Genomic DNA, 57,671 nt, shown 5'->3' with positions numbered 1-57,671 from the left:
TAAGCATTACAAATTTATTAAAAGATACAGGTAAATTTGAAGTGCGCCGTGTGGATGTAGTAGGTCCAAAAGTAGGAGATGAACTGCGTAATAAAGGTCTTATGGCGGTTGGAATTTCTTTGATTGCTATTTTGATTTATTTGGCAGTAAGATTTGAATGGCGTTTTGCTATGGCTTCTATTGTGTGTGAAATTCATGATATAGTCATTACTTTAGGTGCTATTGCGTTATTTGAAATAGATGTAAATTTAGATATTTTGGCGGCTGTTTTAACTGTGCTTGGATATTCTTTAAATGATACGATTATTATTTTTGATAGGATTAGAGAAGGTGTTAAAACAAGTAAAAATTCAAAACTTGATCTAATTATTAATGAATCAGTTTCTGCAACTTTATCAAGAACTACTTTAACAACGGGTTTAACCTTAATCACTGTTGTAGTGCTTTATTTTTTTGGTGGATCTATGATAGAAGGTTTTGCTCTAACTATGATAGTGGGTATTGTGGCAGGTACTGCAAGTTCTATATTTGTAGCAAGTCCAGCGCTTTTATGGTTTAAATTTAGTGTTACGCAGTATCGCCAAAAAGAATTAGAAAAAGTAAAGAAAAAACAAGAAAAAGAAAAATTAAGAGCGATGTATGAAAAAGGAACGGTGTAAAAATGAATTGGGGTAAGGTTATTTATATCTTTTTTGCTCTAATGAGCTTAACTACGACCGCAGGATTTTTATATGATCAAAATGAAGTTGCATTATTTATTGCAGCTTGTGTGAATTTAATTTCTACTTTATTGAAAATTGGAGTTAGAAATTTCTTAGCAGCTGAATTATTTGCAAGTTCTTTAGTGGCTGATTTGCATTTAATTCCAGCTTTTGCTTTAATACAAATTAATCCAGAAGCTAATATTATGGTTTATACTTTAGCAATTGGTGCTTTGATAGCTAATATTTTTTCAATGATTTTAGTTGTAGTTGATTCGGTAAAAAGTCAAGAAGAAAATTAGGAGTTAAAATGGCATACGAAGCAGATAAAATAGAAAAAAAATGGCAAAAGATTTGGCAAGAAAAAGAGTATTTTGAACCAAAAGATGATTTTTCTTTACCAAAAAAATACATTTTATCTATGTTTCCATATCCAAGCGGTAGAATTCATATGGGACATGTGAGAAATTATAGCATAGGTGATGCTATGGCTAGGTATTATAGAAAAAAAGGTTTTAATGTCTTGCATCCTATAGGTTTTGACAGTTTTGGTATGCCTGCTGAAAATGCTGCGATTAAACATGGTATCCATCCTAAAAAATGGACTTATGAAAATATTGATTATATGCAAAATGAGCTTGCTTCTTTAGGTTTTTCTTTTTCTAAAAAAAGAATGCTTGCTACTTCTGATCCCTTATATACTAAATTTGAGCAAGAATTTTTCATCAGAATGTATGAAAAAGGTTTAATTTATACCAAAGAAGCCGAAGTTAATTGGTGTGAGAATGACAAAACAGTTTTAGCAAACGAACAAGTTGAAGATGGTAAATGTTGGCGTTGCGGACATGAAGTCATTAGAAAAAAAATGCCAGGATATTATGTAAAAATTACCGCTTATGCAGATGAATTATTACAAGATCTTAAAAAATTAGAAGGAAAATGGCCAAGTCAAGTTCTAACTATGCAAGAAAATTGGATAGGTAAAAGCATGGGACTTAGTTTTGATTTTAATATAGAAGAAAATGATAAAATCAGTGCAAAAAAGATCAATGTTTTTACAACAAGGGCTGAGACTATTTATGGAGTGTCTTACATTGCTTTAGCGCCTGATCATGAAATAGTAAATGAATTAATTGATAAAAAATTACTAGATCAAGATACTATCATAAAAATTCAAAATATACAAAATCAAACACCACGTCAAAGACAAGCTGCATCAAAAGAAGGATATTTTTTAAATCTTTATGTAATCCATCCACTAAGTAAAGAAAAAATTCCTTTATGGACAGCTAATTTTGTTTTAAGTGATTATGGTAGTGGTGCTGTTATGAGTGTACCTGCTCATGATGAAAGAGATTATGAGTTTGCAAAAACTTATAATTTAGCTATAAAAAAAGTAATTTATAAAGATGAAAATGATGCGCAATGCTATACTTTAAAAGAAGGTGTTTTGATTAATAGTGGAGAATTTGATCAATTAGAATGCAATGAAGCTAGAGAAAAAATTAGTTTAAAAATTGAATCTTTGGGTATTGGTAAAAAGGTTACCAATTTTAAAATTCGTGATTGGGGTGTTTCTAGACAAAGATATTGGGGTGCTCCTATACCAATGATTAAGTGTAATTCTTGCGGTATAGTTCCTCAAAAAATAGAAAATTTACCTATTACCTTACCTGAGGATGTGGTGATAAATGGAGAAGGAAATCCACTAGATAAGCACGAAACATGGAAAGAATGCGTTTGTCCAAAATGTGGCAAAAAAGCACAAAAAGAAAGTGATACTTTAGATACTTTCTTTGAAAGTTCTTGGTATTTTGCACGTTTTGCAAGTGATGATAAAACATGGCAAGAAAAAGCTGTAGATGAAAAGAGTGTAAATTATTGGATGAATGTTGATGAGTATATTGGCGGGATTGAGCATGCGATATTACATTTACTTTATGCAAGATTTTTTCAAAAAGCACTTAGGGATTTGGGTTATTTAAAAGATGATGAGCCTTTTAATAGACTTTTAACCCAAGGAATGGTGACCAAAGATGGTGCTAAGATGAGTAAATCCAAGGGCAATGTAGTTGATCCTGATTATATTATAGAAAAATATGGAGCAGATAGTGCAAGATTGTTTATATTGTTTGCTGCACCACCTGCTAAAGAACTTGAATGGAATGATAGTGCGCTAGAGGGTGCGTTTAAATTTATCAATAGGCTTTATGAAAAGGCTATGAGTTTAGAATGTGGAAAATTGCAAGAAATTAATCATCAAAGTCTAAATAAAGAAGAAAAATATGCTAGATTAAAAGTTTATGAAGCTTTGAAAAAATCTTTCGAAGTTTATGAAGAAAGTTTTGCTTTTAATACCTTAATAGCTGCATGTATGGAAGCTTTAAATGCCTTAAATGCTATAAATCATAAAGAAGTTTCAAAAGAAGCTTTTTATATTATTTTAAATATTTTAGAGCCTATCATCCCTCATGTTTGTTTTGAGCTTAGTGAGTATTTGTTTAAATGTGAAAATTTTAAAGTATTAAAAATAAAAGATGAAGTTTTTGTAAAAGATAGTTTTAATATAGCTATTAGTGTTAATGGTAAAAAAAGAGCTCAGATTGAAATAAATTCAGAAGCCAAAGAAGATGAGATTTTAGCTTTAGCTAAAGAAAATGTCGCAAAATGGCTAGAGGGTAAAACTATAGTAAAAGAAATTTATGTTGATAAAAAATTGGTTAATTTGGTGGTTAAATGAAAAAATATCTAGTATTGTTTTTTGCTTTTTTTATCATATCTTGCGGGTATATCCCATCATCTCAAATGGCAAGCAGAGTTTTGGGTGAAAATGTATTTTTGAAAATCAATATTAGCAAACAAGATCCTGAAAATAGTGTTTATATAACAGATATTTTAAGAGAAGCTATGTTAAATAAACTTGGTAGAAAAATCACAGATGAGTATAATGCGGATAGTTCCATTGTTGTCACGATGAAAAGATTGGAATTTCTTCCTATGGTATACGATCAAAATGGTTATGTGATTAATTATAAAGCAGAGCTTTATTTAGAATTTATATTGCGTTATAAAAGCGGAAAAGAAGAAATTGTAAACACCAAAGGTAGTTATAATTTTGATATTAATCCAAATTCTATTATCAGTGATCAAGCTAGATTTGAAGCGATTAAAAATGCATCAAGTGAAGCTTTTGATGAGTTTATTTCTATTATAGCTATTAGGGGTTATAAATAATGGCGAGCCATATCAATGAGATTGCAAAAGAAACATTGATAAAGCTAAAAGAACGTAAATTACATCCAACTCCTGAAAATTATAGTGAGGTGTTTGAAGAGTGCGCTAAAAAAGCAGGAGTTATGAGTTTTAATAAAGCAAGAATAGAAAAATACACCAATCTTTTAGATGATATTTATAAGCAAGAACTGAAGAGAAAAAACATACGAACTATTGATGAGTTTTTGATGTTTTTGGTTTCTAGACTTAATAGGCAAGTAAGCAGAAAATACGAAGATGTCTATGCTTTACTCGGCTTAATTATTCAACAACTTAGTATTAGTAAAGATAAAAAAATTAAAGAGCTTGCACAAATTACTCAACACAGATTATCTCAAGCTATGGATTTAGAAACCATATATCTTTTAAGAGTCAAATGGAAAGAGCTTGAAAAATCTTATGAAGATCACGAGTTTTTAAAAAAATTAGAAGAATTTAATATTCGGGCATTTTTAGATTTTCATACTTTAATAGAAAAACTTATTGTTATGTTAAAAGAACGCTCTTATGAAAAGCAAGCTGAACTTTTACTAGCTTCTTTGGAGCCTTTATTTGGCGAGAGTAAAGAAGTGGAACAATTTAAACAAAATTTAAAAGATAATCCTAGATTGATTGCCAGAAAAGAATTTGCACATGAGTATTGTTTAATGTTGCAAAAAAAAGAAGCAATAGATAAATACTATATACAAAAAAATCTTTCTTTTTTTAATCAACATTTGGAAAACTTAAATGAAATGGTGTCAAAGCTTTATGATAATAGCCAAGAAGATGTGAAATTTATCAATACTTTAACTAAAGATGAAAATGGTAATGTGCAGATTAATTTTGACACATTAAAAGATAAGCTTTTATACGCAAATGAGCAAATAGCTCAAATTAAAACTCAAATTCAAGCTACAAGTGATGATGAGCAAAGAGAACAGTGGAATTTAGCTCAAGAGCTTAAAAAACTTGATGAAAATTATAAGCTTTATGTTGTTAATTATGCATTATGTTTTTTTAAAATCAATAATATAGAACACATTATTAATACATATGGTCTTGATAGTTTTAAGACTATTAGTGAAAAATTTAAAAAAATACTTAAGGATTTATGTAAAAATACAGCTGAAATTTGGATTTTAGATGAAAGTTCTTATTTAGTTATACTTCCAGGTAAAAATTTAGAAAGTGCGCAAATTTTTACAGAGCAAGCTTTAAAACTCATAGATGATTATAAATTTATTTATAAAGAAGAAATAGTTAAACTTGCTTTATCATCTTCTTGTATAGAAAAAAAAGAATTTCCAGAGGGTGATATTTTAAAAGAATTAATCCAAAAAAGCTTACTATGAAATTTCAGCAAATACTCTCACAAAAAACTATGTATGTGCAAAAAATTAGTAGGTTTTTTATGTTTAATATGTATGAAAAGTATAAAAAATTTATCCCAAAAACTAAAAATATCCAAATTATTGGCACTAATGGAAAAGGAAGTACAGGTAGATTTTTAGCGCTTTTGCTTTTAGAGCAAGGGTATAAAGTAGGTCATTATACGAGTCCTCATATTTTTGAATTTAATGAAAGATTTTGGCTAAATGGTAAAATTGCAAATAATGAACTTTTAGAAAAAGCACATGAAGAATTAGAAAGTATTTTTTTAGAAGATGTGAAAAAACTCAGCTATTTTGAATATGCTACTTTTTTAGCTTTTTTTGTTTTTAAAGATTGTGATTATGTGATTTTAGAAGCCGGAGTAGGTGGGGAATATGATGCTACAAGCGTTTTTGAAATAAATTTTAGTGTTTTTACTAAAATAGGTTTTGATCATCAAGACTTATTGGGTAAAAATTTAGAAGAAATAGCAAGAACAAAATTAAAAGCCATGAGTGCTAAAGTTTTAATTAGCCATAATCAAGAAGTAAAAGTATTAGAATTAGCTCAAAAAATAGCTAATCTAAAACAAGCTAGTTTAAATATTAGTATGTTAGATAAAAACAAAATTGTTTATCCTTGTGTGCAAGAATATATTCAAAAATATAATTTAGCAACTTTTTTAAAAGATAATCTTTTTTTAGCTTTGGAAGCTTTTTCTAAAATTTGTGTTAAAAATGAAAAAGAATTAATTCAAAGCATTAATAATTTACCAAAACTTGATTTAAAAGGAAGATGTGAGCAAGTAAGCCAAAATATTTTTGTTGATGTAGGACATAATGAAATGGCGGCTTTAGCTTTAGCTGAAATTTTTAAGGAAAAAAAAGTTCATTTAGTTTATAATTGCTTTTTAGATAAAGATTCTTATAAAATTTTAAGGGCTTTAAAGTCTATAATAAAAATAGTTGAAATTTATGAGTATGAAAGCAATGACAGACCTTTGGCAGGTTCTGTTTTGCTAGAAAATTTAGAAAAATTAGGTATTACTTATCAAAAATTTGAACAAATAAAAAAAGATGAGTTGTATTTAGTTTTTGGTTCTTTTGTATTGGTAGAAAATTTTTTAAGAGGCTATAATGAAAGATAAATTTACGTTAACTATCACAGATGTAAATGGTTCTAGACATTTTTTATTAAGTCAGATTATAAAAAAAGTAATTATTTATTTTACTTCTTTTGTTTTTGTTGTTATAGTTTTGGGTGCTTTGTATATTAATTATTTAGCAGATAAACGTTCAGAACTTTTAAAAGAACAAGAAGCATTATCTTCAAAAAACACTAAATTATTTTCTCAAAATGAAAGTATGCAAAAAAGTTTAGAAGAAAAAACAGCCTTATATGATGAACTTCAAACTCAACTTGCAGATATTGAAGAAAATTTAGGTTTAAAGCAAGATGAGAGCTTAGATATACCAGAAAGATTAGAAAAAGTTAAGCTTACTAATGATCAAGCTTATTTATTTTTAACACAAATTCCAAATGGTCATGTGATAGAAGATAATGGGGTTACAGGTAATTTTGGATGGCGTCATCATCCTATACTGAATAAAAAAGAATTTCATCCAGGTATTGATTTAAGAGCAGCTTTAAATACTCCTATTTATGCACCGGCAAATGGAGTGGTTGAATATGCCGCATATAGTAATAATGGCTATGGTTATTCAGTTATTTTAATTCATAATTTTGGTTTTAAAACAGTATATGCACATATGATGCGTAAAGATGTTGTCAAAGCAGGACAATTTGTAAAAAAAGGTGATTTATTGGGTTATACAGGAAATACAGGACTTTCTACAGGCCCACATTTACATTATGAGGTTAGATTTATTAATAAACTTTTAGATCCTAAAATTTTTATAGATTTAAACCGAAAAAATTATGAACAAATTTTTGAAAAAGAAAGGAGGGTTCCATGGCAATCTTTAATAAAGGCTCTATTGCTACAGTATCCGAAACTACAGTCATTTCAAACGGAGCAAAAATAGAAGGAAAATTTTATTTTGACTCTATGCTTCATTTAGATGGAGAAATTACAGGAGTGATTAATTCTTCTAATGTGATAGTGATAGGCAAAAGTGGTATTTTAAAAGGACAAGTTAAAGCAAGCAAGATAGTGATTAATGGAGTTTTTGAAGGTGAGATGCAAGTTGATTCTTTAGAAATTTTATCCGGTGGTGTACTTAATGGTAATATTATAGTTAAACAATTAAGTATTGAAAATGGTGGAAAATTTAATGGAAGTAGTAAAATAATTGAAAAAGATGAAGAACTTGCAACTATCGATGTTAGTATAGAAAATTCAGAAAATGCAAGCTAAATTATATGAATATTTACTAAGTAGTAAAACTGAGTTAATAATTTGCGAGAATGATAAAGAAGCAGACGAATTAGCTCAGGTTTGCTTATTTTTAAATTTCAAAACCTTTGTTTTACCTGATTTTAGAGCAGAATTTGGTAGCGATTTACGTTCTTTTTCTAAAGAACTTTTTGAAATATGTAAAGTATTAAATGCTTATCATAAAGAAGATGAAAATAAAATTTTAATATCCCCTATAAAAACAATTTTACAAAAACTCCCTGGAAAAAAGCATCTAAAAAACATTACTCTTAAAAGAAATTCACTTCTTGCTTTAGAGAAATTTAAAGAAGAAATTTTACATAGTGGGTATGAGTTTGTAGATATAGTTCAAGATAAGGGCGAAGTTTCAATACGTGGGGATATTATAGATATTTTTGCGATCAATGAAGAGCAACCTTTTAGAATTTTGCTTTTTTCAGATGAGATAGAAAGTATAAGATATTTTGATATTCATACGCAAAAATCAATCCCAAATGAACTTTCAAAGATTGAGATTTGTCCATTTTTGAGCGCTTTTAATCAAGATCAATATGAAAATTTACAAGAAAAGATTCAAAATTTTCAAAGTCAAAGCATTATTAATGATGTTAATTCTTTAGGTTTTTGGTGTATTGATGATTTTTGTGATTATTTGGATTTAAATTTTGTGAGTATAAAAAAATTTGATGTAAATGATTTTGAAGAAGATATTAGCAAAATCAATCAAAATATTTTACCTGAACCAAAATTTTATAAAGATTTAGTAAGCTCTTACAATCACGATTTTTTCACTTTTCATAAAGATAAGAAAATTACTATTTTAGCTAAAAATGAAGCTTTGTTTAAAACTTTAAATATACAAGAATTTCCAAATATTAAATTAAAAATATCCCAAGAAAGAATTAATTTAAGCACTCAAGATGAGCTTATCATCTCTTTAAATAAAAAAGAAAAAAATAAAAGAGTTAGAAAAGCAAGTTTGGTAATAGATGAGCTTAGGGTTGGGGATTTTGTTGTGCATGAAGATTATGGTATAGCTAAATTTTTAGGTCTTGAGATAATTGCAATAGCAGGAGCAAAAAAAGAATTTGTCGCTCTTGGGTATTTAAATAATGACAAGCTTTTATTGCCTGTTGAAAATTTATATATGATTGATAAATATATCGGCGCAAGTGGTGGTGTGCCTTTACTTGATAAGCTTGGAAAAGGAAGTTTTCTAAAAATCAAAGAAAGATTAAAAGAAAAATTATTTGCCATTGCTTCAAATATAGTTTCTTTAGCAGCAGCTAGAGCTTTGATAAAGGCAAAAGAATTAAAAATTTCTCAAGAATTACAAGATGAATTTATCAATAAGGCCGGATTTTTTTATACTAAAGATCAAAGTCAAGTTTGCCAAGAAATTACTCAGGATTTAAAAAGTATGCAGGTAATGGATAGGCTTTTAAGTGGTGATGTGGGTTTTGGTAAAACAGAAGTTGCTATGAACGCTATATTTACTTGTGTGAAAAGTGGTTATACGGCTTTATTTTTTGTGCCAACTACTTTGCTTTCAGCCCAGCATTTTAAAACCTTAAAACGAAGATTTGATTCTTTTAATATAGAGGTTTTTAAGCTAGATCGTTTTACTAGTGCTAAAGAAAAAAAACAAGTTTTGGCATTTTTAAAAGAAAATAAGCCTTGTGTAGTGGTTGGAACGCATTCTCTTTTAGGGGTTGAGTGTGAAAATTTGGGTTTAGTCGTGATAGATGAGGAGCATAAATTTGGTGTAAAACAAAAAGAAAAACTCAAGGAACTAAGTAAAAATTCACATATTCTATCTATGTCGGCAACGCCTATACCAAGAAGTTTAAATCAAGCTCTTAGCTCTTTAAAGTCATATAGTGTTTTACAAACTCCACCTGAGGATCGTTTGGATGTGCGTACCTTTGTTAGAGAAAGTAATGACGCTTTGATTAAAGAAGCTATTTCAAGAGAATTAAGAAGAGCAGGACAGATTTTTTATATACACAATCATATAGCAAGTATTGATGGGTGTAAAAAATATCTTTTAGATTTGTTTCCAAATTTAAAAATTTTAATCTTGCATTCTAAAATTGATGCAAAAACTACTGAAGAAGAAATGATTAAATTTGAAAATAAAGAATATGATTTATTGCTTTGTACTTCTATAGTTGAAAGTGGTATTGATTTGGCAAATGCAAATACTATTATAGTAGAAAATTCAGATCGCTTTGGTATGGCTGATTTGCACCAACTTAGAGGAAGAGTAGGGCGTAGCGCTAAGCAAGGATATTGTTATTTTTTGATTGAAGATAAGGAAAAAATCACAAAAGATTCTTTAAAAAGACTTACGAGCTTAGAGAGTAATTCTTATTTAGGCTCAGGAAGCGTGCTTGCTTATCATGATTTAGAAATTCGTGGGGGTGGAAATTTATTAGGCGTGGATCAAAGTGGGCATATAGAGCAAATTGGTTATAGTTTGTATCTTAAAATGTTAGAAGATGAGATTAATAAGCTAAGTAAAAAAGAAGAAATTAAAGAGAAAAAAATAGATTTAAAGCTTAATATCAATGCCTTTTTAAATAGTGAGTATATTAGCGAAGATCGTTTGAGATTGGAACTTTATAGAAGACTTAGTAAGTGTATGAGTGTTAATGAAGTTTATGAGATAGAAAGTGAGATGAATGATCGTTTTGGAAGGCCTGATGTTTTTACTAAGCAGTTTTTGGATTTAATCATCATAAAAATTTTAGCTAGCAAGCATTATAAACTAGTGAGCAATTATGAGCAAAATATTTGTTTTGTAAAAGATGATGAGAACAAGGAAGTCATTAAGGCAAAAAGTAAAGATGATGATGATGTGATTGAGGCTATTTTGATGCATTTAAGAAAGAGTGAAAAAGCATGAGTGGATATGAAATTTTTAAAGCTTTAATTAATGCAAATATTGACTATAAAGATTTTGAGTGGCTAGAAAATAATACTTTAAGTGAGTTTGAAATTTTAATTTCTGTGGTTTTAACTCAAAATACAAACTGGAAAAATGTGTTAAAAGCTTTGACAAATTTAAAACAAGCAAATATTACCAAGATAGAAGATTTATCAAATTTAAACACTCAAGATTTAGCGCTTTTAATAAAGCCAAGTGGATTTTATAATACCAAAGCAAAATATATTAAAAATTTTACTCAAAAATATTTTCAAGATTTTAATTCTTTTGAACTTTTTAAAGAAGAAGTAGATAGAGAATGGCTTTTAGGTATTAAAGGCTTGGGTCAAGAAAGTGCAGATGGAATTTTAAATTATATATGTAAAAAAGAAGTTTTGGTAGTTGATACTTATAGTGCAAAAATAGCTAATTATTTAGGCTATGAGTGTCAAAGTTATGATGAATTGGCAGATTTTTTTAAAAAAGACATAGCTAAGAATCAGCAGGAATTGTGTGTTTTGCTAAAAAAAGAATGTAAATTATACGAGCTTTATCAAATTTTTCATGCCTTAATTGTTTCTTTTTGTAAAATATATTTTCAAGGTAAAAAACTTTCAGTAGATGGTGTGCCTATTTTAGACCCTTTAAAATTTTAAATTTATTTTTCATTTAAAAAGTTAATTTTTTACGATTAAAGTGCTATAATGTATTTAACTTCATAAAAAGGAGAAGTAATGAATACAAGTATAGTTGGAAAGCAATTTGAACTAACAGAGTCTATAAAAGAGTATGTGGAAAAAAGCTTTGATACTTTAAGTAAATATGGCTTAGATGTGATTTCTGCGCGTTGCGTTATAAGTGCTGATGAAAGGCATGGAAAGAAAGGGTTTTGGGCTGAATTTAGCATTAATCTGGCTGGCATTAATACAGTGGTGGTTAAACAAAAAGATAAAGATTTATATGCTGCTATAGATTTAGCTATCGATAGAATTTCTAAGGTTTTAAGAAGATTACATGATAAAAATATCACCCATAAGCATCAAGATGAGATAAAAGAAAATTTAGTATTACCAAGCGTGATCGAGGAAGATGAGATAGTTCCAACAGAACTTGAGCTATATAAACCTTTAGAAATTGAAGAAGCATTGGAAAAATTAAAAGCAAGTAAAGATATATTTTTAGTTTTTAATGATATAGATGCAAAAATGAGGGTGCTATATAAGAAAAAAGATGGTAAATTTGGTTTATTTTAAAAAATCTAGCCTTTTTTAAGGCTAGATGTATTAGAAGAGTTTGTTAAAGATTTTATCTATTGCTTGATCTACTTTTTTACCTGTATTTTTAGCGCCATCACTAGCATTACCACCTATTGTATTAACAATAGAATTTACCACACTTTTTGTATCAAGACTTACTTTAGGATTTTGTGTTGTTCCTTTTATAATTCCTTTGAAATTTGCTCTATCAATGACGATATTAAAAGGAATGTTTAATTTAGTGCTTTTTGTATCAACCTTACCTTTGCTAATATTTATATTGCTTCTATCAGCTATTAGGTTTAAATTTAAATCTATGAGATTTTTATCGATATTTATTTTGGCTTCACCATTGCGATATACATCTTGAGTAATATCCTTTTGTAAAAGTAGCATTAAGGCACTTGTGATGAGGTTTTTCTTAAGTTGTCCATCGGCTAAGTTTATTAACACTACACCGCTTTCTTTTAAAAGATTATAATCAATGCTTAAATTTGATTTTGCTTGGTAATAATCAGGTAAATCTAAACTTTGAGCTAAATTTGAAAGATCGGTATTTTGCATTTTAGCGTTAAAAATATTATTTTTTAAAGTGGCATCTAATGAACCATTGAATATATTTTTACTATTAATGCTTGCATCTATTAAAGCGTTTTTAAAATCAAATTTTCCTTCAAAATCAGCTTTGCCTTTTAAGTTTCTATCAACTAAAAATCCTAGCTTAGAAAAATCTTGCAATGATATATTATAAGTGCTTGCTAGAGCCATTTGATTAAGATCAAATTTACCTTTTAATGAATTAATATTCGCAAATGAGCTTAGAGCTTTAGCATTAAAATCAATGATTGATTTAGAAATTTTTCCATCAAGATTGATTTTTGCTGAAGTATTCTTTGGAAATTTTTTCTCTAAAAGCTTAGATAATTCTACCTCATTAAAAGAAGAATTAATAATTGCTTTAAAATCACCATTAATATTGCTAAAATCAAGTGATTTTAAGTCAATATCTGCATTTACATCTCCATAAGCTAAAACTTTTTGTCCTATCAAAGGAAAAAGTTGTTCTAATTTTATATTATCAACCTTTGCTTGTAAACTTTTTCCATTAGATTTTGCATTGATAAGCCCTTGCATGATTTTAATATTTGCATCAAGATTTTGAATTTGATTTGCCTTGAGATCAACTTTGGCATCTAAATTTAAAGGCCCATTGAGATCTTGTTTGATTAAAGGTTTTAATTTGTTAAGATTGTCTACAAAAGCACTAATTTGTGCATTTAAATCTTTGTTTGTAAGATTATATGAGCCTTTTAGTTGAGGTATTTTTGCTATGTTTGAATCAAGCAAAGCTTCATAATCAATTAAAGAATTTTTCGCATTTGCTTTAGCTTGTAAGTTAAAAGTTGTTTTTGGAAAATCAAGATTACTTAGTTTTTTAAATTCTATAACATTTATATTTGCATTATTTAACCTAGTATTTAGATTGAAATTTTTAAAATCAAACCCTTGTGCTTTTAAATCTAAAACTAATTTAGAATTAATAAAAGCAGGCATAGAGATAGTCTTTAAAAGCTCTGCTACTTCTATATTAGTTGTATTGATATTAAGATTATTATTTTCTAAAACAGCTTTTAAGCTACCACCAAATCCAAGTAAGTTAGCATCTAATTTTTGCAATTGATTATTTGCAAAAAGTAAATTACCTTGAATTTGACTTTTACCTTGGAGTTTCATTTTGGCTAGAGATGAAAATTGATTAAAATCATCTATTTTGATATCAAAATCACTAGTTAAGCTTTGTTTTGTTATATCATAAATACTTTTTTGTGTATAAAGTTTGAAGAAGTTGCTTAAAATTTCACTTTTAGAAATAACTTCATTGTTTTGGATTAAAGATCTTATCTCACCTTTTATATAACTTTGTTTTGGCAAGCTTAGATTAAAATCTTTTTCGATTAGTGTATTGTTGATAGAACTTGTGTAAAAATTAATCAAAGCATTACCATTTGGTTTTAAATCTTTAGCTTGTATATCGCTTATAATACTAATTTTTCCTTGAGCGTATCTTGGTAGATTAGCAAAATCTAAAATTTGAGCTAAATCTATATTTTTTCCAATAAATTCAAGATTTATAGGGGAAAAATCAACGATTTTTGCATCTAAACTAAGATTAGAATCAAACAAAAATCCATTTCCTTTTACTAAAAAATCACTACTTTTACCTACAACATTACCCTTGAATGTAAAATCTTTATCGCTTTTTAAGCCAAGATTTTGAATATAATTTTGTTTGAGTCCTAAAAGATAGTTTAAATCAAACCCTAGTCTTAAAGGTGATATACCACCTTCTATATTAGCAAAAAATTTATCATCAATATTTGCTTTAATGTCAAGTTGTGAAAAACTAATTTTAAAATTTTCAAATTTAACATTCATACCGCTTTTTTGAGCAATAATCGTTTCGATTCTTGGTTTTAAAAAAGCATTACCCATACTTGTAAATAATAATGTATATATGGTTAGCAATACTACACATACTATACCTAAAAGAATGTAAAGAATTTTTTTCATAAGAAACCTTTATAATGATATATCATATAAATTTAGTGTAATAGACTAAACTTATATGATATATTTTACTTAATTTATTGACAATTAACTTTCTTTAATGTATAATTCTATCACTCAAAAACAAAGAGTGCTAAAAATAGCACATTTTAGAAAGGATAAAAAATGAATTTTCAACCTCTAGGAAAGCGTATTTTGGTAAAACGCTTAGAAGAAATGAAAACTACTGCTTCTGGGATTATTATACCAGATAATGCTAAAGAAAAACCATTAAATGGTGAAGTTGTTGCAGTAAGCAAAGAAATAGAAGATGTTAAAGTAAATGATAAAGTAATGTTTGCAAAATACGGTGGAACTGAAATAAAACTTGACAATGAAGAGTATTTAGTTCTTAATGTTGAAGATGTTTTAGGGATTATTAAATAAAAAAGGATAAAAAATGGCAAAAGAAATATTTTTTTCAGATGAAGCAAGAAATAAACTTTATGAAGGCGTTAAAAAACTTAATGATGCAGTAAAAGTTACTATGGGGCCACGTGGTCGTAATGTATTAATCCAAAAAAGTTTTGGTGCTCCTACTATCACAAAAGATGGTGTGAGTGTAGCTAAAGAAGTAGAATTAAAAGATTCTTTAGAAAATATGGGTGCTTCTTTAGTTAGAGAAGTAGCTAGCAAAACAGCTGATCAAGCAGGTGATGGAACAACAACAGCAACAGTTTTAGCGCATGCGATTTTCAAAGAAGGTTTAAGAAATATCACAGCAGGTGCTAATCCTATCGAAGTAAAACGCGGTATGGATAAAGCTTGCGAAGCTATAGTAGCTGAACTTAAAAAACTTTCTCGTGAAGTTAAAGATAAAAAAGAAATTGCTCAAGTTGCAACAATTTCTGCAAATTCAGATGAGAAAATCGGAAATTTAATTGCCGATGCTATGGAAAAAGTTGGAAAAGATGGTGTTATCACTGTTGAAGAAGCAAAATCAATTAATGATGAATTAAATGTAGTTGAAGGTATGCAATTTGATAGAGGTTATTTAAGTCCATATTTCATTACAAATACTGAAAAAATGACAGCTGAATTGCAAAATCCATTTATTTTGTTATTTGATAAAAAAATTGCTAACTTAAAAGATTTATTACCAATTTTAGAACAAATTCAAAAAACAGGAAAACCACTTTTGATTATAGCTGAAGACATTGAAGGTGAAGCTTTAGCAACTTTAGTTGTAAATAAATTAAGAGGTGTTTTAAATATTTCAGCAGTTAAAGCTCCTGGATTTGGTGATAGAAGAAAAGCTATGCTTGAAGATATTGCTATTTTAACAGGCGGTGAAGTGATTTCTGAAGAGCTTGGAAGAACTTTAGAAAGCGCTAGTATCCAAGATTTAGGTCAAGCTTCAAGCGTGATTATTGATAAAGACAATACAACTATTGTAAATGGAGCAGGTGAAAAAGCAAATATTGATGCAAGAATTAACCAAATAAAAGCTCAAATTGCTGAAACAAGCTCAGATTATGATAGAGAAAAACTACAAGAAAGATTAGCTAAATTAAGCGGTGGTGTAGCGGTAATTAAAGTTGGTGCAGCTACTGAAACTGAAATGAAAGAGAAAAAAGATAGAGTTGATGATGCATTAAGCGCTACAAAGGCTGCTGTTGAAGAAGGTATAGTAATAGGTGGCGGTGCTGCATTAATTAAAGCAAAATCAAAAATCAGCTTGAATTTACAAGGAGATGAAGCTATTGGTGCAGCTATTGTAGAAAGAGCTTTAAGAGCACCTTTAAGACAAATTGCTGAAAATGCTGGATTTGATGCTGGTGTAGTTGTAAATACAGTAGAAAATAGTAAAGAAGAAAATACTGGTTTTGATGCTGCAAAAGGTGAATATGTAAATATGCTTGAAAGCGGTATTATCGATCCTGTTAAAGTAGAAAGAGTGGCTTTACTTAATGCAGTTTCAGTGGCTAGCATGCTTTTAACAACTGAAGCTACAATTAGTGAAATTAAAGAAGACAAACCTGCTATGCCTGATATGAGTGGCATGGGCGGTATGGGAGGCATGGGCGGTATGATGTAACCCATTCTTAATTTTTTAAAAGCAAGGATTTTCCTTGCTCTATTTGTATTATCTCTGAGGTTAAAATGCTTATTCAACCAAAACCTATTACAAGAAAGTATGAAGATATAATTAGAAATATAAATGAAGGTTTTTATCAAATTCCAAAATTTCAAAGGGATTTTGTATGGAAAAAAGAGCAGGTTGCTAAATTGATTGATAGCTTAATCAAGGGATTTCCTATAGGAAGTTTTATTTTGTGGAAAACCAAAGAAAGATTAAGATCATTAAAAAAAATTGGTAATTATTTTCTAAATGATATAAAAGAAGGTGATTTTGTTTTATATGTTTTAGATGGCCAACAAAGAATGACTTCGTTATATCTTGCCATAAATGGCGTTCAAATAGAAAAAGAAGATTACAAAGAACTCTATATTAATTTAGATAAACTTGAAACAAATGAAGAAATTTGCAGTATAGAAAAAGGCAAGGGAAATTATATAAGTTTTTATGATTTAATGAATGCTTCTATTGTGGATTTGGTAAATAATTTTAATAAAGACTTAGATAAAATACACAAAATAGAAAAAATAAGAGATTGGATAAAATCGTATGAATTTTCAACTATAGAGATTGATGATACTTCTATAGAAAGAATAACTGAAATTTTTACAAGAATTAATACAACGGGAAAAGATTTAACATTATTTGAAATAATGAATGCTAAAGTCTATGATGAAAATAAAAAATTTGATTTAGAAGATAGTTATAATAACCTCATAAGAGAATTAGAAATTAGTGCATATGAAACAATAGCCGAAAATAAAACTATTATTTTACAATTATTATCTTTAAATTTGATAAAAAATTCTAAAACAAGTGCAATTTTATCTATAAATAAAAATCAATTTATAGATGAATGGGATAATACAATTAAGGCATTAAAATTAGCGATTGATAAAATAAGAGATTATTTTAAAATAGAAGTATCAAAACTTTTACCTTATTATGTTTTAATAGTTCCAATTGCTTATTTTTATAGAATTAATGATTTTAAACCTCCAACTAATACTCAATTAAAACAAATTGAAAGATATTTTTTTAGATGTGCAATTAGTTGGAGGTTTTCTTCTTCTGTTGAAAGTAAATTAAATTCTGATATAAAAATAATTGAAAATATCAAAAACAATATAAATGTAAATTTTGATAAAGAATTACCATTGCAAAACAAACAAAAAGATTATTTTATTGAACTTTTAAAAGAAGATTTTTCATCATCAAATGCTTTTGATAAAGCAGTTCTTTGTATATTAGCTTATAATGAACCTAAAAAATTTAGCGACAATTCAAAAGTAAGATTAGATAATTCTTATCTCAGTATAGCTTCTTCTAAAAATTATCATCATTTTTTTCCAAAAGCATATTTGAAAAGAATAAACAACACCGATAATGCAAATGCATTAGCTAACATAACACTAGTGGATGATTATTTAAATAAAAGAATTATAAGGGATAGAAATCCTCAAGAGTATATAAAATATTTTGAAAAAGAAAATAGTAATATCGATGAGGCATTAAAATCTCATTTTATTATACACGATGATTTTGTAGACTATAATTTGTTTTTAGACAAAAGAGCTAATGCGTTAGCTGAAGAAATTTTAAAAAGAATTTAATTGCAAAAAGGTATCATAAAGTGAAAAATTTACAAGAAGAACAATTTTCCAACTCAAAATATATTAAACCCAAAAGATATACTTATATAGGTAAAGATAACAAAAAATACACTTGGGATTTTATAGAAGCAATGGATAGTGTTTCTGTTTTTTTATATCATACTCAAAAAGATTCTTTTGTTTTTGTAAAACAATTTCGAATTCCTTTGTGGGATTATCAAAAACGTAATTGTTTGCAAATTGCTGAGATGGGTTTTAGTATAGAACTTTGCTCAGGACTTGTTGATAAAAATTTAAGTTTTGAGGAAATAGCTCAAGAAGAATGTATTGAAGAATTAGGTTATGCGCCTAAACATGTAGAAAAAATAGGGGAATTTTATACAGGTTTTGGTTCAGGTGTAAGCAGACAGTTTTTATTCTATGCTGAAATTAATGAAGATGATAAAATTGGCCATGGTGGTGGAATTGATGGAGAAGATATTCAAGCAGTGTGGATAAAAAGAAAAGACTTTGAGCAATTTTCAAAAGAAAATCCTATTAAGACTCCTTTGCTTGAATATGCTTATTTATGGTTTAAAGGTAAGAAATAAATCTTACCTTCTATTTTTCATCTTTATTTTCAATGTTTGGATCTTTTTCATTAAGCATTTCTTGGAAAATTACAAATAGTTCTTCTGAAGCTTTTTCTGCGTTAGAGCATTTATCTAGAATTTGATTTTGAACTAGATTGTTATTGGTATCTTCACCATGAGCTAAGGCTATAGCATGGTTTATATTTTCGTGAACCTTTTGATGTGGTAAGTTAAGTTTGCCAAAAGCTCTTCCGCTAGAAAATCTTTCTTTACCAACTCCTGCAATCCATTTTGCAAGTCTACAACTTAAATGATCAGATAAAGTTTTACCAGAAGCATGAATAATTTCATTGTAGCCGTTGAGTTTAAAAGCAACGTGATCTAGTTTAGCTAAAGAAACAAAAATTTCAGAAGCAATGCGTTTAGCATGTGAGCTAGTTGAATTTGCATTTGAAATAAGCTGAGTAAATTTGCTAGAAAATTGCACTATATGCTCATTTGATTCTAATGAAACCTTTTCTACTTGTTCGCTTTGTCCATACATTTCATCCGCATTTTGTTTGAGTAGATTAATGTTTAATTCTACTTCTGATGTTGCTTTTTGTGTTTTTTCGGCAAGTTTTCTTACTTCATCTGCAACTACAGCAAAACCTCTTCCATGTTCACCTGCACGTGCAGCTTCAATAGCAGCATTTAGTGCTAATAGATTAGTTTGATCAGATACGTCTTTGATTAAGTTAATAACATTAGTAATCTCATCTACGCTACGATGTAAATTTCCTGCTGTATCTCTTGAGCGATTAGCCGATTCAATAATGCTCTGAAGTGAAGATATGATAGAGTGTGTGATAGAGTTTAGTTCTTGCATATCCGCCAAAGAAGAATCAGAGTATTGTGAAATCATCTCAGCTTTATTAACATTTTCCTGCATATCACCTTGGACATTTGATATACCTTTTAAAACACCATTTAAGAGCATTTCTAAAAGATGAGTTTCTAATTCAGTTTTGCCACAATTATCTTGTAATTTTTTTTCATAGTTTTCAATCAATTCTTGCTTTTCTAAAAGAAGTTTTTGATTTTCTTCTTCTAGTTCTTTGATTTTATTTTGTAGTTCTTCGCAATTTTTGCTTTGATTATTTTTACCAAACATATTTAATCCTTAGAAATAACCTAAAATATAATTAGAGAAAAATTATTTTTTGTAGTTTGATAGATAAATATTTAATTCATCTTTTAATCTTAATTTTTCCTTTTTTAAGTTTGCAATTTCTAAACTATCTAGATGAATTCTACCTTCTTCTGCATCTTTGATTTTATGATCAAGCGCATTATGCTCTTCAAATAGTTTGTCAAAGTGCATATCTTTACCTTTTAATTCGGTAATTAAATCTCTAAATTCATGTAGCATTTAAGCCTCCTTTTTAATTGATGTTTGATTATAACTTAAAATAAGTTAAATATATTTTAACTCATCTGGTTTTTGTTTGTTTTTAATAATTTTTTTAGCTATTTTTATACTGTCAGCTGTCCCTACTAATAACAGTTTAGCACCTGTACTTATTAAAGTATCACCTCTTGGCATAGGAGTAAATTTTTTATTTTCTAAAATTCCCACTATGCTTACATTTGCCATATCTCTTAAGTGAATTTCTTTTAATCTTTTAAATCTGACCCAAGATTCATCAGGAATTTTAACTTCTTCTAAATCAATAGGACTATTTTTTTTATAAAGATAGTTTTCTAATAAATTTTCCATATCCGGTCTTGCTGACATAGCGCTAAGTCTTTGTGCAACTAGTTTTGTTGCAGAAACTATTGAGTTTGCTCCAAGTTTTTTGAGTTTTTCTGTTTCATCTTCACTGTTTGAACTAGCTAATATAAAATAAGGATTAATTCTTTGTAATTCTTTTTCAAATAATCTTACTGAAGCAATGATGGCAATATTATCTGCTATGTTATTGCTAAGGGTTATTATACCTTTTGCACTAGAAAGATTAGTTTTTAAAAAAGCTGTGTTTGTATGAGGTGCGCTTTCTATATAGTAAGGATAATTATATTTTTCAGCTATTTCGCTAAAATTTTCAATTTCGTCAACAACGACAAAAGGAATATGATTTTCTCTAAATTGCTGTGCCAATTCTATAGTAAAATCATTATGATAGCATATTACAAAATGATTTTTTAATCTTGCAACTTTATGAAGCATTCTTCTTTCCTTGATGATTTTAGACAAAACACCTTTTTTTACTATTTCTATAACTAGACCCATGCAAAATGTAAAAATTGTAAAGGTTAATAACACATACACAACTGTAAAAATTCTACCAGCTGTTGGTATGGGATTTACTTCAGTGTAGCCTAAAGTAGTAAATGTCATTCCAGCTTGATAAATAGCATCATTAAGGTTGTAATTACTTGTGAGCATATAGCCAAAAGCCCCAATTAACGTCATAACAACAACAGCAATAAGTGGAATTCTTAAAAATTTAAGTTGCTCGTAAAGCTCATCATTAAGACTAATTGAGGGTTTTGGGGAAGGAGACCAATTGAGGAATTTTTGTAGCTTCTTCAAAAAAGACATAACAATTCCTCGTTTATATTAAGGATTATTTACTGCTTTGTTTTTTAAGCGTTCTTAAAGTTGAAGCAGCAACTCTAACTTTTCTAGTAGTTCCATCTTCTAAAGTAATACGAACTGTTCTTAAATTTGGCAAAAAGCGTCTTTTAGTTTTATTGTTAGCATGACTAACATTATTACCTACCATAGGTCCTTTTCCTGTAATTTGGCAAATTCTTGACATAAATTTTTCCTTATGAAATAAAAATATTTTTTAACATTATATCTAAAGCAAGCTTAAAAAAATCAAATATTATCAAAAATACATAAAGAAAATTTGATAATAAGTATGATAAAATTATTTTTTACTTTTATCGGAGATATAAAATGTATGTAGCACCAAGTTTATTGTCTGCAAATTTTTTAAATTTAGAAAATGAGATTAAAGAAGTATCGCAAGCAGGGGCTGATTTATTGCATATTGATGTGATGGATGGACATTTTGTGCCAAATCTTACTTTTGGTCCTTGTGTGATTGAAAATATTTCAAAAATTACTTCAGTGCCTCTAGATGTGCATTTAATGGTGCATAATGTTAGTAGCTTTGTAGATTTATTTATCCCAATAAAGCCAAAATTTATTAGCTTTCATTTGGAAGCTGAAAATCATCCTATTAGGGTATGTGAGTATATAAGAAAAAACGGCATTCATCCTGCTATTGTTTTAAATCCACATACTCCGGTTTCAAGTATAGAGTATATTTTAGAATTTGTAGATATGGTGCTTTTAATGAGTGTTAATCCAGGCTTTGGTGGGCAAAGTTTTTTACCTTTGGTGTATGATAAAATTCGACAGTTAAGGGAAATGATAGATAAAAAAAATCTTAAAGTTTTTATAGAAGTTGATGGCGGGGTAAATGGCTTAAATGCACCTGATTTAGATGAAGCAGGAGCTGATATTTTAGTCGCAGGTAGTTATATCTTTTCCTCGCAAGATAAAAAAACAGCAATCAATTCTTTAAAGCTTGAATTTTGAGCCAACAACAAATCGATGATTTAATCATCAAATTAAGTAAAGAAAACAAACCTTTTCCTTGGGTTTTAAAAGAACTTGCAAAAATAGAAGAATTAAATCATTATGAGTTTGATTTATATATTTTTGAACTTTTAGGGCTAGGGGTAGAGCTTAATGCGCAAAATTGTTTGTGTTTAAAAAGTAAAAATACAAAAATAAAAGATGAGATTTTTTGTGTAGTAGATATTGAAAGCACCGGTGGGATAAAAAGTGGTCAAATTTTAGAAATAGGTGCAGTGAAAATTCAAAACTATAAAGAAATTGATAGATTTGAGAGTTTTATAAAAGTAGAAAGCATACCTGAAAATATTACAGAATTAACAGGGATTAGTTTGGATATGGTAGAAAATGCTCCTTCTTTAAAAACTGTGCTAAATAATTTTAAATTGTTTTTAAAGGATAGTATTTTTGTAGCACACAATGTGCGTTTTGATTATCATTTTATATCTAAAGCTATGTATGAAAATGATTTTGGAGTGCTTTTAAATAGAAGGTTATGCACAATTGATTTAGCTAAAAAATGCATTGAAAGTCCTAAATATGGCCTTGATGCACTAAAAGAGTTTTTGTGTATTGAAAGTAAGCATCATAGGGCTTTAAGTGATGCTTTGGCTGCAAGTGAAATTTTAAAATACTGTCTTAAAAAAATTCCTTTTTACATTAAAACTACTGAAGAATTGTTACATTTTAGCAAGCAAGCTAAAAATCAATCTAAAAAATAAACTTTGTTTTAGATTTATCGCTATACTGCATTTGTATAAATGACGGGAGCTTGTGATACAGGCTGAGAGTAAGCTAAAAGCTTAGACCGCACCAGAACTAGATAATGCTAGCGTTGGGATAATTTATCAACTACTCACATACCCTTCATTTATCCAAATTTTATTTTAAGGATAAATTTAAATGAAAACTCAAATGTCTTATGCAAAAGAAGGAACTTTCACAAAACAAATGCAAATTGTTGCACAAAAAGAGCAAGTAAGTGAAGATTTTTTGCTTGAGAATATAGCATGTGGAAAAATCATTATTCCTGCAAATATCAACCATAAAGCACTAGACCCAAATGGTATTGGCTATGGACTTAAAACAAAGGTAAATGTTAATTTAGGTGTTTCAAATGATTGTGTAGATTATAGTGAAGAAATGAAAAAGGTGGAGTTAGCTCATAAATTTAATATAGAAGCTATTATGGATCTTAGTAATTATGGTAAAACTAGTCGTTTTAGGGATGAGCTAATTGCTACTTCAAAAGCTATGATAGGCACTGTGCCTGTTTATGATGCGGTTGGGTTTTTAGAGAAAGATTTAAAAGATATTAAGGCAAAAGATTTTTTAGATGTAGTATATCATCATGCTAAAAGTGGAGTGGATTTTATGACAATTCACGCAGGGATAAATTCTCGTGCTGTTAGGGTTTTTAAAGAGTGTGATAGGATTACTAATATAGTTTCAAGAGGAGGCTCAGTTCTTTATGCTTGGATGCAAATGAATGATGCTGAAAATCCATTCTATGAATATTATGATGATTTGCTTGCTATATGTAAAGAATTTGATGTGACACTTTCTTTGGGTGATGCACTAAGACCAGGTTGCACTCATGATGCAAGTGATGGGGCTCAAATTGCTGAACTTATTGAACTTTCGTTATTAACTAAAAGAGCATGGGTTCAAGATGTGCAAGTGATGATAGAAGGACCTGGTCATATGGCTATTAATGAAATAGAAGCCAATATGCAACTTGAAAAAAGAATTTGCAATGGAGCTCCATTTTACGTTTTAGGACCATTAATTACTGATATAGGTGTAGGATATGATCATATAAGTGGGGCAATCGGCGGAGCAGTTGCAGCAGCAGCTGGTGCTGATATACTTTGTTATGTAACTCCTGCTGAACATTTAAGACTTCCAAATTTAGAAGATGTAAGAGATGGTATAGTAGCGACTAAAATAGCAGCTCATGCAGGAGATATAGCCAAACTTCCTAAAGAAAGAAAAATAGATGATACAATGAGTAAAGCTAGACAAGATATTGATTGGGAAAAAATGTTTAAATTAGCAATTGATGGAGAAAAGGCTAAGAAAATGTTTAATGAAAGAAAGCCTGAAGAACTTAATTCTTGTTCAATGTGTGGAAAAATGTGTGCTATGAACACCATGAATAAAATTTTAAAAGGTGAGGATATAAGTTTGATAAAAGAATAAACCCTCGATTATGAGGGTTTATTTTGATTAATCTATTACTTTATAATTATAAGGTTTTAGATTTTTATCATCTTCAAGAAGTTTTGCTGGTGGATTACCATTTACTTCTTGATGTTTGTAGTAGCGATCTCCTGCTTTGTTACCATTTAGATCTACTTTATAGTGAATTTCACCTGGATTTAATTTTTGAATATCTTCAAAACCTAAATTTGAAGTTTTGAAATCTTTAATGCCATTTTTGGCCGCAATTTCTACTAATTTAGTTTGTCCTTGTCTTGACATATCAACTGATTGTAAAAGCATTCTTGAAGCTTCTCTAGGATTATGGAAACCTGTTGAGTTTTCAGCACCTACAAAGTCTGCTCTTACTTGAGATTTTCTATGAAGTTCTAATACTTCTTTTAATTCAGCTGAAATTTTAGCATCATCTGCCTTACCATCAGTTTGGAATTTTGGCATTTTTCCAAGCTCTGTGCGAATAGTTTCTACATCTTTAATCAAGCTTACTAAAGAATATTCAGCTGTTCTTAAATCATGGGCTACTGAATTTTGAATGTCTTTTACTTGTTTTGCTAAATAGCTTTCGCTTTGAGTGTGACAAGTTTTACAAGCTGAGTTGATATCAACTAAAGGTGAAGTGATGTTATGGTTAGTAACTTTTTTTGCACCTTTTCTAATATAAGGCATATGACAATCTGCACAACTTACACCATTTGCAGCATGTACTCCACCACTATAAAGTTCGCTTTCTGGATGTTGAATTTTTAGCATAGGCGCTTTGGTGATTTTATGAACCCAATCACTTGAGAAGTTCTCTCTGTTTTTTTCATAATAATCATCAAACATTTCTATTCTAAATGCCTCACCTTTTTTCCACTCACTCCAAGGAAATGCTAGTTCTATACCATCAACTTCGATTTCAACTGGCTTATTATCATCTCTCCAAGAATCAAACTCATCGTAAGTTTTTTGAGTACCATTCCACCATTTTTTAGAACTATCATTAGCTATACTTTCTCCGATAGTTTTTACTTTGGTACCTGTTGGTTTGAAGTAGTATTCAACGTGACATTGAGAGCATACTAAGGTTCTCATTTCGCTTCTTGAAGCTTTAATTCCTTGTTTTTCATCTGCTTCATAACCTCTTGAAATTAATGCTTTGATTAAAGCTGGTCTTGTAAGTCTTAAACTCATATCTGTTGGATTATGACAATCTGCACATGTTACACCCATTCTTTTTCCACCATGAGGTCCACTGTGCTCAGGTGAGTTTTCTTTAGCTCCATTTACTGCAGGAACTGTTTTAATCATAGTCCAATATTTTGCAGAGTTAAATGCAACCCAATCACCTTTTGCAGTGTTGTTTAAAAGCCAAGGGGTCCATCCGCTATGACAATTCATACAAGCTGTTGGTTGGCCACCAAATCCTGCAAAACCGTGTGCGTTCAAGAAATCTTTATTGTTTCTAGCTGTATCCATTTGATCTACTTGAACCCAAAAGTGACCTCTTTCTTCATTGGCATCAATACTGAATGGATAACCCGCCCAAAGAACAGTTAATTGTGGATAGCGAATTAGTTTTGAATAAGCTAAATTCCCGCCAAATTCTGTTGCATTAGGTGCTTGTTTTTCCACTGTTGTGTGCATATCTAAATAATCAGGAAAATTCTTTCCCCAATAATCAAAAGTAGGATTTTCATCACCAAGTTTTACGATTTCTTGAGAGATGATCCCACCTACTGAATCGTTTGTTTTGGCTGTGATATCTTGATTTAACCACAATACGCCTGCAATAGCTACTATAGTAGCACTAATAGCACTATATAAAATGCCTTTGTTATTCATTAAATACTCCTTTCATTTAAAATCCTCTCTTATGGCCAACACCTTGATGACAAGACACACAACTTAAAGCATTATCTTTATGTGGATCTAGAGTAGGGTTGATAGTGTTACTCGCAATTTCTTTGTGACATTCTATACAGTTATTTTGGACTATTTCTTTACTTTTTGCATTTGCACTCAAATGCGTAGGCAAAGAATCAAGTTTGAAAGTAAATGCATAAGCATGTCCTAAGCCACTTTGAGCTTTAGCAATCCATTTTTCAAAAAAGCTATGTGGCAAATGGCAATCATTACAGGTTGCTCTTGGTTTACCATCAACTTCTTTAGAGTGTGAAGCTTTTAAATAATCATTATAAACTTCGTTCATAATGTGACAATTATTACAGCTTTCACTGGCATCACTAAAATAAGAAGTGCCTTTAGCATTATGGAAAGTATACATTCCCACACCTGCTAAAATTACAAGTAAGAAGAGGAAAACAGCAAAAAGTTTTGAGTTTGCTTTTTTCAAAGTCTCTCCTTTGAATGAAGTTTAAGTTACAAGAACTTGTGTGCAATTATATAACACTATAAATTTTTAAAAGTAAATATATATTTATTAATTATTAATTATTTTTTTAATAAGAGAAAAAAAGTATTATTTTTTTATATGATTTTATTTACTATTATAAAAATAAAATAAATTTTAATAAAAGAAATACTAAAATATTAAATACTAGAAAATAAGGTAGGTGTATTATGCAAATTCAACCATCAATGTATATTAATAGAGAGCTTTCTTGGCTTGGATTTAATTCCCGTGTTTTGGATCAATGTTCTAAAGATCTTCCCTTACTTGAAAAACTTAAATTTATTGCTATATATTGTACAAATTTAGATGAGTTTTATATGATAAGAGTGGCAGGATTAAAACAGCTTTTTGTAGCAGGGATAAGCACAGCAAGTAATGATGAAATGACGCCACTTGCACAGCTTAAAGCCATTAGAAATTATTTACATGAAGAAAAATATGTAGTAGAGCAATACTTTACTAAAATTACCCAAGATTTAGAAAAAGAAAATTTATTTATTCGCTCATATGAAGAACTTGATGAGGATTTAAAACAGCAATGTAATGAGCATTTTTTTTCTAACATTTTTCCTGTGATAGTGCCTATTGCAGTTGATGCAACTCATCCTTTTCCGCATTTAAATAATCTTTCGTTTTCTTTGGCGGTAAAGCTTTGTGATCCTATGCATCCTGAACTTTTAAAATTTGGCATGATACGTATACCTAGGGTTTTACCAAGATTTTACCAAGTAAGTTCGAATATTTATGTGCCTATAGAAAGCATAGTGCGTCATCATACTGAGCATATTTTTCCTGGTTATAAACTTTTATCATCTGCTGCTTTTAGAGTAACTAGAAATGCAGATATGGAGATAGAAGAAGAAGAAGCTGATGATTTTATGTTGATTTTAGAGCAGGGTTTAAAACTTCGTAGAAAAGGTGCTTTTATACGCTTGCAAATAGAAAAGGGTGCAGATGAGCAGTTGATTGAATTTTTAAGCTCTCATATGAATATTTTTCATAAAGACATTTATGAATACAGTATACTTTTAAATTTGCCATCATTGTGGCAAATCATTTCTAATAAAGAATTTACGCATTTGTTAAATCCTATGTATACACCAAAAATTTTACCACCTTTTGGAGATAATGTATCCATTTTTAGTGCAATAGATAAACAAGATATATTAGCTATACAGCCTTATGAAAGTTTTGAGCCTGTGTATCAGTTTATCAAAGAGGCAAGCAAAGATCCTAAGGTTGTGTCTATAAGAATGACTCTTTATAGGGTAGAGAAAAATTCAAATATAGTCCAAGCTTTAATTGATGCAGCAAGTGATGGCAAGCAAGTGACTGTAATGGTAGAGTTAAAGGCGCGTTTTGATGAGGAAAATAACTTACATTGGGCAAAATCATTAGAAAATGCAGGGGCTCATGTAATATATGGAATTACAGGTTTTAAAGTGCATGCAAAAGTGGCTCAAGTGATTAGAAAAGAAGGGGAAAAATTAAAAATTTATAACCACTTAAGTACGGGTAATTATAATGCAAGTTCAGCTAAAATTTATACTGATGTAAGTTATTTTACTTCTAAAGAAGAATATTCTCAAGATACCACGACCTTTTTTCATATACTTTCAGGATATAGCAAAAGTCGTCGTTTAAAGACTTTATCAATGAGTCCAAAGCAAATCAAAGAAAGAATTTTAGATATGATAGCTACTGAAGCAAGTCATGGAAAAGATGGAGTAATTATAGCTAAAATGAATGCTTTAGTAGATGGTGATGTGATTAAGGCTTTATATGAGGCTTCAAATAAAGGTGTTAGAATAGATCTTATTGTGCGAGGAATTTGTTGTTTAAGACCTGGAGTAAAAGGGTATAGTGAAAATATAAAAGTTAGAAGTATAGTGGGAAAATATTTAGAGCATGCTAGAATTTTATACTTCAAACACACCGAGCCAAATTATTTTATTTCAAGTGCTGATTGGATGCCAAGAAATTTAGAAAGAAGACTAGAATTAATGACTCCTATTTTTGATGAGCATTCACGTGCAAAATTAGCTCAAATTTTAAAACTACAATTAAGCGATAATGATTTAGCTTATGAGTTAGATAGCGAAGGAAGATATCGTAAGATTGCTTTAAATGAGGCAGAAAAAATTAATAATTCTCAGCAAATCTTAGAAGAATATATTAGTAGAATTTTTAATACCTTGAAAAAAGATACCGATCATAGCAGAGCAACACACTTAGCAACGAAGCTTTTTAGGGATAGCTAATCCTTGCTTTTTAGCAAGGATTATTTCCAACCTTCTATGTAATTTTTAAGTTTTCTACCAACTTTTGGATGTTTGAGTTTTTTTATAGCTGAGCTTTCTATTTGTCTCACTCTTTCTCTTGTAACATTTAATTCTTTACCGATTTCTTCTAAGGTTCTATCACTCTCATCATCCATCAGACCAAAACGCATTCTAATAACAGCTTTTTCTCTATCATTAAGCTGATCTAAAACTTCATCAATTTGCTCTTTTAAATCATCTTTTAAGATGTGATCCATAGGAGAAATTGAAGTTCTATCTTCTACAAAATCTCCAAATTTACCATCATCTTCATTGCTAATAGGTGCTTCTAGAGAAATTGGCTCTTTAGTGATTTTAATCACTTGTTTTACTTTATCTACGCTCAGTCCTACTTCTTTAGCAATAATGCTTACATCAGGCTCTTTACCTTCTTTTTGTAAATATTCACGAATGATTTTATTGATTTGATTGATGGTTTCTATCATGTGGATAGGAATTCTAATTGTTCTTGCTTGATCAGCAATTGCTCTTGAAATAGCTTGTCTAATCCACCAAGTTGCATAGGTTGAAAACTTATAACCGCGTTTATATTCAAATTTATCTACTGCCTTCATTAAACCTATGTTACCTTCTTGGATTAAATCTAAAAATGGTAATCCGCGGTTAGTATATCTTTTAGCAATACTTACAACTAAGCGTAAATTTGATTTTGCCATTCTAGTTTTAGCCTCATCAGATATTTTTTTACCACGTTTGATTTGCTCTAGAATTTCTTTTAATTGATCTTTTTCTAAATCAAAAGAATTTTGGCTAGCTTCTTTGGTTTGAATGAGTTTTTTTATCTCCATATAAGTGCTTACCATGGTAGTTTCTAGGGCGCGTTCGGCAATTTCTTCTTTACTAAGTTTGGTAATATCTTTTAAAATATCTTGGTGTCTTTGTTTTAGTTCTTCTGAAAACATTGGTAAACGGTATTCTAAGCGTTTTAATTCTTTATCAAATTCCTCATCACTTTTTAAAGCTGTTTCCATGGATTTTACGATTTCAGAGATGAGTTTTGAGGTTGGACCTAGATCCATTAGTTTTTCTTTTAGTATATTTTTTTTAAAAGCAATTATGAGTTTATCTAATAATTCATCATCATTTTTTTCTGCATTAATAGTAGATATGGTTTTTAACCATTCTTTTTTTGCTTTTTCTAAAGCTTTAAAGCTTTCTATGACTTTTAAGGTTCTTTCATCTTCTTTTTTGCTTGTTTTTTTAGGTTTTTTTTCGCTTGAGTTTTCATTCTCTTCGTTTTCATTCTCTTCTTCAGAGTCTATTTCATCATCACTTTTATCATCATCACTTTTATCATCATCTTCAAAGCTTTTAAATAGTTCTTTTACTCTTCTTTCTCTATTGATTAAAGGTTCTTTATAATCAAGTATAAAATCAATCAAATAAGGCACTGAACAAAAAGCATCGATGATAATATCTTCACCTAGTTCAATTTTTTTAGAAATTTCAATTTCTTCATCTTTATTTAAAAGTGCAATTTGCCCCATTTCTCTTAAATACATTCTTACAGGAGAGTCTGATCTACTCCATTCTAATAAATCATTTTCATTGGCTAAATCAAATTCATTTTCTAAACTTGTATCTTGTAATTTTTGTTTTTCTTCTTGTAGTTTTTTTGCTTCTTCTAAATTTCTTTTTTTGGCAATTTCAGCTGAAGAAATTAATTCTACTTTGTATTTATCCATTAAATCACGGATTTTTTTTGCACTTGTTGCATTTGGAAGCTTTGCAAAATACTTGACAAGTTTTTCATATGTGATATAATCTTTGGAATTTTCTTTGAAAAGTTCTTCTAAAACATTGGTTTCATTAGCCATGGATACCCCTTGTATTTAAGTAATGAGTGTAAAACCAAATATTATGCCTAAAGATTAATTAAAAACAAATAAAAACATTTTGGAACATCTTTTGCTTTGTTAGTGAAAAATTAAGATTTTAGTTAGGAAAAACAATGCAAAATGGGTATTATCAGGCTACTGGTGCTATGGTTACGCAATTTAATCGCTTAGATGTTGTAACTAACAACCTAGCAAATGTAAATACAAGTGGCTATAAAAGAGATAATGTTGTTATTGCAGATTTTAAAAGGATTTTTAAAGAAACTCAAGATGAGTTGCCTATACAAAATCACACAAGAGATGCTGCAAGATTTGTAAACACAACTATAGATAGAGTTCCGCAGGTTAATCACGTCTATACAAATTTTAGCGTAGGCTCTATGAAAATGACACATAATCCTTTGGATTTAGCTCTTACTCGTGAAGATGCTTTTTATTTGATTAAAACAAATAATGGTGAAGTAAGATTAAGCCAAGATGGAAATTTCCAGCTTGATGATGAGGGTTATTTAGTCAATCGTCAAGGATATAGAGTTTTAAGTAGTGATTATTTTAATAATCCTGAAAATGATGGCATACGCATAGGAGATTCTACTTCTTTTATTAATGTGGATAAAAATGGAATCATTAGTGCATCTAATCAAGATATAGCAAGATTATTCGTCGCACAAGTTGATGATTTAAGAGATTTACAAAAAGATGGCGATAATATGTATAAAATCGATGATTTAAACAAAATCAGAGATTTGCCAAATTCAAATGCCATAAAGCAGGGTTTTACTCAAGGATCAAATGTTAATCCAGTTACAGAAATGGTAGGATTAATCGAAGCAAATAGAATGGTTGAGATGTATCAAAAAGTTATGACATCTCATATGGATGATTTAAATCAAGAAGCTATTAATAAATTAGCAAGTACTAAATAAAACTAAGGATAGATAAAATGTTAAGATCATTATACACAGCAGCATCAGGGATGGTATCACAACAAACACAAATTGATGTAACATCAAATAATATTTCAAATGTTAATACAGTAGGTTATAAAAAATCGCGTGTAGAATTTGCAGATTTAATGTATCAAACAATGAAGTATGCAGGTACTTCAACCTCAAGTACTACAAAACACCCAAGCGGTATAGAAGTAGGTCTTGGCTCAAGAGTGACAGCTGTTAGTAAAATTTTTAGCGAAGGTAGTTTAAAACAAACTTCAACTTCAGGTCTTGATATGGCAATTGCTGGTAATAATGGATTTTTCCAAATTCAAATGCCTGATGGAACTATAGCTTATACTAGAAATGGTCAATTTACCAAAGATGCTGAAGGAAATATAGTGAATTCAGATGGCTATAGACTTTTACCAGAAATGACTATACCTGAAGATGCTACAGCTATTAACGTAGCAAGCGATGGAACGGTTTCAGTAATGCAACCAGGAAATACAGCAGAAACTCAAATAGGTCAAATTGAGCTTGTTAATTTTATTAACCCTGCAGGTTTACATGCTTTAGGAGATAATCTTTTGGTAGAAACAGATGCAAGTGGCGCGCCGATTGCAGGTATAGCAGGTGAGAATGGATTTTCTGTAATCAAACATGGTTTTGTAGAGCTTAGTAATGTTCAACTTGTAGAAGAAATGACAGATCTTATTACAGGACAAAGAGCTTATGAAGCTGGTTCAAAAGCAATCACTACAAGTGATGATATGCTTGGTATTGTAAATCAATTAAAACGCTAGAATTAACTAGCGTTTTATAATATGCAATAATTTTTAAAAAACACTAAAAAACTCCAATTTATAAATACTTTTAAAATATTCCTTTTTATAATTTATATTTAAAACTAATCATAGTAATATTGTATCTATGTATTTTTATTTTATACATAAATAAACAATAACGAGGGATATAATGAACAGAAGAGACTTCATTAAAAATACCGCTATTGCTAGTGCTTGTGGTGTTGCAGGTCTTAGTGTTCCAAGTAGTGTACTTGCAAATACTGAGAATAAATGGCGTTGGGATAAGGCTGTTTGTAGATTTTGTGGTACAGGCTGTGGAATTTTAGTTGCAAGTTTAGATGGTAAAATTGTTGCTGTAAAAGGAGATCCAGCAGCTCCAGTAAATCGTGGGTTAAATTGTATTAAAGGTTATTTTAATGCAAAAATTATGTATGGAGAAGATCGTTTAGTAACACCTTTGCTTCGCGTAAATGCAAAAGGTGAGTTTGATAAAAAAGGAAAATTCCAACAAGTTTCTTGGCAAAGAGCTTTTGATGAAATGGAAAAACAATTTAAAAAAGCTTACAAAGAAAAAGGTGTTGAAGGAATTGGAATTTTTGCAAGTGGTCAATACACTATACAAGAAGGATATGCTGCTGCAAAATTAGTAAAAGCTGGTTTTAGATCAAATAATATAGACCCAAATGCACGCCATTGTATGGCTAGTGCCGTTGTTGGTTTTATGCAAACTTTTGGGGTTGATGAGCCTTCTGGTTGTTATGATGATATAGAGCTTACTGATACTATTATTACTTGGGGTGCAAATATGGCAGAAATGCATCCAATTTTATGGTCAAGGGTAAGTGATAGAAAATTAAGCAATTTAGATAAAGTTAAAATCATAAATTTATCTACTTTTTCTAATAGAACTTCTCATATAGCAGATACTGAAATCATTTTCAAACCAAATACTGATTTAGCTATTTGGAATTATATCGCTAGAGAGATTGTTTATAATCATCCTGAAGCTATGGATAAAGAATTTATTGAAAAACATTGTATTTTTACAACAGGTTATGCTGATATTGGTTATGGAATGAGAAATAATCCAAACCATCCTAAATTTAAAGCAAGTGAAAAAGATACTGTAGCAAAACAAAATGCTATTATTGTAGATGAAGAAGAAGCGGTATCTTTGGCTTATTTGGGGGTAAAAGCAGGCGATAAATTCGAAATGAAACACCAAAGTACTCCTGATGCGCATTGGGAAATTTCATTTGAAGATTTCAAAAAAGCTTTAGAACCTTATACGCTTGATTATGTTGCTAAAGTTGCTAAGGGTAATGAAGATGAAAGTATAGAAGAATTTAAGAAAAAACTTCAAGAATTAGCAAATTTATATATAGAAAAAAATAGAAAAGTTGTAAGTTTTTGGACTATGGGCTTTAATCAACACACAAGAGGTACTTGGGTGAACGAACAAGCTTATATGGTGCATTTTTTACTTGGTAAACAAGCAAAACCAGGAAATGGTGCGTTTTCATTAACAGGACAACCAAGTGCTTGTGGAACTGCAAGAGAAGTTGGGACTTTTTCACACCGTTTGCCTGCTGATATGGTTGTTGCAAATCCTAAACACAGAGAAATTAGTGAAAAAATTTGGAAAGTTCCGGCAAAAACAATCAATCCAAAACCAGGTGCTCCATACTTAAAAATCATGAGGGATTTAGAAGATGGAAATATCAAATTTGCTTGGGTGCAAGTAAATAATCCTTGGCAAAATACAGCTAATGCAAATCACTGGATAGCAGCAGCTAGAGAAATGGATAATTTTATCGTTGTGAGTGATTGTTACCCAGGAATTAGTGCTAAGGTGGCAGATTTAATTTTACCAAGTGCTATGATTTATGAAAAATGGGGTGCTTATGGTAATGCTGAAAGAAGAACTCAACACTGGAAGCAACAAGTTTTACCCGTAGGTGAGGCTATGAGTGATACTTGGCAAATTATGGAATTTGCAAAACGCTTTAAATTAAAAGAAGTTTGGGGTGAAACTAAGGTAAATGATAAACTTACTCTGCCAAGTGTTTTAGAAGAAGCCAAAGCTATGGGTTATAGCGAAGATGATACTTTATATGATGTATTATTTGCAAACAAAGAAGCAAAATCTTTCAAAGCTAAAGATAATATTACAAAAGGATTTGATAATTCTGAAGTATTTGGCGATGAGAGAAAAGTTATAGGTAGTGATGGTAAAGAATTTAATGGATATGGATTTTTTGTACAAAAATATCTATGGGAAGAATACCGTAAATTTGGTTTAGGTCATGGACATGATTTAGCTGATTTTGATACTTACCATAAAGTAAGAGGTTTAAGATGGCCTGTGGTAAATGGTAAGGAAACTCAATGGAGATTTAATACTAAATTTGATTATTATGCTAAAAAAGCTGCTCCAAATTCAGACTTTGCATTTTATGGAGATTTTGCTAAAGAATTACCAAAAGGAGATTTACTAGCTCCACAAACTAAAGAAAAATATAGTTTAAAAAATAAGGTAAAAATTTTCTTTAGACCATTTATGAAAGCACCTGAAAGACCAAGCAAAGAATATCCATTCTGGTTATGCACTGGTAGGGTTTTAGAGCATTGGCATAGTGGAACTATGACTATGAGAGTTCCTGAGCTTTTCCGTGCGGTACCTGAAGCACTTTGCTATATGAATGAAGATGATGCTAAGGCTATGAAAATCAATCAAGGCGACATCGTATGGGTAGAGTCACGCCGTGGTAAAGTAAAAGCTAGAGTAGATTTTCGTGGTAGAAATAAACCTTCTAAAGGCCTTGTGTATGTGCCTTGGTTTGATGAGAATGTATATATAAACAAAGTTACATTAGATGCAACTTGTCCATTGTCTAATCAAACAGATTTCAAAAAATGTGCCGTAAAAATTACTAAAGCATAAAAATGAAAAATAGAAGAGAATTTTTGGCCTTTACCTTTAAGCTTTTATGTATAGGAAGCGGAAGTGCATTTTTAGCAAGTTTAGCATTTAGCTCAAATCAGGAGTATTTTTTAAGACCTCCTGGAGCAGATGATGAAAAAGAGTTTTTGTCAAAATGCATACGATGTGGACTTTGTGTAAAAGCTTGTCCTTATGATGTTTTGAAGCTAGCAAATTTAGAAAATAGTGCTAAAAATGGCACACCTTTTTTTGTAGCAAGAGAAAATCCTTGTAGATTATGTGAGGATATACCTTGTATAAGAGATTGTCCTACAAATGCACTAGATCATAAATATCTAGAGCAACAAGATGGAATTTATAAAACAAAAATGGGTATAGCTATAATTGATAGTGCAAGTTGTGTTGCTTATTGGGGAATTCAATGTGATGCTTGCTATAGGGCTTGTCCTTTAATAGATAAAGCATTAAAACTTGAAACAAAACGTAATGAAAGAACCGCAAAGCATGCATTTTTACTACCTGTGGTAGATCATGAAGTATGTGTTGGATGTGGGATTTGTGAAAAAGCCTGTATAACGCAAAAAGCAGCTATTAGAGTTTTACCTAGAGAATTTGTTTTAGGAAAAGCTGGAGATAATTACATCAAAGGTTGGGATGAAAAAGATGAAAAGCGTTTACAAGATGTAAATACGGATAAAAATTTCAATAAAAACAAGGCTAAAGATTATCTTAATGATGGAGAATTGCTATGAAATATCTTATTTTAAGAAGAATAGTGCAATTGTCTATTTTGACTTTTTTTTCTTTTGGTGTATTTAATTTTATATTAAAAGGAAATTTAAGCTCTTCGGTTTTATTTTCTTCGGTGCCGCTAAGTGATCCTTTTGCGTTTATTCAACTTGCTTTAGCAAGTTTGCAAGTAGATTTAATGGCTTTAAGTGGTGCTTTGATAGTATTTTTATTTTATGCTATTTTTGCCGGAAGGGCGTTTTGTGCTTGGGTTTGTCCTGTGAATATCATTACTGATTTTGCTTATTTTATTAGAAATAAATTAGGTTTTAATCAAGCAAGAGTTTTTAATGTAAATAAAAATTTACGTTATTATGTTTTAGCTTTTGTTTTGATTTTTTCTTTTCTTTTTTCTTTTCCTGTTTTTGAGGAATTTTCTTATATAGGAATAATCCAAAGAGGGATTATTTTTGGTGGTATTTCTTGGCTTTTTGTAGCTTTGATTATTTTTTGTATAGATACATTTTTTAGTCCAAGATTTACTTGTTCACATTTTTGTCCTTTAGGAGCTTTTTGGGCTTTAAGCTCGCATTTTTCATTACTAAAAGTAAGATATAACTTGCAAAAATGCACTAAGTGTTACAAATGCCTTGGGGTATGTCCTGAAAAGCAAGTACTTTGGATGGTAGGTAAAGAAAATCAAGATGTAAAATCAGGTGAGTGTATAAGATGTGGAAAATGTATTGATGTTTGCGGTGATGATGCTTTAGGTTTTAGTATAATAAATTTAAGGAGAGAAAATGAAAAATAAAATCTTTTTATCCTTAGCAGCAGCTGTTTTAATAAGTGCTTGCGGGCTTGCTGTTAAAAGTGTTGATTCAAAAGATATAGGTTTAAGAAAAACAAGTTTGGAAAGTGAAAATGTAGAGTTGTTGGATGCTAAATACTCTCAAACTTTGGCTGGTGAATCTGTTTTGATTGAGAGATCATTTGAAAATGCTCCACCATTGATTCCACACACTTTAGAGGATATGCTTCCAATTACTAAAGATAATAATATTTGCTTAAGTTGCCATGATAAAGCGGTAGCAAAAGACTTAGCTGCGACAGCACTTCCAAGCAGCCATTATTTTGATTTAAGAAAAAATAAATCTACTAAAGATATGGTAAGTGATGCAAGATTTAATTGTACGCAATGCCATGTGCCACAAAGTGATGCTAAACCTTTAGTGGGAAATAGCTTTGAAGCTAAATTTAAAAGCGAGGAATCAAAGAAAAAGTCTAATTTCTTAGATGTTTTAAATGAAGGTGTGAAATAAAATCATGAAAAAAATATTTTTAATCTTACTAATGAGTATATATGCATTTAGCTATGAGCTTAAACTTGATTCAAATTTAAATGCTTTGAAAATTGTTGATGATAGTTTGTTTATAGGACTTGATAATGGAGAAATAAATCAATACTTTATTAAAGATAAAAAAATGCAAAAAATCACTCAGCTAGATAAGATTAAAAATTTTTATGAAGAAAATCTTAGCCCTAGAATTTATAGTATTGATTACTTAAATGGGGCTATTTTGATTTTAAGTGAAGGTGATTTTGGAAGCAAAAAATTACATGTTTATAAAAATAAACAACTTTTAAGCTATGATTTAGCTAATGATGGGGTGAAAAAGGCTTTGTTTTTAGATGATAATACTATTTTATTAGCCTTGCTAGGTTCTAATATAGAGCTTTTTGATCTAAAAACAAAAAGTGTTGTAAAAAATTTTACTTTTTCTAGTTCAAGCTTAAGTGATGTGGTTTTAAATGAAACTAAAACTCAATTAGTGGCAGGTTTTGAAAGTGGCGAAATAATACTTTTTGATGTGAAAAAATGGCAAAAAATAAAAAGTTATAAGAGTATTCATAAGGATAATATCTATCAACTTGATTTTAAAAACACAGCTATTGCAAGCTGTAGCACTGATAGAAAATTAGGTATAGTGCAAAATGACCAAGAAAAAAATATAGAAAGAGATTTTTTGATTTATACTTGTGCTTTAAATAAAGATGGCTCAATAGCAGTTTTTGGAGATAATGAAAAAAATATCATAGAACTTATAGATATTAAAAATTTAAAAACAATAAAAAAATTCCAAAATAAAGATTTTTTGCTAGAATATCTTATATTTTTAAACGAGCATGAGTTTATTAGTGCAGGTTATGAAAACAAAATTATATTTTGGAGTATAGATGAATCTTTCTAGTGTGTTGATTTTAACTAAAGAAGAAAAATTAGAAAAACTCAAAAAGCAAATTCAACAAACACCTTGTTGTAGCGTGGAATTAGCTCAGGATGAAAAAATTATAGTAGTAATAGAAAGTGAAAATTTAGATGATGAGTTAAAAGCATATAAACAATTAGAACAGCTTGATGGGGTAGTGAGTATTAATATGGTTTTTTCTTATCAGGATTTAGATGAAGAGAGAGAAAAAATTTTAAAAGCAAATTTTGAAGCAAATACTTTTGATGAGAATTTAAAAAAAGATAATATAGAATACTATGGCAATATTTTTAGAAAGTATTGATTATGATTTTTTTAATACCTTTAATTGTGATTATTTCTTCTATTTTTATCATTGATCACTTTTATTTTTCCAAAGAGAATGAAGTTGTAAAAGAAAAAAAACAAGTAGTGCAAAAAAACACCGATTCTGATAAACAAAGATATCTTGAAAATATATTAAATCAAAAATAATCATGCATACACAAATTTCATATAAAAAATTCTTTTGGATTAATATTTTAGTTGTAATTACCCTTGCTTTAAATTTAAGAGCACCTATAACTTCCATAGGTCCTATGATAGAATATATCCAAGAATATTACAATATCAACTCCACTTTAGCAGGTATGCTAACAACCTTACCTTTAATAGCTTTTGGTCTTATATCGTTTTTTGTAGCGTATTTTTCGCAAATTAAAGCTTTGTTTTTTGCCTTAATTTTGATTGTTTTTGGAGAGTTTATTAGAAGTTATGGGGGTAATATAGGTTTATTTTCTGGAGTTTTTCTAATCGGAGCAAGCATTGCAATAGCTAATGTTTTATTACCTTCTTTTGTAAAAGAAAAATTTGCAAAAAACGCTTATAAAATAATGGGTTTATATGGATCAATTATAGGTTTATCTTCAATTGCTGGAGTGGCCTTATCACTTCCTTTGCTTAAAATTTTTGAAGTGCCTCAAGCTATGTTTTTTTGGGTTGTATTAGCTTTGATTGCTTTGATTTTTTATTTTCCGCATTTAAAAAATAAAAGATTATTGCGTCCTAAAAAGAAAAATATCAATAAAATAAATCTTTTTTTAAATTTAACAGCTTGGAAAGTTACTATTGTGATGGGACTACAAAGTTTTTTATCTTATAGTCTTTTTGCTTGGCTTAGTGTGATGATAAGTGAAAAAGGTTTTGGAATTGATTTTGGTTCTAATGTTTTATTGCTTTCTCAAATCATAGGTATGCCTGTGGCATTTTTATTGCCTATTGTTTTAGGAAAACTAAGAGTTCATGCTAAGGGTTTTGTTATTGTGCTGTTAGGATTTTTGTATGTTTTAAGTTTTATCTTGGTGTTTTTTTGTGATGTAAAATTAGTGTTATTGTTAGCGGCTATTTTTTTAGGTTTTGCATCTAGTGGAGTTTTTACAATTTCATTATTATTTATTGCCATAAAAAGTTCAAATTCTTTTATAGCAGCTAAACTTTCTGCTATGTCACAAGGCATAGGGTATTTAATAGCAGCTCAAGCACCTTGGATTATAGGTATGCTCCATGATAGCTTTGGAAATTTTACTTTAGGCTTTACCATGCTTATTACAGTAGCTATAATACTTAATATTTTTGTATTTTTAGCTTATAAAGCTCCTGTGATTAAGTAAAAATTAAAATAAATTAAAGTCTTTTTTGTTAGAATTTTGACATTTTATTTTTTGTGAGTTAATATGCGATACACAGTAACAGAAGCTTCTATTTATGAAGCACAAGGTTTAAAAGATGAAGCTTTGGAGATTTATAAAAATATATTAAAACAAGATCCGCAAAATAAAAATGCCATTGATGCTATAAGGCGTTTAAGTGGTTTGCGTTCTAATCATGAAGATTTAAATTATGATATGCTTGATTTTTTTGTTAATATGAAAAGCGAAGAAGAAGTTAATGAATTTAAAAGGTGGTTAATAAAACTATGAATATAGAAGATTTAGCAAAAATGGCCATAAGTGAAGTTAATTCAGAGTTAGATAATAAAAAAAGTAAAAATGATGAATTTGCTCCTATGGTAGAAGAAATTACCCGGGAAAAAAGCGTTGATGCTCAAGAGAAAAAAATCAAAGAAGAAATTAGCAAGGTTGCGCAAGAGCTAATTCAAGAATTAGATGATTTAGAAGTAAAAGTAAAAGATGATAAACAAAATGTCGCTATTAAGGTTGAAGCTTTAGAAGAAAAAGAAGAAAGTATTATAAACAATGAAGAATTTTTCTTAAAAAATCTTAGAGAGCGTATTTTGGTTTTATTTGAAGGATTAAAAAATACTAAAGATGAGCATATGGAAAAAAGATTAGATATGACCATTACTTTTTTAGAGTTTTTGCTTGCAAAGATTGAAGATAGACTTAAAAAATGACCAAGATTTTTTAAGTATTAAAAATATACTTAAGCCTTACACGCAAAGAGCTTATTTAGTAGGCGGTTGTGTAAGGAATTCTTTTTTAGGTTTATCTAGCGATGATTATGATATAGAAATTTATGATATTGAGCCTAAGCTTTTTGATGAGCTTATGCAAAAACTTGGTGCAAATGGAGTGGGAAAAAGTTTTTTTGTATATAAATACAAAAAATTTGATTTAGCTCTAGCGCGTTATGAAAATAAAATTTCTACAGGCCATAGAGGTTTTGAGGTTAAAGTTTGCAATGATGAGCAAGAAGGTGCTAAAAGAAGGGATTTTACCATTAATGCATTGATGGTAAATATTTTTGATTTTGAATTTTTAGATTTTTTTAATGGTTTGCAAGATTTGCAAGCAAAGATTATAAGGCATATTGATGATAAAAGTTTTATTGAAGATAGTTTAAGGGTGCTTCGTGGAATTTCTTTTGCGTGCAGGTTTGATTTAACAATTACAAAAGAAAGTTTAAAATTAATGCAAACTATGGATATAGGCGATTTATCTAAAGAGCGTATTAATAATGAACTTTATAAAATTTTTAGAACTTCAAGACTAAATAAAGCTTATGAGTATTTCAAAATTTTAAATTTAGAAGAAAAAATATTTTTTTATCAAAGCTGTAATGAAGAATTTGAAAGGTTATTAGAGCATAGTCAAAAATTGATTTATGATGAGGCTTTGTATTTATATTTGTATTTGAATTTTTTTCATATCAATAAAGAGATTTTTTTTAAAAAAACAAAATTAAAAAAAGAACTATTAAAAAAATGTGAACAAGAATTTATTTTAGGTAAAATTGATGATTTTAATTTAGCTAAAATTGCTTTGAAAATGCCACTTTGTAAATGGCTTGGGCTTTGGGATAATGAGCGTATAGCACAAGCAAAGAAATTAAATTTATATCATCATACTTTTGAAAGTAAAATTGGTGCTAATGATTTACTAAAGGAAGGATTTAGTGGGAAAGAGCTTGGGATTGAGCTTGAAAAAAGAAGATTACAAGAATTAAAAAACTATATAAAGGAGCAAAAATGAATGAATATATTTTAAAAATTTCAAGTAGCGATGAAAAAGGATTGATTTATAGAATTTCAGATGTTATTTTTAAATATAGAATTAATATTATAAAAAATGATGAATTTGTTGGAGAAAATCGTTTTTTCTTTAGGGCGCATTTAGAAGGTGAGCTTGATATAAAAGCTTTTAAAGGAACGCTTGAAGCAATGCTTCCTGATAATGCGCAAATTGAAATTACACCAAAGAGAAAAAAAGATATTATTGTTTTAGCTACCAAAGAAACTCATTGTTTAGGCGAATTACTTATCCGCCAATTTAGTGGGGAATTTAATGCAAATATTAAGGCAGTTATTGCAAATTATGAGATATTAAAACCTTTGGTGGATAAATTTAACATACCTTTTCATACTATTTTAGCACAGGACTTAAGTAGACAAGAGCATGAAAAAAAATTACTAGAGTGTTTAAAACAATATGAATTTGATTATATTGTTTTAGCAAAATATATGAGAATATTATCTCCATCTTTTGTGGAGTATTTTGAAGGAAAGATTATTAATATCCACCATTCTTTTTTACCTGCATTTATAGGAGCTAATCCTTATAAGCAAGCTTATGAAAGAGGAGTTAAAATTATAGGTGCAACAGCACATTTTGTAAATAATAACTTAGATGAGGGGCCAATTATTACTCAAGATGTTATACCGGTTACTCATGAATATTCTTGGCAGGCTATGCAACAAGCAGGACGTAATGTGGAAAAAAATGTTTTTTCTAAGGCTTTGGATTTGGTGTTTGATGATAGGATTTTTATACACGAAAATAAAACAATAGTATTTTAAATTTTTTGATGCCTTTTTGGCATCAAAAATTAGCAAGAATAACAAGTTTTAAATTCATATGCAGTTGGTCTAGCTTCTACAGGCCATACTTGGGTTTCAAATTTCATATGTTGATAATCATCAATAAACACATCACTCATAACAGGTTTTAAGAAGGCATTTTTTCTAATGAGTGCTTCTAAAGATCCTCTTAAAGTGTGAGGTAATTGCTCTATACCTTTTTCTCTAATCTCATCTAGAGTTAGTGCGAATAAATTTTCATCCATAGGGCCAACTGGTATGGTTTTATTTTTAATACCATCAAGTCCCGCCATAAGCAAGCTTGTAAAAGCTAGGTAAGGATTAGAAGTGCTATCAGGAAATCTGATTTCTACTCTTGCACTTTTTTCATTAATACCATAAGGCACGCGACAACTTGCAGAGCGATTTTGGCAAGAATAGGTTAATATACAAGGTGCTTCAAAACCTGGAACTATTCTTTTATAAGAGTTTGAACTAGGATTAGTAAATGCTGCAACACTTCTTGCATTAGCTAAAATCCCACCGATGTAATTAATCGCACATTCGCTTAATTTTCCATAACCTTCTTTATCATAAAATAAATTTACCCCATCTTTCCAAAGGCTCATATGTACATGCATACCACTTCCATTATCTCCATAGAGTGGTTTTGGCATAAAGGTTGCGGTTTTTCCATTTAAATGTGCTACCATTTTTACTACATATTTATAAATTTGTACATTATCGGCAGCTTCAACTAAATTTCCAAATTCTACACCAATCTCAGCTTGTCCTTGTGCTACTTCATGATGATGTACGAAAGTTTTTAAGCCTACTCTTTCTAAAACTTGTACCATTTCAGCTCTAATATCTACACTAGAATCAATAGGACTTACAGGAAAATATCCACCTTTATTTCTTGGGCGATGTCCGCTGTTATAGCTATCTGTGAAATCTTTATTATCATTCCACTCACCTTCTTCAGTATCTACTTCATATTTTGCACAATGAGAAGAATCAACTATTTTTACATTATCAAAAATAAAAAATTCATTTTCAGGACCAAAATAAGCAGTGTCAGCGATATTACTCGTGCTTAAGTGTTGCATTGCTTTTTTAGCAATACTTCTTGGGCATTTTTCATACATTTGTTCTTTGTAAATATCATATACATCACAAATTACTATGATGGTAGGATCTGCTGTAAAAGGATCTAAAAACGCACTTTCTACATCGGGTTTTAAAATCATATCCGATTTTTCTATCGGTTGCCAACCGTGTAAAGAACTTGCATCAAAAGGAATTCCATTTTCAAAAGTATTATCATCAACTGCTTTTATATTGTAAGTGATATGGTGCCAAGTACCTATCATATCGGTAAATCTAAAATCAACAAACATTACTTCATGTTCTTGACAATAGCTAAAAAACTCATCAATATTATTTACAAACTTACCCATTTTTTCTCCTTTTAAATAGGTTTTTAATTTTATTTTTTAAGATTGTAGTATATTTTTTTTAAATTAAGTTTAAATTAATATATTTTTTATTATCAAGTTTGAAAAAATATATTTATATATTAAAAAAATAATTAATTTTAAAAATTAATGTTGAATTATATTTTTTTATAATATAATCACGATTAGTTTTTTATTATATAAAAAAGGTGCAATGATGACTCAAGAAGAATTAGATGCTTTAATGAATGGCTCTGAAGATTTAGATCTTGACTCTGTAGAAGATGAAGATTTAAAAAAACCAGAAACAGATTATGAGGATGAAGAAAAAAATAAAAAAATTGTCGATGAGATGATAAATGGCGATTATAAAGCTAGAGCAGATATGGCTTGGCCACCACCACCACCTAGTAAAGAGCATAAAGTTGTACATCAGCTTGATGATGTTACAAGAGATAGTGAAATTAAAGCAACTGAAATGATGGAGAAGTTGGAAGCTATTAACGATTTTTTTGCAAATTCAGAAAATGAGCTTTGTGTAATCAGTGATGCTTTAAATAAAAATATAGATATCTTTGAAAAGTTAAATGCGAAATTTCCAAATGTAGCGAGTTTTAAAGAGGCTATTGAAATAAATAATAATGCTAAAAATATTATAGATGAGATTACAGGTTGCTTACAAACTGGGCAAGATGAGGTTATGATGGCAATGGATGCTATGCAATATCAAGATATTCATCGTCAAAAAATCGAGCGTGTTATTAATGTTATGAGAGCTTTAAGTAGATATATGAGTAGTTTATTTGAAGGCAAAATTGATGATGAAAAACGTGTTGGTTCAGCTGTTCATATTCAAGGGGATTCCACTACAGATGTTGTAAGTAATGATGATATTGAGGCATTAATTGCAAGCTTAGGGAAAAAATGATTATTCCTGAAATAGTTGCTCCTGCAGGAAATTTTGCAAAATTAAAAATAGCATTGGCTTATGGAGCTGATGCTGTCTATGCAGGAGTGAGTAATTTTTCATTAAGAGCAAGAACTGCTAGAGATTTTAATTATGAAACTTTTAAGGAAGCTATTGATTATACTCATGCAAGAGGAAAAAAAATTTATGTAACTATCAATGGGTTTCATTTTAGTTCGCAAATTGAAGGTTTGAAAAGGCATATTTTAAAATTAAAAGAAATGAAACCTGATGCTTTTATAGTAGCATCTGTAGGTGCTATGCGTTTAGTTAAAGAACTTGCGCCCGAAATTAATCTTCATGTGTCCACCCAAGCTAATATTTTAAACTATTTAGACGCTCAAGTTTATAAAGATATGGGTGCAAAGCGTGTTGTTATAGCAAGGGAACTTGGCTTAAAAGATGCAAAAGATTTAAAAAATAATTGTGATATCGAGCTTGAAAGTTTTGTCCATGGTTCTATGTGCTTTGCGTATTCTGGTAGATGTTTAATAAGTTCAGTGCAAAGTGGACGCATGAGCAATCGTGGCTCTTGTGCAAATGATTGCAGATTTAATTATGAACTTTATGCGAAAAATCCAGAAACAAATACGCTTTTTAGATTAGAAGAAGATGAAAATGGCACACATGTATTTAATTCTAAAGATTTAAATCTAAGCTCATATATTCAAAAAATTATGCAAGAAAATTGTATTCATGCCTTTAAAATAGAAGGTAGAACAAAAAGTGAGTATTATGTAGCTTTGACTACAAGAACTTATAAAATGGCAGTGCAAGATGTATTGCAAAATACTTTTGATGCTGCTAAATATGAAAAAGAAATCTATACTTTAAAACACAGAGGTTTTACAGATGGATATTTAGTTTCAAGAGCTTATGAAAAAACAGATTCTATTAATCATGATACAAGCATAGAAGAAGGAACTCATCAAGTGCATGCTATTAGCGAAGATGGTGAGTTTTTTAAATGTAAAGGCAAAATAGAATTAAACAAAGAATATGAAATTTTAGCCCCGGTTAATTCTAATATAGAATTAGGAGAAAATAAATTAGGCTTAATTTATGAAAATGAAGGAAAAAAATTCATAGTGTTTAAACAATTATTAGCAAAAAACAATAAAGAATTTAGTGAAATTCATAGTGGCAATGAAAACGAAATTACTTTGCCGTTTAAGCTTCCAGAATTTAGCTTTTTAAGAAGGAGTGTTGAATGAAATTTGTTTCTATATTGATGGGGAGTAAGAGTGATTATGATGTAGTAAAAGAAGCTTTGGAAATTTTGGAAAAATTTGATGTTAAATATGAAATCTTAATCACTTCAGCACATAGAAGTCCTCAAAGAACTCAAGAATATATTAAAAACGCAGAAGAAAAAGGTGCAAAAGTATTTATTGCTGCAGCGGGTATGGCAGCACATTTAGCAGGAGCTGTTGCAGCACATACAACAAAACCTGTTTTAGGTGTACCTATGCCAGGAAGCAATTTAGCAAGTATGGATTCTTTATTTTCTACTGTTCAAATGCCAAGTGGGATTCCTGTAGCAACTGTAGCTATAGGTAAAGCAGGAGCTATTAACGCAGCTTATTTAGCTGTGCAAATTTTAGCAATAGATGATGAATCTTTAGCGCAAAAATTATTAGAAGATAGAAAAAAACAACAAGAAAAACTTATTCAAGATTCTAGTGCAATTGAAGTTTTTCTTTAAGGAGCATATATGCAAACTTACTTGGAATTAAAAGAATTTTGTCAATTAGTGCATTTATCTGAAGATGTTGTAAAAGGAATGATGGCAAATGGTGCTTTAAATTTCAAAGAAGAAGAGGGTAAAATTTATATAGAAGCTAACCAAGGAACTTTTAGTGTAGTGCCTATGAGTTCAAAACAACCTGCTATGGTAAATTCTATGACTTTAGCAGGAGAAAGTTTTGTAGAAAAAACCATAGGAACTATTTTAAATTTGCATGAAAAGGTTCTTGATGCTAAGGATGAAACCTTAGAGGCTTTAAAGGGTGAGAATAAATTTTTAAAAGATGCTCTTTATTCTATGCAAGAACTTTATGATGAGGATAGAAAAACCATAGAAAATCTTAACGAACAGCTTAAATATGCGCGTAATGAAGTAGAATTTCTAAAAAGAAAATATAAAATGATGTGGAATAAAACAGTGGAATTGTATGCAAATTCACCTGAAAAGCCAGAAGAAATAAAGGAAGAAAAATGACCTTTTCTCAAATGATATTAAATTTACAAGAATTTTGGCAAAAGCAAGGTTGTGCTATTATGCAACCTTATGATTTTCCAGCAGGTGCAGGGACTTTTCACCCAGCAACTTTTTTAAGAAGTTTAGGAAAAAAGCCATGGGCGACTGCTTATGTAGCACCAAGTAGAAGGCCAACTGATGGAAGATATGGTGAAAATCCTAATAGGTTAGGTGCTTATTATCAATTTCAAGTTTTAATTAAACCAAGTCCTGATAATATCCAAGAATTATACTTAAAAAGTTTAGAAAATTTAGGTTTTGATTTAAAATCGCATGATATTCGTTTTGTTGAAGATAACTGGGAAAGCCCAAGTTTAGGTGCTTGGGGTTTAGGCTGGGAAGTTTGGCTTGATGGTATGGAAGTGACACAATTTACTTATTTTCAGCAAGTTGGTGGTATAAGCGTAGATTTAGTAAGTGCTGAAATTACTTATGGTTTAGAAAGACTTGCAATGTATTTACAAGATGTAGATAATGTATACGACATAGTTTGGAATGAATTTAATGGTGAAAAAATTACCTATAAAGATGTTCATAAGCAAGGTGAGTTTGAATTTAGTAAATATAATTTTGAAGTAAGTGATGTAAAAACTTTAAATATGCAATTTGAAAATGCTTACAATGAGTGTAAAAATGCCCTAGAAGCAAAACTTGCCTTACCTGCATATGATTATTGTATGTTAGCAGCACATACTTTTAATTTGCTTGATGCAAGGGGTGCTATTTCTGTCACACAAAGACAGGATTTTATGCTTAAAATTAGAGAATTATCTAAAAACTGTGCTTTGGTATATAAAGAAAATTTAGATGAAAATTAAAGAAATTTATGATTATTTAGACGCTATTAGCCCATTTAGTACGCAAAGTTCATGGGATAATAGTGGTTTGTTGCTTGGAAATTTTGATCAAGACATAAATAAAATTTATCTTGCCCTTGATGTGGATATGCATTTAATTGAAAATGCAAGTGAAAATTCACTTTTTATAGTTCATCACCCTTTAATTTTTAAAGGTTTGAAAAACTTAAGTGGAGTGTTTTACCCACAAAATCTTCTTGCTAAAATGATACAAAAAAATATAGCCTTAATTGCTATGCATACAAATTTTGATTTAAGTCATTTAAATGCTTATTTTGCTAATGAAATTTTGGGTTTTAAAATCAAAGAGCAAAATGAATTTTTGATTTATTGTGATGTTGATTTTAAATTTAATGATTTAATTACTCACGTGAAAAAAAGTTTAAAGCTTGATTGTATAAGAGTTGTAAATGCAGGTAAAGAGAAAATCAAAACTATAGCAATTTGTACGGGTAGTGGAGGGGATTTAGTTTCTAGCGTTAGGGCAGATTGCTTTTTAAGTGGAGATTTTAAATATCACCAAGCTTTGGAAAGTTATCACAATAAACTTAGTTTGATTGATATAGGGCATTATGAAAGCGAATCTTGTTTTAGTGAAATTTTAGCAAAAGATTTGCAAAAATTTCATTTAGAAGTTATAATATCAGTTTCAAAAAATCCATTTCAATATTTTTAAGGAAAAATTCAATGAATAAATACCTAGAACAACTTATAACTTTATCACAAATTGATAAAGAACTTGATGGTTTTACAAATAAAGTAGAAGATGCTACAAAAGATTTAAAAGAAAAGCGTAATTTGCTCGATAAAACTGAAGAGGAAATTGCCAGTTTTGAAAAAGATATCAAAGATATAGAAAATCAAAAAATACAAAATAATAATCATATTGCAGAATTTAGTGTAAAAATTAAAGAAATAGCTAAAAAAAGTGCTGCAGTAAAAACTGAAAAAGAAGCAAATGCTTTAAAAATTGAAGAAGATATAGCTAAAGAGCAACTTGATGCAGCAAATGAAGAAATAGAAAGATTAGATAAAATTTTAGAAAATAAAGAAAAATTCATACAAGAATTACAAGCTAAAAGAAGCGAACTTGAAAATGAAGTGGACCAAATTGATGCTCAAACTAAAGCTGTATTAGTAGATATTGAAAAAGATAGATTACAAATTTATGATAAAAAAGTTAAACTAATGGGTGAAATAAATCAAAAAGTTTTAACTTTTTATGAAAAAATCAGAAAATGGGCGGGAAATAGCGCTGTAGTTCCTGTAAAAAAACATGCTTGTTATGGCTGTTTTATGAGAATTTATGACAAAACTTATTTAGCAGTTTTAAAAGGCGATGAAATAGTAACTTGCCCACATTGTGGAAGAATTTTATATAAAGAAAAAGAAGAAAATCAAAATTGATTTTTTTTTATTATATTTTTGCTGTGATTGTATATGTAATCACAGCTCCTTTTTTATTGATTTTAAGTTTTTGCAAGGAAAAATATAAAATATCATTAAAATCAAGATTTTTTCTTTACAAAAATTTAAAACAAAAACAAGGTGATGTATATTTTCATGCTTGTTCTTTTGGTGAGATTAAAAGCCTTATTCCTTTAATAAAACTTTTTCCAACTTGTAAAATTTCAACCATCACTCAAACCGGTTTTAGCGAAGCTTTAAAATATTCTAAAAAAGTAAATTTTTTCCCATTTGAAATTTTCGTGCCTTTTTGGATAAGACCTTGTAAAGTTTTGGTTATTTTTGAAGCAGAGCTTTGGCTTATGCTCGTGTTTATGGCTAAATTTTACAATGCAAAAGTGATTTTGTTAAATGCTAGAATTAGTGATAGATCTTTAAAAAATTACAAGCGTTTTAGTTTTTTTTATCGTTTGATTTTTAAATATATTGATGTTGTATTTGCACAAAGTCAAAAAGACAAAGAAAGATTAGAGTGTCTGGGCGCTAAAAATGTTATAGCATATAAAAATATCAAAGCTAATATAAAACAAGAGCAAGTGAAAAGCTATGCTAAACCTAAAGCTAGAATTATTATATTTGCTAGCACACATGAAAATGAAGAGCGATTATTGCTTAATGAAATTAAATTAGAAGAAAATGATAAATTGATTATTGCCCCAAGACATCCGGAGCGCTTTGGTGAAGTTGAAGAAATTTTAAAAGATTTTTGTCAAAAAAATCACTATAATATGCAAAAATTTTCAGACTTTACTTTAAGTGAAAATGATTTTGCAAATTTTTTTAATGCTAAATGTTTATTATTAGATACTTTAGGTGAGCTAGAAAGTTTTTATAAGATTAGCGATGTGGTTTTTTTATGTGGCTCTTTTATAAACAATATAGGTGGACATAATCCTATAGAAGCAGCTAGATGGAATAATATTATTATTTCAGGGAAATATTTTTTTAATCAAGAAAGTTTATATCAAGAAGTTGATGGTTTGTATATTTGTGAGAATGTAAAAGATATAAATGTTTTTTTAAAGCAAAAATTATTACAAGCGCAAGTCAAAGAACAAAGTGATTTAAGTGAAGTTATATTAAATATAAAAGAAGGTTTAGATGCAAGAAAAAGCTTATAAATTGCTTGCAATGCAAGAAAAGATTTCTAATAATACAGCAAAAGATTTGATTGACAAAGGCTGTGTTTTTGCTATGGGTAAAAAGGTTGTTATAGCTAGAGCTTTGATGAGCTCAAAAACAAGATTTGTTGTACAAAAAATAAAAAAAGCAAAAATACTTTTTGAAGACGATAAAATCATAGCCTTAAATAAGCCTTATGGGGAAATTAGCGAGAATTTAGAAGGTGTTTATAAGGCTAAATTAATCAATAGGCTTGATAAAGAAACAAGTGGGGTTTTACTTTTAAGCAAAGATGAGGAGTTTAGATTAAAATGCATTCAAGAGTATAAAAAACAAAATGTTTATAAAAGCTATTTAGCTATTGTTGATGGAGTAATTGCTGAAGAACTTGAAATTTGTGAAAAAATAACTACTATAAAAAACAAATCTGGAGCCTTTAGTAAAATCGATAAATTTGGCTTAGAAGCTCATACCCAAGTTATACCTTTAATGGTAAATGCAAAAAAAACTTTAATAAAAGCAGTCATTAAAACAGGTAGAACACATCAAATTAGAGTGCATTTAAATCATATAAAACATGGTATTATAGGTGATGAAAAATATGCAAAAATTAGCTCTTCTAGAATGTATTTGCACTCTTATGAAACGCATATTTTTGATTATCAATTTAAAGCCTTGCTTGATGAGAGTTTTAATGCTTATGGTTTTGAAATAAAAAATTTAAATTTTTAAAGGCGTTTAAAGCTAAAAGGGTTTATAATTTAGCTTTTTAAAATTTTAATAAAGGGAAAATAAAGTGTTTGAAATAGTTAGTGAGTCATTTAAATCCGCAGTTAATAAACTTCGTTTTGTTGATGATGAAAAAGCTTTAAAAAATGCTCTTGACACTTTAAAAAAAGCCCTTTTAAAAGCAGATGTACATCATAAAGTTACTAAAGAATTACTTACTTTAGTAGAAAATGATGTAAAAACTAATGGTATAGGCCAAAAGCAATTTTTAGACTCAATTAAGAAAAATTTAGAAGAAATTCTTAGTGTTAAAGGTAAAAATCAAGGTTTTGTATTTGCTAGTAAACCACCTACAGTTGTTTTGATGTGTGGTTTGCAAGGTGGTGGTAAAACTACCACCACGGTAAAAATTGCTAATTATTTAAAGCTAAGAAATAAAAAAGTGCTAATTGCTGCATGTGACTTGCAAAGATTAGCTGCGGTAGAGCAGTTAAGACAACTCACTCAAGCTAATGAGCTTGATTTATTTTTCATAGAAAATGAAAGCAATCCTTTAAATGTAGCTAAACAAGCTTTAGAAAAAGCAAAAAATTCTATGTATGATGTTTTGCTTGTAGATACTGCTGGTCGCTTGGCGATCGATACAGCTTTGATGAATGAGCTTAAAGAAGTAAAAGCTATTTTAAATCCTGATGAAGTATTTTATGTAGCTGATGCCATGAGTGGTCAAGATGGAGTTAAGACAGCAAGTAGTTTCAATGAAGCTTTAGAAATTACAGGGGTTATTTTAAGTAAATTTGATGCAGATACCAAAGGTGGTGTTGCACTAGGTATAGCTAAACAAGTTGGTGTGCCTTTAAGATTTATTGGTGTTGGTGAGAAAGTAGCTGATTTAGAAGTATTTATCCCTGATAGAATTGTTAATCGTATCATGGGTGAGGGTGATTTAGCGACTTTGGCTGAAAAAACTGCAGCGATCATTGATGAAAAAGAAGCAAAAAAACTAAATAAGAAAATCAAAAAAGGCGAATTTAATTTTAATGACTTTTTAAATCAAATGGAAAGCGTTAAAAAGCTTGGTAGTATGAAATCAATCATTGGTATGATACCTGGTTTATCATCTATGGCAGCAAATATTAAAGATATTGACTTAGATAATTCTAAAGAAATTATTCATATTAAGGCAATGATTTCATCAATGACACCAAAAGAAAGAGAGAATCCTGATTTATTAAACAATGCAAGAAAGCGACGTATTGCAGAGGGTGCTGGTTTATCTCAAATGGAAGTAAATCGCTTTTTAAAACAATTTAGTAATGCAGCTAAGCTGGCAAAGAAATTTTCAAATAAAAAAGGAATGGAAAATTTTATGAATATGTTGCAGCAAGCTAAAAGACCGCAATAATTAAAGCTTTTTTATGGATATATGAGTTAAAATATCTATAACAAAATTTTAATTTTTTTAGGAGTATTAAAATGACAGTAATCAGACTTACAAAAATGGGACGTAAAAAAAGACCATTTTATCGTATAGTTGTAACTGATAGTAGAAAAAGACGTGATGGTAGCTGGATAGAAAGCATTGGATATTACAATCCTATGGTTGAGCCTGAAGTGGTAAAATTTGATGCTGAGCGTTTAGCTTATTGGAAAAGCGTAGGTGCAAAATTAAGCGATAGAGTAGCAGCTATTACAAGCAAATAAAAATGGTTGAAAATTTTTTAAGAGAATACGCAAAATTAATTGTTGATTTTCCTGAAAAAGTTGATATACAAAGACAAAATTTAGAAAACAATTTTGCTGAAATTATCATTTATGTCGATCCATCTGATACTGGTAAGTTGATCGGAAAAAATGGAAAATTAATCAACGCAATAAAAACAGTCATTATGGCTTACAAAGTTAAAGATGCAACTTCATATCGTATAACGGTAAAAGCCATTGAAGAATGATTTAGTCCAAGTTGCTAAACTTGGGAAAAGTGTTGGTTTAAAAGGTTATGTAAAATTACATAATCTTAGTGATTTTTATGAGCAGTTTAAAATAGGTGCTAAATTTTTTGATATTAATCAGAAAATTTACACCATAAAGGCTTTTGATAAAACTAGATCTTTAGTTTTATTTGAAGGCTTTGAGAGTGTTGAGGCTGCTAAAACCTTAACTAATATTACTCTTTTTCAAACTATTGAAGCTACAAAAGAAACTTGTAAATTAAAAAAAGATGAGTATTTTTATTTTGACATAATTGGATGTGATGTTATTGAAAATGAGCAAAAATTAGGTGTAGTTGAAGACATTTTAGAAAATGGAGCGGGGTTTTTATTTTGTATAAAATGTGATGAAAAACTACAAACAAAGGTTAAAAATTTTTATATTCCTTATGTTGATAAATATATTCAAAAAGTTGATGTAGAAAATAAAAAGATATTCACACAATCTGCTTTAGATATTTTAGAAAATTCATGAAATATACTTTTGTAAGTTTATTCCCAGAGCTTATTGAACCTTATTTTCAAACTTCTATTTTGGCAAGGGCAAAAGAAAAGGGGATATTAGAATTTGCTTTTGTAAATCCTAGAAATTTTACCACAAACAAGCACTTTAAAGTAGATGATTATAAAATAGGAGGAGGTGCAGGGCTTTTGCTACAAGCTCAGCCTTTGTATGATTGCTTAATGCATATTAAAAAGCAAGATAAAAATGTTCATTTTGTTTTTCTTTTGCCTTGTGCTAAGACTTTTAAGCAAATTGATGCTAAAAGATTAAGCAAGAAAGATCATATTTGTTTTGTAAGTAGTAGATATGAGGGGTTGGATGAGCGCATTGTGGAAGAATTTGCTAATGAAGTATTTTCTATAGGTGATTTTATACTTACAGGTGGAGAATTAGCGTCTTTGGTGATGTGTGATGCTATTAGCAGAAATATTCAAGATGTTCTTGGAAATAGTGAAAGCTTAAGTGAGGAAAGTTTTGAAAATGACTTATTAGAAGCTCCATCGTTTTCTAAACCTTTTATTTTTGAAAAGGAAAATAAAAAATTTTATGTGCCTTCAGAGTTTTTAAAGGGAAATCACGCTAAAATCACAGCTTTAAAAACTACTTTGGCGTCTTGCAAAACGAAATATTTTCGTCCTGATTTGTATCAAAAGCATGAACGCAAATTTTAAGGAATATCGTTATGAAAAATAAATACATTGAGCAATTTGAGCAAAAACAAATTGAAGGTAAAAATGTTCCAGAATTTCGTGCTGGAGATACTTTAAGACTTGCTATTCGCATTAAAGAAGGCGATAAAACAAGAATTCAAAATTTTGAAGGTATTTGTATAGCACGTAGAGGAAATGGTGTAGATGAAACTTTCATTGTACGCAAAATCGGCGCTAATAATGTAGGTGTTGAAAGAATTTTCCCTATTTATAGTGAAAGTTTAGAAAGTATTACAGTATTAAGAAGAGGTCGTGTACGTCGTGCTAGATTATTCTACCTAAGAGATAGAAGAGGCAAGGCTGCTCGTATTAAAGAACTTAAAAAATAAAAGTGAAATTTAGAACTCAAATATATGAAGTAATTTCTTGGGAACAAGAAATTCAAAATGGCATAAATATATCTAAGAAAATAGAAAATGCTTATGCTAAAGAAATCTGCATAACTATGTCAAAAGATAGCTTTATGAAAGATCATAAAGCACCTTTTGATATTACCATACAAGTGTTAAAAGGCTCCATTGATTTTGGAGTTTTAAATCAACAAATTCTACTTAAAACGCTAGATAGTATAAGTTTAAAGGCTCATGAAATCCATAATCTTTTAGCACTAGAAGATTCCATAGTGCGCTTAAGTTTATATAAGCAAGATAGTCTTGAACGCGTTGAAAGTGTTTTAAAATCTTAATTTAAGTCTCATTTTGTATAATTTTAGCTTACTAAAATGAGGAAGTTAAGCTATGAAATGGACTAAAGATTCTTGGAAAAATTATAAAATTCAGCAACAGCCACAATATCCTGATGAAAATGAATTACAAGATGTTGTTAAAAAATTAGAAAAATTACCACCGCTTGTTTTTGCAGGTGAGGTGGATAAGTTAAAAAAATCCCTTGTTAAGGTTGTAAATTCTCAAGCATTTTTACTCCAAGGAGGAGATTGTGCTGAGAGTTTTGTAAATTTTGGCGCTGATAATATAAGAGATATGTTTAAAGTTATGCTTCAAATGGCTATAGTACTTACTTTTGCAGGATCTTGTCCTATCGTTAAAGTAGGGCGCGTTGCAGGGCAGTTTGCAAAGCCAAGAAGTAGTGATTTTGAAGAGGTTGATGGGGTAAAGCTTCCAAGTTATCGTGGGGATATTATCAATGGTTTTGAATTTAATGAAAAATCAAGAATAGCTGATCCTAAAAGAATGTTAGAAGCATACTATCAAAGTGCTACAACTTTAAATTTATTAAGAGCTTTTTCAAGAGGTGGTTTAGCGGATTTAAGAGTAGTGCATAAGTGGAATTTGGGTTTTTTAAAAAAAGCAGAGCTTGGGAAAAAATATGATGAACTTAGTGAAAAAATCACTCAAGCTTTAGCCTTTATGCAAGCTTGCGGTATTACCGATACTCCAAATCTTTCTCAAACAGCCTTTTATACTTCTCATGAAGCCTTGCTTTTGCCTTATGAGGAAGCTTTAACTAGGGTAGATAGTTTAAGCGGGGAAATTTATGATTGTTCGGCACATATGCTTTGGATAGGTGAGCGTACTAGAAAGGCAGATGAAGCACATGTGCATTTTTTAAGTGGAGTAAAAAATCCACTTGGTGTTAAGCTTAGTGCTAATTATGATTTAGATGAGATAAAAAAGCTAGTAAGTATTTTAAATCCGCATAATGAAGCAGGAAGATTAAATTTCATCATCCGTATGGGATGTGATAAGATAGAAAATGCCTTGCCAAAATTATTTAAAGAGTTAAAACAAGAAGGGTTTAATATACTTTATAGTATTGATCCTATGCATGCAAATACGGTTAAATCAGGTAGTTTTAAAACAAGAGAATTTGATAAAATCATTCAAGAAGTGCGTGCGTTTTTTGAGATAGCTATGAATGAAGGAGTGTATCCTGGTGGGGTACATTTGGAAATGACAGGGCAAAATGTAACAGAATGTGTAGGAGGTTCTTTAAATATTACTCAAGAAGAACTTTCTAAACGCTATGAAACACAATGTGATCCAAGATTAAATGCTGACCAAGCTTTAGAATTAGCATTTATTATAGCAGACTTAGTTAAAAAGGCAAGAAAATGTTAAAATTTTATGGTATTAAAAATTGTAATAGTGTTAAAAAAGCCATGGATTATTTAAATTCTAAGCAAGTTGAATTTGAATTTTTAGACATTAAAAAGCTAGATGAAGAAACTTTGGATTTTTGGCTTAGTAAAAGGAGTGTTTTAGAGCTTGTAAATACAGCGGGTATGAGTGCTAGAAAATTAGGGTTAAATAAAGAAAAACTCCAAAATTTAAGCCAAGATGAGATTAAAGTGATGATTTTACAAAATCCAACGCTTATAAAACGCCCATTAATTGTAAAAGATGATGAAGTTTTTATAGCTAAAGAATATGAGAGCTTTTAAAATGCTAGAGTTTTT

Annotated in this window: 60 protein-coding genes, 1 pseudogene and 1 riboswitch (1 of these 62 running past the window's edge); of the genes and pseudogenes, 51 read left to right on the top strand and 10 right to left on the bottom strand. The window is 29.5% G+C overall.

All coding sequences use genetic code 11. From position 1 onward, the window contains the following. The 11 genes from secF to hpf all read left to right on the top strand — a co-directional run. Positions 1-659, top strand: the 3' portion of a protein-coding gene (gene secF, locus CAMP5053_RS02760; protein WP_214135893.1) for a protein translocase subunit SecF. 313 nt of this gene lie to the left of the window's left edge; the window shows 659 of its 972 coding nt (coding positions 314-972); its start codon lies beyond the left edge, outside the window; the stop codon is at positions 657-659. A 2-nt stretch (positions 660-661) separates the two neighbouring features. After that, on the top strand, positions 662-1,003 hold the full coding sequence (locus CAMP5053_RS02755) for a DUF6394 family protein (protein WP_214135894.1): 342 nt from the start codon (positions 662-664) through the stop codon (positions 1,001-1,003). Between the two features lie 8 nt (positions 1,004-1,011). Continuing rightward, complete coding sequence (gene leuS, locus CAMP5053_RS02750) at positions 1,012-3,441, top strand: leucine--tRNA ligase (RefSeq protein WP_214135895.1); 2,430 nt, start codon at positions 1,012-1,014, stop codon at positions 3,439-3,441. Next, positions 3,438-3,935, top strand: a complete 498-nt coding sequence (gene lptE, locus CAMP5053_RS02745; protein ID WP_087700767.1) for an LPS assembly lipoprotein LptE — start codon at positions 3,438-3,440, stop codon at positions 3,933-3,935. Before leuS ends, lptE begins: the two co-directional genes overlap by 4 nt. Then, a complete protein-coding gene (locus tag CAMP5053_RS02740; protein WP_337217213.1) occupies positions 3,935-5,308 on the top strand; it encodes a hypothetical protein in 1,374 nt (457 codons plus the stop codon). The genes lptE and CAMP5053_RS02740 overlap by 1 nt, the downstream gene beginning before the upstream one ends. Further along, positions 5,305-6,474 (top strand): Mur ligase family protein, encoded by a 1,170-nt coding sequence (locus CAMP5053_RS02735; RefSeq protein ID WP_337217212.1) that lies wholly within the window; start codon positions 5,305-5,307, stop codon positions 6,472-6,474. Before CAMP5053_RS02740 ends, CAMP5053_RS02735 begins: the two co-directional genes overlap by 4 nt. Next, a complete protein-coding gene (locus CAMP5053_RS02730; RefSeq protein WP_251813763.1) occupies positions 6,461-7,372 on the top strand; it encodes a M23 family metallopeptidase in 912 nt (303 codons plus the stop codon). The genes CAMP5053_RS02735 and CAMP5053_RS02730 overlap by 14 nt, the downstream gene beginning before the upstream one ends. Then, positions 7,300-7,704 carry a bactofilin family protein gene (locus CAMP5053_RS02725; protein WP_087700771.1) on the top strand — a complete coding sequence of 135 codons (405 nt, stop codon included), beginning with the start codon at positions 7,300-7,302 and terminating at the stop codon, positions 7,702-7,704. The genes CAMP5053_RS02730 and CAMP5053_RS02725 overlap by 73 nt, the downstream gene beginning before the upstream one ends. Continuing rightward, entirely contained in the window at positions 7,694-10,633 is a 2,940-nt protein-coding gene (locus tag CAMP5053_RS02720; RefSeq protein ID WP_337217211.1) for a DEAD/DEAH box helicase, read from the top strand. The genes CAMP5053_RS02725 and CAMP5053_RS02720 overlap by 11 nt, the downstream gene beginning before the upstream one ends. Further along, the gene (locus CAMP5053_RS02715) at positions 10,630-11,310 is read left to right on the top strand and encodes an endonuclease III domain-containing protein (protein ID WP_214135899.1); all 681 of its coding nucleotides are present in this window, start codon (positions 10,630-10,632) and stop codon (positions 11,308-11,310) included. Before CAMP5053_RS02720 ends, CAMP5053_RS02715 begins: the two co-directional genes overlap by 4 nt. A 78-nt stretch (positions 11,311-11,388) precedes the next feature. After that, entirely contained in the window at positions 11,389-11,907 is a 519-nt protein-coding gene (hpf, locus tag CAMP5053_RS02710) for a ribosome hibernation-promoting factor, HPF/YfiA family (RefSeq protein ID WP_087700774.1), read from the top strand. Positions 11,908-11,937: 30 nt separating this feature from the next. Here hpf and CAMP5053_RS02705 read toward each other — a convergent pair whose 3' ends face one another. Next, a complete protein-coding gene (locus CAMP5053_RS02705) occupies positions 11,938-14,481 on the bottom strand; it encodes a hypothetical protein (protein ID WP_337217210.1) in 2,544 nt (847 codons plus the stop codon). A gap of 162 nt (positions 14,482-14,643) precedes the next feature. Here CAMP5053_RS02705 and groES point away from each other — a divergent pair, with 162 nt between their 5' ends. From groES to CAMP5053_RS02685, 4 genes are all read left to right on the top strand, one after another. Beyond that, a complete protein-coding gene (groES, locus tag CAMP5053_RS02700) occupies positions 14,644-14,904 on the top strand; it encodes a co-chaperone GroES (protein WP_257941733.1) in 261 nt (86 codons plus the stop codon). Between the two features lie 13 nt (positions 14,905-14,917). Continuing rightward, complete coding sequence (groL, locus tag CAMP5053_RS02695) at positions 14,918-16,555, top strand: chaperonin GroEL (RefSeq protein ID WP_070256698.1); 1,638 nt, start codon at positions 14,918-14,920, stop codon at positions 16,553-16,555. Between the two features lie 65 nt (positions 16,556-16,620). Then, positions 16,621-18,210: a GmrSD restriction endonuclease domain-containing protein gene (locus CAMP5053_RS02690; protein ID WP_263667190.1), complete on the top strand. Its 1,590-nt coding sequence runs from the start codon at positions 16,621-16,623 to the stop codon at positions 18,208-18,210. Positions 18,211-18,230: 20 nt separating this feature from the next. Beyond that, positions 18,231-18,800: an NUDIX domain-containing protein gene (locus tag CAMP5053_RS02685; RefSeq protein WP_214100321.1), complete on the top strand. Its 570-nt coding sequence runs from the start codon at positions 18,231-18,233 to the stop codon at positions 18,798-18,800. Between the two features lie 10 nt (positions 18,801-18,810). Here CAMP5053_RS02685 and CAMP5053_RS08610 read toward each other — a convergent pair whose 3' ends face one another. The 5 genes and pseudogenes from CAMP5053_RS08610 to rpmB all read right to left on the bottom strand — a co-directional run bounded on the left by CAMP5053_RS08610 (position 18,811) and on the right by rpmB (position 21,586). Continuing rightward, entirely contained in the window at positions 18,811-19,269 is a 459-nt protein-coding gene (locus CAMP5053_RS08610; RefSeq protein ID WP_391527387.1) for a CZB domain-containing protein, read from the bottom strand. Next, positions 19,255-19,542: pseudogene (locus tag CAMP5053_RS08605) on the bottom strand (methyl-accepting chemotaxis protein); the annotation flags it as partial. The pseudogene CAMP5053_RS08605 and the gene CAMP5053_RS08610, both read right to left, overlap by 15 nt. A 435-nt stretch (positions 19,543-19,977) precedes the next feature. Further along, positions 19,978-20,193, bottom strand: coding sequence for a YdcH family protein (locus tag CAMP5053_RS02675; protein ID WP_087700778.1), 216 nt, complete (start codon positions 20,191-20,193; stop codon positions 19,978-19,980). Positions 20,194-20,238: 45 nt separating this feature from the next. Further along, positions 20,239-21,366, bottom strand: a complete 1,128-nt coding sequence (locus CAMP5053_RS02670) for a potassium channel family protein (RefSeq protein WP_087700779.1) — start codon at positions 21,364-21,366, stop codon at positions 20,239-20,241. Between the two features lie 25 nt (positions 21,367-21,391). Continuing rightward, entirely contained in the window at positions 21,392-21,586 is a 195-nt protein-coding gene (gene rpmB, locus CAMP5053_RS02665; protein WP_012661734.1) for a 50S ribosomal protein L28, read from the bottom strand. 143 nt (positions 21,587-21,729) lie between these two features. Here rpmB and rpe point away from each other — a divergent pair, with 143 nt between their 5' ends. From rpe to thiC, 3 genes are all read left to right on the top strand, one after another. Then, complete coding sequence (gene rpe, locus CAMP5053_RS02660; protein ID WP_087700780.1) at positions 21,730-22,377, top strand: ribulose-phosphate 3-epimerase; 648 nt, start codon at positions 21,730-21,732, stop codon at positions 22,375-22,377. Next, entirely contained in the window at positions 22,374-23,138 is a 765-nt protein-coding gene (locus CAMP5053_RS02655; protein WP_087700781.1) for a 3'-5' exonuclease, read from the top strand. The genes rpe and CAMP5053_RS02655 overlap by 4 nt, the downstream gene beginning before the upstream one ends. Positions 23,139-23,170: 32 nt before the next feature. Further along, positions 23,171-23,274: riboswitch (TPP riboswitch) on the top strand. Positions 23,275-23,319: 45 nt separating this feature from the next. Beyond that, positions 23,320-24,618: a phosphomethylpyrimidine synthase ThiC gene (gene thiC, locus CAMP5053_RS02650; protein ID WP_261544783.1), complete on the top strand. Its 1,299-nt coding sequence runs from the start codon at positions 23,320-23,322 to the stop codon at positions 24,616-24,618. Between the two features lie 27 nt (positions 24,619-24,645). On the opposite strand, the gene CAMP5053_RS02645 is transcribed toward thiC, so the two are convergent. Together CAMP5053_RS02645 and nrfH are read right to left on the bottom strand one after the other, a co-directional pair. After that, complete coding sequence (locus CAMP5053_RS02645) at positions 24,646-26,463, bottom strand: ammonia-forming cytochrome c nitrite reductase subunit c552 (RefSeq protein WP_337217209.1); 1,818 nt, start codon at positions 26,461-26,463, stop codon at positions 24,646-24,648. A gap of 16 nt (positions 26,464-26,479) precedes the next feature. After that, on the bottom strand, positions 26,480-26,974 hold the full coding sequence (nrfH, locus tag CAMP5053_RS02640; protein WP_039618639.1) for a cytochrome c nitrite reductase small subunit: 495 nt from the start codon (positions 26,972-26,974) through the stop codon (positions 26,480-26,482). Positions 26,975-27,201: 227 nt separating this feature from the next. Between nrfH and CAMP5053_RS02635 the strand changes: the two genes are divergently transcribed. Continuing rightward, complete coding sequence (locus CAMP5053_RS02635; RefSeq protein WP_214125439.1) at positions 27,202-29,295, top strand: RNA degradosome polyphosphate kinase; 2,094 nt, start codon at positions 27,202-27,204, stop codon at positions 29,293-29,295. 20 nt (positions 29,296-29,315) lie between these two features. On the opposite strand, the gene rpoD is transcribed toward CAMP5053_RS02635, so the two are convergent. Beyond that, entirely contained in the window at positions 29,316-31,193 is a 1,878-nt protein-coding gene (gene rpoD / locus CAMP5053_RS02630; RefSeq protein ID WP_087699309.1) for an RNA polymerase sigma factor RpoD, read from the bottom strand. Positions 31,194-31,327: 134 nt separating this feature from the next. Here rpoD and CAMP5053_RS02625 point away from each other — a divergent pair, with 134 nt between their 5' ends. The 14 genes from CAMP5053_RS02625 to purU all read left to right on the top strand — a co-directional run bounded on the left by CAMP5053_RS02625 (position 31,328) and on the right by purU (position 43,190). Further along, the gene (locus CAMP5053_RS02625) at positions 31,328-32,140 is read left to right on the top strand and encodes a flagellar hook-basal body protein (RefSeq protein WP_087699311.1); all 813 of its coding nucleotides are present in this window, start codon (positions 31,328-31,330) and stop codon (positions 32,138-32,140) included. Positions 32,141-32,157: 17 nt separating this feature from the next. Continuing rightward, positions 32,158-32,952, top strand: coding sequence for a flagellar basal-body rod protein FlgG (gene flgG / locus CAMP5053_RS02620; RefSeq protein WP_087699313.1), 795 nt, complete (start codon positions 32,158-32,160; stop codon positions 32,950-32,952). A 172-nt stretch (positions 32,953-33,124) separates the two neighbouring features. Then, the gene (gene napA / locus CAMP5053_RS02615; protein WP_214135907.1) at positions 33,125-35,899 is read left to right on the top strand and encodes a periplasmic nitrate reductase subunit alpha; all 2,775 of its coding nucleotides are present in this window, start codon (positions 33,125-33,127) and stop codon (positions 35,897-35,899) included. Positions 35,900-35,901: 2 nt separating this feature from the next. Further along, the gene (gene napG, locus CAMP5053_RS02610) at positions 35,902-36,651 is read left to right on the top strand and encodes a ferredoxin-type protein NapG (protein ID WP_087699317.1); all 750 of its coding nucleotides are present in this window, start codon (positions 35,902-35,904) and stop codon (positions 36,649-36,651) included. After that, positions 36,648-37,439, top strand: a complete 792-nt coding sequence (napH, locus tag CAMP5053_RS02605) for a quinol dehydrogenase ferredoxin subunit NapH (protein WP_087699319.1) — start codon at positions 36,648-36,650, stop codon at positions 37,437-37,439. The genes napG and napH overlap by 4 nt, the downstream gene beginning before the upstream one ends. Beyond that, positions 37,429-37,947, top strand: a complete 519-nt coding sequence (locus CAMP5053_RS02600; RefSeq protein ID WP_087699321.1) for a nitrate reductase cytochrome c-type subunit — start codon at positions 37,429-37,431, stop codon at positions 37,945-37,947. Before napH ends, CAMP5053_RS02600 begins: the two co-directional genes overlap by 11 nt. A gap of 4 nt (positions 37,948-37,951) precedes the next feature. Continuing rightward, positions 37,952-38,878 (top strand): WD40 repeat domain-containing protein, encoded by a 927-nt coding sequence (locus tag CAMP5053_RS02595; protein ID WP_087699323.1) that lies wholly within the window; start codon positions 37,952-37,954, stop codon positions 38,876-38,878. Next, entirely contained in the window at positions 38,865-39,200 is a 336-nt protein-coding gene (locus tag CAMP5053_RS02590; RefSeq protein WP_087699325.1) for a chaperone NapD, read from the top strand. The genes CAMP5053_RS02595 and CAMP5053_RS02590 overlap by 14 nt, the downstream gene beginning before the upstream one ends. Positions 39,201-39,202: 2 nt before the next feature. Beyond that, positions 39,203-39,370, top strand: a complete 168-nt coding sequence (locus tag CAMP5053_RS02585; RefSeq protein ID WP_087699327.1) for a hypothetical protein — start codon at positions 39,203-39,205, stop codon at positions 39,368-39,370. Between the two features lie 2 nt (positions 39,371-39,372). Beyond that, positions 39,373-40,545, top strand: coding sequence for an MFS transporter (locus CAMP5053_RS02580; protein ID WP_337217208.1), 1,173 nt, complete (start codon positions 39,373-39,375; stop codon positions 40,543-40,545). 63 nt (positions 40,546-40,608) lie between these two features. Beyond that, complete coding sequence (locus CAMP5053_RS02575; protein WP_012661716.1) at positions 40,609-40,854, top strand: hypothetical protein; 246 nt, start codon at positions 40,609-40,611, stop codon at positions 40,852-40,854. Continuing rightward, positions 40,851-41,288, top strand: a complete 438-nt coding sequence (gene ciaD, locus CAMP5053_RS02570) for an effector protein CiaD (RefSeq protein ID WP_337217207.1) — start codon at positions 40,851-40,853, stop codon at positions 41,286-41,288. The genes CAMP5053_RS02575 and ciaD overlap by 4 nt, the downstream gene beginning before the upstream one ends. Then, positions 41,257-42,366: a CCA tRNA nucleotidyltransferase gene (locus tag CAMP5053_RS02565; RefSeq protein WP_337217206.1), complete on the top strand. Its 1,110-nt coding sequence runs from the start codon at positions 41,257-41,259 to the stop codon at positions 42,364-42,366. The genes ciaD and CAMP5053_RS02565 overlap by 32 nt, the downstream gene beginning before the upstream one ends. Beyond that, on the top strand, positions 42,363-43,190 hold the full coding sequence (purU, locus tag CAMP5053_RS02560; RefSeq protein WP_087699334.1) for a formyltetrahydrofolate deformylase: 828 nt from the start codon (positions 42,363-42,365) through the stop codon (positions 43,188-43,190). Before CAMP5053_RS02565 ends, purU begins: the two co-directional genes overlap by 4 nt. A gap of 29 nt (positions 43,191-43,219) precedes the next feature. Here the strand turns inward: purU and glnA are convergent, their stop codons facing one another. Then, entirely contained in the window at positions 43,220-44,650 is a 1,431-nt protein-coding gene (glnA, locus tag CAMP5053_RS02555; RefSeq protein WP_214100334.1) for a type I glutamate--ammonia ligase, read from the bottom strand. A gap of 214 nt (positions 44,651-44,864) precedes the next feature. On the opposite strand from glnA, the gene CAMP5053_RS02550 reads away from it, so the two are divergent. The 18 genes from CAMP5053_RS02550 (at position 44,865) to CAMP5053_RS02465 (ending at position 57,656) form a co-directional block, all read left to right on the top strand. Beyond that, complete coding sequence (locus tag CAMP5053_RS02550) at positions 44,865-45,575, top strand: chemotaxis protein (protein ID WP_214100335.1); 711 nt, start codon at positions 44,865-44,867, stop codon at positions 45,573-45,575. Beyond that, positions 45,572-46,828 carry a peptidase U32 family protein gene (locus CAMP5053_RS02545; RefSeq protein ID WP_214100336.1) on the top strand — a complete coding sequence of 419 codons (1,257 nt, stop codon included), beginning with the start codon at positions 45,572-45,574 and terminating at the stop codon, positions 46,826-46,828. Before CAMP5053_RS02550 ends, CAMP5053_RS02545 begins: the two co-directional genes overlap by 4 nt. Beyond that, positions 46,825-47,319, top strand: a complete 495-nt coding sequence (gene purE, locus CAMP5053_RS02540) for a 5-(carboxyamino)imidazole ribonucleotide mutase (RefSeq protein ID WP_214100337.1) — start codon at positions 46,825-46,827, stop codon at positions 47,317-47,319. Before CAMP5053_RS02545 ends, purE begins: the two co-directional genes overlap by 4 nt. A gap of 9 nt (positions 47,320-47,328) precedes the next feature. After that, positions 47,329-47,835 (top strand): DUF3972 domain-containing protein, encoded by a 507-nt coding sequence (locus tag CAMP5053_RS02535; RefSeq protein ID WP_039618600.1) that lies wholly within the window; start codon positions 47,329-47,331, stop codon positions 47,833-47,835. After that, positions 47,832-48,692 carry a glycine--tRNA ligase subunit alpha gene (gene glyQ, locus CAMP5053_RS02530; protein WP_087700222.1) on the top strand — a complete coding sequence of 287 codons (861 nt, stop codon included), beginning with the start codon at positions 47,832-47,834 and terminating at the stop codon, positions 48,690-48,692. The genes CAMP5053_RS02535 and glyQ overlap by 4 nt, the downstream gene beginning before the upstream one ends. Next, complete coding sequence (locus tag CAMP5053_RS02525) at positions 48,682-49,407, top strand: Nif3-like dinuclear metal center hexameric protein (RefSeq protein ID WP_087700221.1); 726 nt, start codon at positions 48,682-48,684, stop codon at positions 49,405-49,407. The genes glyQ and CAMP5053_RS02525 overlap by 11 nt, the downstream gene beginning before the upstream one ends. A gap of 11 nt (positions 49,408-49,418) precedes the next feature. Then, positions 49,419-50,138, top strand: a complete 720-nt coding sequence (locus tag CAMP5053_RS02520; RefSeq protein ID WP_087700219.1) for a zinc ribbon domain-containing protein — start codon at positions 49,419-49,421, stop codon at positions 50,136-50,138. Next, the gene (gene waaA, locus CAMP5053_RS02515; RefSeq protein WP_087700217.1) at positions 50,135-51,319 is read left to right on the top strand and encodes a lipid IV(A) 3-deoxy-D-manno-octulosonic acid transferase; all 1,185 of its coding nucleotides are present in this window, start codon (positions 50,135-50,137) and stop codon (positions 51,317-51,319) included. Before CAMP5053_RS02520 ends, waaA begins: the two co-directional genes overlap by 4 nt. Next, positions 51,300-52,052: a pseudouridine synthase family protein gene (locus CAMP5053_RS02510; RefSeq protein WP_087700215.1), complete on the top strand. Its 753-nt coding sequence runs from the start codon at positions 51,300-51,302 to the stop codon at positions 52,050-52,052. Before waaA ends, CAMP5053_RS02510 begins: the two co-directional genes overlap by 20 nt. A gap of 64 nt (positions 52,053-52,116) precedes the next feature. Then, positions 52,117-53,454 carry a signal recognition particle protein gene (gene ffh / locus CAMP5053_RS02505; protein ID WP_214100338.1) on the top strand — a complete coding sequence of 446 codons (1,338 nt, stop codon included), beginning with the start codon at positions 52,117-52,119 and terminating at the stop codon, positions 53,452-53,454. A gap of 71 nt (positions 53,455-53,525) precedes the next feature. After that, a complete protein-coding gene (gene rpsP, locus CAMP5053_RS02500; protein WP_012661702.1) occupies positions 53,526-53,753 on the top strand; it encodes a 30S ribosomal protein S16 in 228 nt (75 codons plus the stop codon). 2 nt (positions 53,754-53,755) lie between these two features. Then, complete coding sequence (locus tag CAMP5053_RS02495) at positions 53,756-54,001, top strand: KH domain-containing protein (RefSeq protein WP_012661701.1); 246 nt, start codon at positions 53,756-53,758, stop codon at positions 53,999-54,001. Next, positions 53,991-54,515 (top strand): ribosome maturation factor RimM, encoded by a 525-nt coding sequence (rimM, locus tag CAMP5053_RS02490; protein WP_039618592.1) that lies wholly within the window; start codon positions 53,991-53,993, stop codon positions 54,513-54,515. The genes CAMP5053_RS02495 and rimM overlap by 11 nt, the downstream gene beginning before the upstream one ends. Then, positions 54,512-55,216 (top strand): tRNA (guanosine(37)-N1)-methyltransferase TrmD, encoded by a 705-nt coding sequence (gene trmD, locus CAMP5053_RS02485; RefSeq protein WP_087700210.1) that lies wholly within the window; start codon positions 54,512-54,514, stop codon positions 55,214-55,216. Before rimM ends, trmD begins: the two co-directional genes overlap by 4 nt. Positions 55,217-55,227: 11 nt before the next feature. Then, a complete protein-coding gene (rplS, locus tag CAMP5053_RS02480; protein ID WP_012661698.1) occupies positions 55,228-55,584 on the top strand; it encodes a 50S ribosomal protein L19 in 357 nt (118 codons plus the stop codon). 2 nt (positions 55,585-55,586) lie between these two features. Then, positions 55,587-55,940 (top strand): cupin domain-containing protein, encoded by a 354-nt coding sequence (locus tag CAMP5053_RS02475; protein WP_250324976.1) that lies wholly within the window; start codon positions 55,587-55,589, stop codon positions 55,938-55,940. 52 nt (positions 55,941-55,992) lie between these two features. Continuing rightward, a complete protein-coding gene (locus CAMP5053_RS02470) occupies positions 55,993-57,333 on the top strand; it encodes a class II 3-deoxy-7-phosphoheptulonate synthase (RefSeq protein ID WP_214100339.1) in 1,341 nt (446 codons plus the stop codon). Then, a complete protein-coding gene (locus tag CAMP5053_RS02465; RefSeq protein WP_087700206.1) occupies positions 57,327-57,656 on the top strand; it encodes a Spx/MgsR family RNA polymerase-binding regulatory protein in 330 nt (109 codons plus the stop codon). The genes CAMP5053_RS02470 and CAMP5053_RS02465 overlap by 7 nt, the downstream gene beginning before the upstream one ends. The last annotated feature ends 15 nt before the right edge of the window (positions 57,657-57,671 follow it).

It is taken from the genome of Campylobacter sp. S4:11 (assembly GCF_024723695.1).
Lineage (GTDB): Bacteria > Campylobacterota > Campylobacteria > Campylobacterales > Campylobacteraceae > Campylobacter_D > Campylobacter_D jejuni_C.
The sequence above is the reverse complement of the archived record's forward strand: the minus strand, read 5'-3'. Positions and strand labels throughout refer to the sequence as shown.

Coding starts and splice junctions, on each gene's coding strand:
- CAMP5053_RS02520 (WP_087700219.1), top strand. CDS start 49,419: ATGAATAAATACCTAGAACAACTTATAACTTTATCACAAATTGATAAA.
- glnA (WP_214100334.1), bottom strand. CDS start 44,650: ATGGGTAAGTTTGTAAATAATATTGATGAGTTTTTTAGCTATTGTCAA.
- hpf (WP_087700774.1), top strand. CDS start 11,389: ATGAATACAAGTATAGTTGGAAAGCAATTTGAACTAACAGAGTCTATA.
- thiC (WP_261544783.1), top strand. CDS start 23,320: ATGAAAACTCAAATGTCTTATGCAAAAGAAGGAACTTTCACAAAACAA.
- CAMP5053_RS02725 (WP_087700771.1), top strand. CDS start 7,300: ATGGCAATCTTTAATAAAGGCTCTATTGCTACAGTATCCGAAACTACA.
- napA (WP_214135907.1), top strand. CDS start 33,125: ATGAACAGAAGAGACTTCATTAAAAATACCGCTATTGCTAGTGCTTGT.
- ciaD (WP_337217207.1), top strand. CDS start 40,851: ATGAATATAGAAGATTTAGCAAAAATGGCCATAAGTGAAGTTAATTCA.
- rpsP (WP_012661702.1), top strand. CDS start 53,526: ATGACAGTAATCAGACTTACAAAAATGGGACGTAAAAAAAGACCATTT.
- CAMP5053_RS02465 (WP_087700206.1), top strand. CDS start 57,327: ATGTTAAAATTTTATGGTATTAAAAATTGTAATAGTGTTAAAAAAGCC.
- CAMP5053_RS02595 (WP_087699323.1), top strand. CDS start 37,952: ATGAAAAAAATATTTTTAATCTTACTAATGAGTATATATGCATTTAGC.
- CAMP5053_RS02545 (WP_214100336.1), top strand. CDS start 45,572: ATGATTATTCCTGAAATAGTTGCTCCTGCAGGAAATTTTGCAAAATTA.
- CAMP5053_RS02580 (WP_337217208.1), top strand. CDS start 39,373: ATGCATACACAAATTTCATATAAAAAATTCTTTTGGATTAATATTTTA.
- leuS (WP_214135895.1), top strand. CDS start 1,012: ATGGCATACGAAGCAGATAAAATAGAAAAAAAATGGCAAAAGATTTGG.
- CAMP5053_RS02755 (WP_214135894.1), top strand. CDS start 662: ATGAATTGGGGTAAGGTTATTTATATCTTTTTTGCTCTAATGAGCTTA.
- CAMP5053_RS02645 (WP_337217209.1), bottom strand. CDS start 26,463: ATGAATAACAAAGGCATTTTATATAGTGCTATTAGTGCTACTATAGTA.
- rplS (WP_012661698.1), top strand. CDS start 55,228: ATGAAAAATAAATACATTGAGCAATTTGAGCAAAAACAAATTGAAGGT.
- trmD (WP_087700210.1), top strand. CDS start 54,512: ATGAAATATACTTTTGTAAGTTTATTCCCAGAGCTTATTGAACCTTAT.
- groL (WP_070256698.1), top strand. CDS start 14,918: ATGGCAAAAGAAATATTTTTTTCAGATGAAGCAAGAAATAAACTTTAT.
- napH (WP_087699319.1), top strand. CDS start 36,648: ATGAAATATCTTATTTTAAGAAGAATAGTGCAATTGTCTATTTTGACT.
- CAMP5053_RS02715 (WP_214135899.1), top strand. CDS start 10,630: ATGAGTGGATATGAAATTTTTAAAGCTTTAATTAATGCAAATATTGAC.
- purU (WP_087699334.1), top strand. CDS start 42,363: ATGAATGAATATATTTTAAAAATTTCAAGTAGCGATGAAAAAGGATTG.
- rpmB (WP_012661734.1), bottom strand. CDS start 21,586: ATGTCAAGAATTTGCCAAATTACAGGAAAAGGACCTATGGTAGGTAAT.
- CAMP5053_RS02740 (WP_337217213.1), top strand. CDS start 3,935: ATGGCGAGCCATATCAATGAGATTGCAAAAGAAACATTGATAAAGCTA.
- CAMP5053_RS02510 (WP_087700215.1), top strand. CDS start 51,300: ATGCAAGAAAAAGCTTATAAATTGCTTGCAATGCAAGAAAAGATTTCT.
- groES (WP_257941733.1), top strand. CDS start 14,644: ATGAATTTTCAACCTCTAGGAAAGCGTATTTTGGTAAAACGCTTAGAA.
- CAMP5053_RS02675 (WP_087700778.1), bottom strand. CDS start 20,193: ATGCTACATGAATTTAGAGATTTAATTACCGAATTAAAAGGTAAAGAT.
- CAMP5053_RS02575 (WP_012661716.1), top strand. CDS start 40,609: ATGCGATACACAGTAACAGAAGCTTCTATTTATGAAGCACAAGGTTTA.
- CAMP5053_RS02735 (WP_337217212.1), top strand. CDS start 5,305: ATGAAATTTCAGCAAATACTCTCACAAAAAACTATGTATGTGCAAAAA.
- CAMP5053_RS02625 (WP_087699311.1), top strand. CDS start 31,328: ATGCAAAATGGGTATTATCAGGCTACTGGTGCTATGGTTACGCAATTT.
- CAMP5053_RS02690 (WP_263667190.1), top strand. CDS start 16,621: ATGCTTATTCAACCAAAACCTATTACAAGAAAGTATGAAGATATAATT.
- purE (WP_214100337.1), top strand. CDS start 46,825: ATGAAATTTGTTTCTATATTGATGGGGAGTAAGAGTGATTATGATGTA.
- rpoD (WP_087699309.1), bottom strand. CDS start 31,193: ATGGCTAATGAAACCAATGTTTTAGAAGAACTTTTCAAAGAAAATTCC.
- glyQ (WP_087700222.1), top strand. CDS start 47,832: ATGACCTTTTCTCAAATGATATTAAATTTACAAGAATTTTGGCAAAAG.
- CAMP5053_RS02670 (WP_087700779.1), bottom strand. CDS start 21,366: ATGTCTTTTTTGAAGAAGCTACAAAAATTCCTCAATTGGTCTCCTTCC.
- CAMP5053_RS02525 (WP_087700221.1), top strand. CDS start 48,682: ATGAAAATTAAAGAAATTTATGATTATTTAGACGCTATTAGCCCATTT.
- CAMP5053_RS02550 (WP_214100335.1), top strand. CDS start 44,865: ATGACTCAAGAAGAATTAGATGCTTTAATGAATGGCTCTGAAGATTTA.
- lptE (WP_087700767.1), top strand. CDS start 3,438: ATGAAAAAATATCTAGTATTGTTTTTTGCTTTTTTTATCATATCTTGC.
- CAMP5053_RS02635 (WP_214125439.1), top strand. CDS start 27,202: ATGCAAATTCAACCATCAATGTATATTAATAGAGAGCTTTCTTGGCTT.
- CAMP5053_RS02705 (WP_337217210.1), bottom strand. CDS start 14,481: ATGAAAAAAATTCTTTACATTCTTTTAGGTATAGTATGTGTAGTATTG.
- CAMP5053_RS02535 (WP_039618600.1), top strand. CDS start 47,329: ATGCAAACTTACTTGGAATTAAAAGAATTTTGTCAATTAGTGCATTTA.
- CAMP5053_RS02720 (WP_337217211.1), top strand. CDS start 7,694: ATGCAAGCTAAATTATATGAATATTTACTAAGTAGTAAAACTGAGTTA.
- CAMP5053_RS02585 (WP_087699327.1), top strand. CDS start 39,203: ATGATTTTTTTAATACCTTTAATTGTGATTATTTCTTCTATTTTTATC.
- CAMP5053_RS02470 (WP_214100339.1), top strand. CDS start 55,993: ATGAAATGGACTAAAGATTCTTGGAAAAATTATAAAATTCAGCAACAG.
- rpe (WP_087700780.1), top strand. CDS start 21,730: ATGTATGTAGCACCAAGTTTATTGTCTGCAAATTTTTTAAATTTAGAA.
- napG (WP_087699317.1), top strand. CDS start 35,902: ATGAAAAATAGAAGAGAATTTTTGGCCTTTACCTTTAAGCTTTTATGT.
- CAMP5053_RS02600 (WP_087699321.1), top strand. CDS start 37,429: ATGAAAAATAAAATCTTTTTATCCTTAGCAGCAGCTGTTTTAATAAGT.
- CAMP5053_RS02495 (WP_012661701.1), top strand. CDS start 53,756: ATGGTTGAAAATTTTTTAAGAGAATACGCAAAATTAATTGTTGATTTT.
- flgG (WP_087699313.1), top strand. CDS start 32,158: ATGTTAAGATCATTATACACAGCAGCATCAGGGATGGTATCACAACAA.
- CAMP5053_RS02590 (WP_087699325.1), top strand. CDS start 38,865: ATGAATCTTTCTAGTGTGTTGATTTTAACTAAAGAAGAAAAATTAGAA.